Origin of the sequence: Prosthecobacter sp. (assembly GCF_044222345.1) — a bacterium.
Lineage (GTDB): Bacteria > Verrucomicrobiota > Verrucomicrobiia > Verrucomicrobiales > Verrucomicrobiaceae > Prosthecobacter.
This window is the reverse complement of the sequence record NZ_JBGANL010000021.1, coordinates 57672-104255: the sequence shown is the minus strand read 5'-3', so window position 1 is coordinate 104255 and position 46584 is coordinate 57672. Positions and strand designations below refer to the sequence as shown.

Here is a 46584-nt window from a genome sequence, read left to right as displayed (position 1 = left end):
CAAAAGACGCGCAGAAGCCCGCGTTTACGCCTCCGGCAAACGAAGCTTGGTGGCGGGGCCGGTGACCTCAAAGTGAAAATGGGGATCTTCACAATCGGGGTGAATTTCTGTGATCCGGATCGGCAGGAGATGCGGAACTTCCAGCGAAAGGTAGAGGGCGGTGGACGCCAGAGTTTCCAAAGAAGCAGAGTTATCCGGCTCGAACAGCCCCCGGGTCACCTGATCCAGGGAGGGTTCGCAGAGGATTTCTCCGCTGGCTGGCGGAAGGTCGCCGCTGCACCACAAAGTGGCTCTTGCGCAACGTTTCTCAAGGGGGTCGCCTTTGAGTTTCGCCACAAACTGGAGACTCTGTTCACGCCGCGTTGCTTCGTCGCTCATGGAAACATCTAAGCATGGTTGGTGTTCTTCGGCAATACCCTTCATGACAGAATGGGCCGTCTCTTCGGGGACTGCGGAGCGCTGGCAGAGTAAGAGGATCCCCAACTCCGTGCCGCCTGATACTGCTTTCATTTCGGGTCTGACAACAGACAAATGCCTGCTTCAAGATTAATTACTAAAGCAAAATAATATTGCAATTCTCACTGAAACGCAGTTTATTTCCTAAATGGTAAATCAATGTCACTCCTGCGGGAAGAGCTTTACGACCATGCGTTCCAGCAAACACAGTTGTTCCGCGACATGCCATAAAGCTCTGCAGCGCGGCAGCAAAACCCGGTGGGTAAAAGCAGGCGACCTCTTTGGAGAATTCAGATATCGCATCCCACGCCTTTCTCTCGCCGGCGGGCAGGCGGTTCGGGGCAGTTTCCCAAGCAAGCAGCCTGAAGCGGTGGTTTTATCCTTGCTGACCGCGGCATGCCGGAGCTCGACCTGCGGGCCTGTTTGACGGCTCTGCCAAACACGACGCGACCATATTACCGGCAGGTGTGCGGTGCGCCGATCCGAGTGTACATCCGCGCCGAGGGCGGCCATTACCGGATGAGCGTTCAGTGGGGGGCGGAGAGATCTTTGTGAAACCTTACCTGTAAGCAACTGCGCGTGGCATAAGCTCTCTGCGACGTTTCCGTTTTCATCTGGCCGTAGTCGTTCCGCCTTTTCAGAAATGAACCTAGCCTCGAATCAGTGTTTTTTGAGCCGTTTCGAATTCATGTTTAAGATGTGTTAAGTTTATGCATCGGATTGGAAATGGGTCACTTAGATCGCTCGAAAAGCCTGGTGTTGGTGCTTTTTCCGATTGTTCCACAGCCGAGAGGTTGGCCTGAAGGTCGCCTTTCCCGAAACCATCAGGCGGCACGCCTCAGGCTAGGTCTGACCCGGGAGGGCTCACCTCCACGGCGTCTCGCAGAATAGCCATCTCCGGCGGTCGTTGGCGAACGGGCCTGGCCTGCCCGGTCTGACGCAAAACGCCGCTCTGGCATGGCCAAGTGGTCTCATCCACACCCCTCATGCTTAACACATGATTAAGATGTGTTAATATTCGATATATCCTTCTTAATGTGACGATTAAGTCCATTCATTATCGCCCCATCCAAGCGGAAAGGCCCGCCTGGTCTGGCGATTCAGGGCAGGCCCCGTTGTGGCGCAACGGGGCTGCCTGGTCCCCTGCCCTTACGCGATCTTCCACGCTTCCCGCATCGGCCGGAGGAGCATCTGGTTGGCCTGCTCGTCGTTTTCGAAGCGCTCGACCTTGGGGTCAAACTTCAGCGGGCGCTTCAGCACGGCGGAGATGGCGCCTATGTGGCAGGTGGTGGCAGCGCGCTGGGCGATCTCGGCCGTGGCGGCGGTGCGGCCCCGGGAATAAACGGCATCGATGAAGTTGCGGTGGTGATTCTTGGACTCGTAGAGCTTCACGTCGCTATCCTTGAGCTTGGCGCGCAGGATGGCGTCGTCGCTGGCTTTGAGGACTTCGGACTCGGTGTAGATCCAGCCCTCGCTGCCGATGAATTTGGTGCCCCACTTGGTCTTGTCGTCCGTGCTGGACATGACCACGCGCAGGCCGTTGGCGTAGTGGTATTCGATGCGGAAGCTCTCGGCGGCGTCATAGATGCCCTTGTCGCGGCGCTTCACCTCCGTCGCGCTGACTTCGGTGGGCGCGGTTTCGTCCATGCCGGCACCCCATTGGGCCACGTCCAGAAAGTGCGCGCCCCAGTCGGTGATGTAGCCGGGGGCGTATTCCTCGATCCAGCGGAAGTTGAAATGGCAGCGCGCCGCCGTGTAGGGCTTTTCAGCCGCAGGGCCCAGCCACATGGCGTAGTCCAGGTGGGCAGGCACGGCCTCGGTGGCCTCCAGGCCGGTGTAGCCGCCGCGGATGGCAAACTTCCCCGGCACGCCGATTTCGATTTCCTTGAGCTGGCCGATGTAGCCGTTGCGCACGCGCTCGCAGGCCATGCGCACCTTCAGTCCGGAGCGCCGCCAGGTGCCGCACTGCAGCACACGCTTGTTTTCCGCCACCGCCCGGCAGATGGCGCGGCCTTCGGCGATGCTGGCCCCGAGGGGCTTCTCTGAATACAGATCCTTGCCCGCCTTCGCCGCAGCGATGGCCACATTCGAGTGCCAGTGATCCGGCGTGGCGTTCATCACGGCGTCCACATCTTTGCGGGCCAGCACCTCGCGGAAGTCTTTGAAGATCGCGGTCTCGGGCAGTCCGGCCAGCTTGGCGGCGGCAGCGGCGTGCTGGGAGTCCACATCACAGATGGCGACGACCTGCACACGCTCATCGGCCATCAACGCCCGGAGGTTGCTCGTCCCCTGCCCGCCCACACCGATGCAGGCGAGCCGCACTTTCTCATTGGGCGATACGGCCCCGGCCCGGCCAAGCGTGGCGGCGGAGACAATGAAAGGGACGGCGGTGCTAAGAAATTGACGACGATTTGGAGTAGCAGGCGTGTGCATGGGAAAGAAACGCACATTGGCTCCGATATTCATCAAGCTACCTCTCATGGACACCACTCCCCTTCCTCGCCGTCGTGACTTTCTGCAAACCACCGGCCTGGGCCTGATGAGTCTGCCCGTGCTCCAATCCTTCTTCGGCAGCACCAGTACCGCCCTGGCTCAAACGGCCGCCAAAGCTCCAGCAGCAGGCGCAGCACCCGCCGTCCCCGCCTTGAACCGTTTCCCCCGCATGATGCAGGAATGGCTGGTGGCGGAGGTGCGCGCCGCCGAAAAACGCGGTAACGCACGCCGCGAAGCTCTCAAAACCAAGGCCGATGCCGAGGCCTACGTGAAGTCAGTCCAAGAGCGCATCCGCCAGTGCTTCGGCCCCCTGCCAGAAAAAACACCTCTGAATGCGAAGGTCACAAAGACCTTGGAGCGCGATGGCTACCGCATTGAAAACATCGTTTTCGAGAGCCGCCCCGGCTATCTGGTCACGGGGAATCTCTACCTGCCAAACAGCAAAGGCAAGGTCCCCGGCGTGATCGGCGTGTGCGGTCACTCGCTCAATGGCAAGGAGGCGGAGGCTTACCAAAGCTTCGCGCAGGGACTCGCCCGGCAGGGGCAGGCCTGCTTCCTGATCGATCCCGTCGGCCAAGGTGAGCGCTTTCAGTACTTGAATGAGAAGCTTGGCTCCCGCCTCGGCGGTGGCACCACGGAGCACAATCAAATGGGCGCACCGCAGGCGCTGGTGGGCGAGTTTCTCGGCACCTGGTTCGCATGGGATGGGATTCGCGCGCTCGACTACCTCATCACGCGGCCGGAAATCGACACCAAGCATCTCGGAGTCACCGGCAACTCCGGCGGCGGCACGCAGACGACCTGGCTCTGCGGCCTGGAGCCACGCTTCACCATGGGCGCGCCCTCCTGCTTCGTCACCACCTTCCGCCGCGATGCTGAAAACGAGCTGCCGCAGGACATGGAGCAGTGCCCGCCGCGTGTGCTGGCGCAGGATCTCGATCATTGCGACTTCCTCGCCGCCATGGCGCCGAAGCCGGTCATCATCCTGGCGCAGGAAAAAGATTTCTTCGACAATCGCGGCTCCACGGAATCCTACGAGCGCCTGAAGAAACTCTACACGCTGCTCGGCAAACCGGAGAACATCCAGCTCCACATCGGCCCCGATCCACACGGCTACACGCAGTCGAACCGCGAGGCGATGTACAAGTTCTTTGGCAAAGCCACCGGCATTCCCGCCGCAGCCGCCGAACCGGCGATCACCCTCGAGAAAGACGCAGACCTGCTCTGCACGCCCAAGGGGCAGGTGGCGGAGTCCGGCTCGCGCACGCTGATGAGCTTCACGCGGGAGAAGGCGGACGATCTGGCCGCCACGCGGAAGCCACTGAGCGGCGCAGCTTTGCAAAAAGCCGTGCGTCAGGTCTTGAAGCTGCCTGCGCTCGCGGATTCCCCGCCGGACTACCGCATCCTGCGCAGCGTCGGCGCACGCAAGTATCCCACCAAAGGCTACTGCACCTACGCCGTGGAGACGGAGCCGATGATTCACGCCCTCGTCACCCGCTTGAGTGATGAAGCGCTCACCTCGCGCCTGCCGCGTGGGCAAAGCAAGGCCGTGCTCTACATCTCCCATCGCTCGGCCGATGCCGAGCTGCGCAGCGATCCCTTCGTGAAGGAACTCATCGCCGCCGCACCCGACGCCGCCTTCTTCGCCTGCGATGTGCGCGGCATGGGCGACTCCCAGCCGGACACCTGCGGTGCGAATCAATTCCTCGGCCTCTACGGCAGCCACTACTTTTACGCCGCCTACAGCCAGATGCTCGACCGCCCACTGCTGGGCCAGCGCGTACTGGATGTGCTGCGCGTGATCCAGCTCCTCGCCGCTGCGGGGCACACAGAGATTCACCTGGCCGGACAGGGCTGGGGGGCTCTGCCTGCCGCCTTTGCCGCGCTGCTGAACCCAGCTGTGAAACAGGTCACGCTGAAGCATGCGCTGGCCTCCTTTCACGATCTCGCGTCTCACGAAGACCAGCAGTGGCCAAATGCCTTCATGCTTCCTCATGTGTTGGCACACTTTGATCTTCCCGCCTGCTACGAAGCGCTTCAAAAGCAGAACCTGCAGCTCATCGAACCCTGGTCCGCCGCCGATGGCATGAAGTGACATTTTACCACACCCACGCCATGCAATCCTCCCTCAAGATCAAGCTCTCCCTCTTCATGTTTCTCCAGTACTTCATCTGGAGCAGCTGGTACATGACGCTGGGCAGCTACCTCGGCACGCTGGGCTTCAGCGGCACCGAGATCGGTGCCACCTATGGTGCGTTTGCCTGGGGTGCCATCCTCTCGCCCTTCATCGTGGGCTTGATCGCCGACCGCTTCTTTGCCTCGGAGAAGATCATCGCCGTGCTCGGCATCGCGGGTGGTCTGGTGATGTTTTACGTCCCGCAGTTGAAGACTTTTGGCAGCGTTTATCCCACGCTCATCCTCTACTGCACGCTCTACGCGCCGACGTTGGCCCTGGGCAATTCCATCTCCATGACCCATCTGGCCGATGCGAAGAAGGACTTCCCTTTTGTGAAGATTTTCTCCGCCGTCGGCTGGATCGCCGGCGGCGTGGTGCTCAGCCAGTTGAAGGGCGAGCAGTCATCACTGCAGTACTACCTCGCCGGCGGGACCTCGCTGGTGTTTGGCCTGTTTGCCCTGACGCTGCCACACACACCACCGCGGAAGAAGGGCCAGGACGTGCCGCTGAGCGAAGTCCTCGGCCTGGATGCGCTGGCGCTGCTGAAAAAGCCCACCTTTGCCATCTTCATCCTGTGCATGTTCCTCATCTGCATCCCGCTGTATTTCTACTTCGTGAACATGGGCACCTACCTCACGCAGTTGAAGTGGGCGGACATGGCGCAGAAGATGACGCTGGCCCAGGTCTCCGACATCGTCTTCCTGCTGCTGCTGCCGCTGATGCTCAAAAAGCTCGGCTACAAGAAAACGATCTTCCTCGGCATCCTGTCCTGGGCTGTGCGCTATTTCATGCTCAGCGCCAGTGCGGCCAGCACCGGCAGCGTGCTCATCTTCGGGGCCATCCTGCTGCACGGCGTCTGCTACGATTTCCTCTTCATTGCGGGCCAGCTCTACGTGGACAGTGAAGCCAATGAACGCATTCGCGGCGCCGCGCAGGGCCTCATCGCCATCATCCTCTGGGGCTTTGGCTCCCTCGTCGGCACCTACCTTGCGGGGTATTTCATGGATCAGCACAAACTGGCCGCGCCGAAAGGAGCCATCACCCACGACTGGTCCGCCATCTGGGCCACCCCGGCCTGGATCGCGGTGACCGTGCTGGTGGTGTTTGTGATCTTCTTCCGTGAGCCGAAGAAGTCGTCTGCGGGAGCATGAAGGCGCACAGGAGCGCGGAATTGATTCCGCAGCATTCCGAAAACACGCAGGATTCCGCTTCAGCTTGAGCCCTTCAGTGTCGCTGCTCCCGCATTCAGGCTGATCCTCGGCACGAAGGGCATGATGCGTCGTTAAGAGCCTTGGGCTGCGGCGGAGAGCTGCGGAATCAATTCCGCGCTCCAAAGCGCCTTTTCGTGGCGCTGAAACGTAAACCGTGGTCGGGCTGGCGAGATTCGAACTCACGACCTCTTGCACCCCATGCAAGCGTTCTACCAGGCTGAACTACAGCCCGACCTAGGTTTGACGTTCTCACCAGCGGTGCCGCTTTGGGGTGGCTGCCGGTTGGCGAGAGGACGTGCATTTTGGACAGAGCTGCGGGCTTTGCAACTGCGATGTTGAGTTCTCGTGAGAATCTCTGCGAAGCTTGCCATTGCCCTGCCGCTCAAGTAGAACCTGAACTCATCCGCATGGTCACGATCACAATCCAGGAACTCACCAAACGATTCAGCGGCAGTGTTGTGCTGAGCAGCGTGGACCTGCAGATCGAATCCGGCGAATTGTTCTTCCTGCTGGGGCCCAGCGGCTGCGGCAAAACCACCCTGCTCCGCCACATCGCGGGCTTTTACACGCCGGATGCCGGCAAGATCTGGTTTGATGATGAGGACGTGACCCGCCTGCCCGCCCACAAGCGTGGCACGGGCATGATGTTTCAAAGCTACGCCCTGTGGCCGCACCTGAACGTGGCGCAAAACGTGGCTTTCGGACTGGAGGAGCGCAAGCGCCCGCGCCGGGAGATCGAGCACCGTGTCTCCGAAGCGCTGGAGCAGGTGAAGCTGGACGGCCTCGGCTCCCGCAAGATCCAGCAGCTTTCCGGCGGGCAGCAGCAGCGCGTGGCTCTGGCGCGTGCGCTGGTGATCCGCCCCAAGTGCCTTCTGCTGGACGAACCGCTCTCCAATCTGGATGCCAAGCTGCGCCTGGAAATGCGCACAGAGATCCGCACGATCGTCAAGCAGCACGGCCTCACCGCCATCTATGTGACACATGACCGCGATGAAGCCCTGAGCATGGCCGACCGCATGGCGATCATGGATGCGGGCAAGCTGATCCAGGTGGGTGCGGCGCCGGAGATTTACCTCAATCCCGCCACACGCATGGTGGCCGAGTTCATCGGCGAGACGAACTTCGTCGAAGGCCGCACCCTGCGCGAGAGCAGCCGGGCGGGATTCTACGATGTGGAAACCCCCTTCGGCGTCCTGCGGGGGCGCACCGACGGCACCTGGCAGCCCGCCGGCGGCCAGCCTGTGATGCTGAGCGTCCGGCCCGAGGCGCTCACCTTTGGCAGCGTGCTCGATTCCCCCAACCGCTTCCCCGGCCACATCCTCGACACCACTTACCTCGGCGCCACGGTGCAGTACCTTATTCAGGTGCACGGCGGCCCGCAGATGAAAGTCTGCGAGACCAACCCGCAGGACCTCCGCCTGCCCGGCGAGGACGAAGTCCGCGTGATGGCAGCGATGGGAGATGTCGTGATTCTGCGCAAATGAACGAGCGCCTCACAACTCTGCTGGCACATCCGCGCACCCAGGCCGTGCTCGCATGGGCTCAGCATTGGCGCAAAGAACTCACCGTCTTCTTCCTGATGCTCGCCACACTGGCGGGGCCCTTCCTGCTCAAGCCCGCGCAGAGCACCGCCCCCGCGCATTATGACCGGCGGCTGGTCATCATCTCGCCGCACCATGACCGTATCCGCGAGGAGTTTGGGCATGCGTTTGCCAGGCACTGGAAAGCCACGAGAGGAGAAACGATCTTCATCGACTGGCGCGTGCCCGGTGGCACCTCGGAGATCGCCATGCTGATCAAGTCCGAAGCCACGGCGGCGTTTCAGCACCACTGGCAGTCGAAGCTGCATCAGACCTGGTCCCCCGCTGTGGCGCAGTCCTGCCTGAACCCCAAGGCCGCAGCCGGAGATGCCGCACGCAAAGCCTACCTCGACTCGAACCTCGGCACCGGCATCGATGTGTTCTTTGGCGGCGGCGCGTATGATTTCGAGCAGCAGGCCAGGGCGGGCACGCTGGTGGCGGGTGACGGTGAAAAAACCGGCCTCAGCGGCTTGGCGAAGAAGCACCCCGAGTGGTTCAGCGACACCGGCATTCCCGAAAAACTCAGCGGCGAACCTTTCCGTGATCCGCAGTTCCGCTGGTGCGGCACCTGCCTCTCCAGCAGCGGCATGGTCTTCAATCGCGATGTGCTGCGCCGCATCGGCATCGCGCAAGATCCCACCGCCTGGGACAACCTGGCCGATCCGCGCTACTACGGCCAGATCGCCCTGAGCGATCCGGGCAAGAGCGGCTCCGTGACGAAGGCTTTGGAAATGCTGATCCAGCAGCAGATGCAAAGCGCGTATGACCGGCTCAAAGCGGTGCCGAAGTCCAAGCTCACCCCTGAACAACTCGAAGCGCAAGCCGTCGCGGAAGGCTGGAATGAAGGCCTGCGCCTGATCCTGCGCATCAGCGCGAATGCGCGCTACTTCACCGATTTCTCCACCAAGATCCCGCTCGAAGTCGCCAAGGGCGATGCCGCAGCGGGCATGTGCATCGACTTCTACGGACGCTCTGCGGAAGAGGACGTGCGCAGGGCCGACGGCACCTCACGCGTGGGCTTCATCGCCCCGCTGGGCGGCACCTCCGTCAGTGTCGATCCCATCGGCCTGCTGCGTGGTGCACCCGATCCAGAACTGGCCACCGCGTTCATCGAGTTCGTGCTCGGAGATCCGGGGCAGAAGCTGTGGAGCTACCGTGTCGGCGAGCCCGGCGGCCCCCGGCACCATGCCCTGCGCCGCCTGCCGGTGAGGCATGATTTGTACACCCCGGAAAACATCGCCATGATGAGCGATGGCCATGAGGCCCCCTTTGAAAAAGCCCAGGCCTTCACCTACCACCCGGAGCGCACCGCCGCCTTGTTCAACACCATCCGCTTCCTAGTACGCGTGATCTGCGTGGACTCCCATGAGGAACTGCTCGCCGCGTGGAAGAGCATCATCGATCACGGCATGCCCGAGCGCGCCCTCCAGGTGCTGGAAGACCTCACCCGCGTGAAGCACGAAGCCGCCATCGGCAACATCGCCCGCATCCTCGCCTCCCGCGACAAAGTCCAGGAAACCCGGCTGGCCCGGGAGCTGGGGGATGCTTTTCGCAATCAATACATCAAGGCCAGCCGCTTGGCGCAGAACGGCGAGTAACCTTTCACCCCCATGTCCAAAACCCTCTCACTGCTGATCTTTCTGGGGATGACCGCGTTTTTCGCGTGCTTCTTTGCCTGGCCGATCTGGGCGGCGCTGGAGGCGGCGTTTCGGGGGCCGGATCACAAGTTCACGCTGGAGTATGTATCCGAGGTTTTTCTCAATGAGCTGTATCGCGATGGGCTGTGGAATTCGTTCATCATCGCGGTGTGGACGACGCTGGGCGCGCTCTGCGTGGCGCTGCCGCTGGCGGTGTGCTACGTGCGCTTTGCCTTTCCCGGACGTGCGCTGATGAATTCGCTGGTGCTCATGCCCATGATCCTGCCGCCGTTTGTGGGAGCCATCGGCATCAAGACGATGCTGGGTCAGGCGGGCGCGTTGAACAGCCTGCTCATCAATCTCGGTCTCATGGACGCGCTGCATCCGACCGACTGGCTCGGGCAGCACCGCATGCTGGGCATCATTGTCATGGAGGTGCTGCACCTGTATCCCATCATTTACCTCAATACGGCGGCGGCGCTTTCGAACCTCGATCCGGCGCTGGAAGAAGCCGCGGCCAACATGGGCTGCAATGCCTGGGGCCGCTTCTGGCGCGTGACGCTGCCGCTCATCATGCCCGGCGTGTTTGCCGGTGGCACCATCGTTTTCGTGTGGGCTTTCACCGAGATGGGCGTGCCCCTGCTGTTTGACTATGACCGCGTGACGGCGGTGCAGGTCTTCCGCAGCATCAATGATCTTAGCGGGAACCCCTTCCCCTATGCCTTGGTGGCGGTGATGCTGGTCTTCAGCACGCTGTTTTACCTCACCGGCAAGCTCTTCTTTGGCAGCGCGAATTCGGGGGGCGGCGGACGTGCCACCACTGGGCGCGAAACCCTCGCGCTGCCTGCGGGCCTTGGCTGGGTCTGCACCGCGTTCTTTGCGGGGGTCACTTTCCTGGCCGTGCTGCCGCATCTAGGCGTGGTGCTGCTGTCGTTTTCCAAAGACTGGTATGACACCGTCATTCCGCATTCGCTTACGCTGGGGCATTACCGCGATGCACTCGGGCATGAGCTCACGCTTTCCTCCATCGCCAACAGCTTAAAGTACTCCACGCTGGCCATGCTCGTGGCGCTCGTCCTTGGCACAGGCGTGGCCTACGTTTCCGTGCGCACGCGCATCTGGGGCCGCCAACTCCTTGATGCCATGGCGATGCTGCCGCTGGCCGTGCCAGGCATCGTGATGGCCTTTGGTTATCTGGCCATGACGCGGGAGGGCCAGCCCTTCCACTGGCTGATGCTGGGCGAAGATCCGCTGCTGCTGCTCGTCATTGCGTATGCCGTGCGCAGGCTCCCTTATGTGGTGAGGTCTGCCGCCGCCGGCTTTCAGCAGGTGAGCCCCACATTGGAAGAGGCCGCGCAGAACCTCGGCGCGCGCCCGGAGAAAGCCCTGTGGCGCATCACCCTGCCGCTCGTCGCGCCAAATCTCGTCGCTGGTGCCCTGCTCGCCTTCTCCTTTGCCATGCTGGAAGTGAGCGACTCCATGATCCTCGCGCAGCAGGCCGCGTACTTCCCCATCACCAAGGCGATCTACTCCCTCGTGCTCTCCCTCGGCAGCGGCCCAAATCTCGCCTCCGCACTCGGCGTGTGGGCCATGATTTTCCTCGCCGTGACCATTCTCGGTGCCGGGGTGATCTTGGGGAAGAAACTCGGGGCGTTGTTTCGTGGATAGGTGAACTGCACTCATGAAGTCCAAGCGTCCCGCCAAAATCAAAACCTTCGAGCAGGCCTTCGAGTTTGTCTTGAAGGTGAAGACCTGCCTCATCTTTGGCTCGAAGACCTCCGACCTGCCCAGCCTCTGGGATGTGGTGGATCTGCCCGGAAGACAGCCAGGACAACCGGGCTGGGGTGCCAAAGTGGAGGCGGTCTGGGCCTGGAAGAATGAGCTGCCCGCGCAGTTCCCCGATGAGATTTTCTACGGCAAGCTGCCCGGCGGACTCGCGATGCTGATGAGCATCGAGCATCTGCGGCAGGTCCACTATCCGGCACATCATCGCCCCGTTTCCTCATGCAGCCCGCTGGCTCGGCGTGCCTTTGAGCTGATCCGCAGCGAGCCGCATACCACGGCGGAGTTGCGCAAGGCGTTGTCGCCTTCAGGCGCGATCAGCAAGAGCAAGGTGGACAGCGCGCTGGTGGAGCTGCAGGTGACCCTGAACATCACCCGCTCAAACGCGCCGAACCTGAAACGCGACACCTGGCTGCCCTTTGCAGAGCAGTATCCCGACATCGGAGGAGAGGCATGAACCGCACCGACCGCCTCGTCTCCATGGTGATGCTGCTGCAGTCGCGCCGGGTCATTACGGCTGCCCAGTTGGCGGAGCATTTTGAGATCACGGAGCGGACCGTGTATCGCGATCTGGCGGCACTGGGGGAAGGCGGCGTGCCCATCGTGGGTGAGCCCGGTGTGGGATACAGCCTGATGAGCGGCTACTGCCTGCCGCCGGTGATGTTCTCGCCGGAGGAAGCCTTTGCCTTCGTCACCGGCGGGCTGCTGGTCGAACGCATGACCGATGCCTCGATGCGCGATGCCATCCGCTCCGCCATGGGCAAGGTGACGGCCGTCCTGCCTCCGGGCCTGCAAGGCCGCGTGGACCGTCTGCGCAAAACCATGGTGATCGGCGGACGCTCTCCGACCAAGGGCAGCGTGCCTTTGAGCACCGTCCAGCGGGCCATGGCCGAGGGCTGTGTGCTGCGGCTCAACTACCTGGGGGCCGCACGCGGCGAGCCCACCGAGCGTCTGGTGGAGCCGCGAGGACTGGTCTTTTACCATGACCATTGGCACCTCATCGCCTGGTGCCGTCTGCGCAGAGACATGCGGGACTTTCGCGTGGATCGCATCATCCGCTGCGAGACGCTGCCGGAACCGATCCCGCCTCACCCGGGGTTCAATCTGAATGAGCACATCGCGAAATGCATACGGCCGGAGCGCAGTGAGTTTGCGGTCATCGAAATCCCTGATTACCTCCTCGAAGGCGTGCGCCGCTTCTGGGGGCCGACGATTGTGGAGGAACAAACCACGGGCCAGCAGGTGCGTGTCCGCTTTGCCTTCCGCCCGGAAGGGCTCGCCTACGTCGCGCGCTGGTTGCTGAGCCTGGGCACCGAGGCCGAGATTCTCTCTCCCGAAGTTCTGCGGGTGAAGGTGGCCGATCTGGCCCTCGCGACGGCGCAGCATCATCAGTCGAAAAAAACGGCACGGGTGAAATCACCCCTGACATAGGGCTGTCAGTGGGCGGTGCGATGGACGGCGCGTGATCGCAATGGATTGCGATCCGCATTCACACCCCACCGAAATACCACCCATGAGCCAAACCAACGAACCCACCGTCTGCTTCTCCCTCACCTGCAAAAGTGCCGCCGCAGCACTCGACTTCTACACCCGGGCCTTCGGTGCCGTGGAGCTTTACCGCTTCTCGCCCACCCCTGGAGCCGTGCCCCATGCCGAGTTCAAGATCGGCAACACCCATATCTACATCTCCGATGAGTTCCCACCGGGACACGCCTTCGCCATTCCCGAAGGTGGTCTGGCCCCCTGCGTTTTTTCGATCCAGGTCGAGGACTGCGACCAAGCCTTTGCCCGCGCCCTCGCGGCCGGCGGCTCCCCGCTGACTCCATCCCGCGATCAGTTCTGGGGCAAACGCACCGCGATGCTCCGCGATCCCTTCGGCTACCGCTGGAGCTTCAGCCAGCACCTCGAAGAAGTGCCGCCGGATGAGCTGAACAAACGTGCACAGGCGTTCATGAGTGCGAACGCCAAGTAGCCAGATATCGCTTTCGTCTCTGCGAGGTGGGGACCACCCGCTTTGGCAGAGACGATCGCATGTCTGCCAGAAGCCAGACTGCCTGTGCCAGGAGCAGTTTCAGGCTGATTCTGGAGCTGGGCAGAAATGGCTGGCCGTGCCTTTCGTGATCCCCTTTCTCAGTGGAGTTGTTCACAATGTGGCAATGTAACGTTAATAACGTTTTCTTGACCTGGGCGCGGTTTACCTTTGAAATGCGGGCATGAGACGCCCATGGATCAAAATCGAAATCTGCACGCCGGACAAACCGGAGATTTGCAGCCTGGCCACGCAGTTGCGACTGGATGATGACGCAGTCGTGGGAAAGTTGGTGCGCTTGTGGTCCTGGGCGGAGCTGAACCGAATTGATCCTAACGACTTGGGCGTTACCAAGGAATTCATCGACAAGATCGTGGGACGCAAAGGCTTTGCCGCAGCTCTGGAGAAAACGGGCTGGCTCATTGAAACGAATGAGAAACTTTCCTTTCGTAACTTCAAACGTCACAACAGCCCGGTAGCCCAGAACAAAGCACTGACCGCAAAACGGGTGGCAAGACACCGATTGCGCAAGGCGGCCGTGACAGAAAAAGTGACGGATGAGCCGTTAGCTCCCAAGCCTGCAAAGGCTCCCAGAGTGAAGAAAACTGCAGCTCCAGACCATCCCGTTGATCAAGTAATTAAAGCAGTTTCACCTTTGATTATCAGTGAGGAAATTGTGGCAAATATTGAGCCGGAGGTTGTGGGTAATGCACCCCTGCCCGCTGAGCTTGTTGTCGAGCCTCAGAGCTTTGTGGAGGAGCCTGAAATGGGGACAGCAGAGGCTCCTCAAGACGTCGCTCAGGCCCCTCATGAGGAGACCGTAGATGCAGCTTCTGAAGTGTCCACCACGGAAGAAGTTGCCATCGCTGTTCCTGAGGCTCACCCCGAAGAGGTTGCAGTTACGGCTCCTGAAGCACCCGCAGAAAACCCTGCTCCAGTTGAAGAGCCTGCACCGCGCAAAAGACGCAGCAAAGCGGCCGATATCGATGACCAGCCCATGCTGTTCTAGAAGGGGCAAGGTTCGCACCACTCATTTCCGGGAGGGACGTGATCAACGCATTCCTGTAGCAACACTGCTGTCTTTTGAAACGCTGACTTCGTTTCCTCATACCGTCTGCATGCGCTGCTTGGAGACACGTTGGCTCAGTTACGTTTATATAAACATTCAATGATTAATAATTATTAATCATTGTTAAATAGATGGTTGTGTGACTTTTTAAATCACCTTCTCTCCGCTCATGTGAGGCATGAAAGGCGGTCTACCCCGAGGCGCGGGCACCATCCGAACTGGCCGCTGTCTTTTCGCGCCAGCGGTAACGTTGAGCCCATGGGTTCGGCTTCCGCTCGACGACGTCGGCGATGATTTCACCCAAGACGGGAGTGAACTTGAAGGCGTGGCCGGAATCTCCGGCGGCAATGATCAGACTGGGATGCGCAGGATCGTGGTCGATCCAGAAAGCACCATCGAAGGTGTCGCAGTACAGGCAGACGCGGGTGGAGTGCAGCGGGGCGTCGGCCAGGGTAGGAAAGGTTTTGTGCAGGAAGGCGCGGTAGCGCTCCTCCTCCCCTGCAGGCAGAGTTCGAGGATCTGAGGCATTCACCCGGCGACCGGGGCCGTGGTTGGCCACTTTGACAAGCCCCGCAGCATTCGCCGGAAAGCCATACCAGCCGGTCTTCCCGATGTCCGCCCCCCAGACGGGAAACTGTGGCGGGGCGAAGGGGCGTAGATCGGGTGGCTGAAAATGGAAGACCGTCTGAGCGGTGGCCCACATCACCTCCTGCAAATGCGGCAGCAGCGTGGGCGTCCAGGCTCCGGCAGCGACGAGTATGGCATCGGCCTGCCAGTTTTGCCCGGTGGCGGAGGCAATGCCCGTGCAGCGTGCCCCCTCAAAGATCGGGCGCGGCTGCGGCACATTTTCAATGAGGATGACTCCCGCTGCACGTGCCTCCGCAGCAAGGCGCCCGATGACGCGCCCACTTTCCACCCAGCCGCCCGTGGGATTGAGGTAACCATCCTGGTAGAGCGTATGATTCCAGGCCGGGTGAAGTTCGCGCAGCATCTCAGCCGAGGTCCGGCGTAGATGGTGGCCTCGCTGCTTGAGGAAGGCGTGGCTGTCATGCTCAAAGCCTCCGGGCTGCATGGGATCGCGAGACATGACGAGGAAGCCGACCTCATGGTACAGCTCGTCGCCCCACCTGGCATTCCACTCGCGCCAGCGTTGCAGGCTGATCTCGCCCATTTTTGTATGTTGTTCATCCTCAGCATAGTCCATGCGCACGACCTTGCTGATGTCCGTAGATGCAGCGTCGGGATGCGGGAGCGAACCTTGATCGATCAAGGTCACCTGCCAGCCACGAGCCCGGAGTTCAAGGGCGGCAGTGAGACCAAAGCAACCGCCGCCGAGAATGAGGATGCCACGAGTCATGTGTGCTGGATGGTTTCAAACACCGCTCCACCGAGCAGGCGGTTCCCATCATACAAGGCGCAGATCTGTCCCGGCGTGAGGGCGCGCTGCGGCTCTGTGTATTCGAGTTCCGCGCGGCCATCGCCTAACGGGCGGAAGACGGCACTGCCTGCCGGGCAGCGGTAGCGCGGCTGCGCCTGGAGCAGGCGCTCGTCATTCAAAGGCTGGCCGGTACTGGAAATGGAATGCAGCGTGGCCTTGCGTGCCCACAGCAGCGGTGTGTCGGAATTTTCAATGGCGACGACGAGTTCGTTGGTCTGCGGCCGCTTGGCCACGACGACGTAGGCCTGCTTGTGGACGGGACTGGCCACGCCGTGCCCCTTGCGCTGGCCCAGTGTGTAAAGGTGCAGCCCGCGATGCTCGCCGAGCACCTTCCCTTCCAGATTCACAATGGGCCCTGGCTGGTCCGGCACAAAGGTGCGCAGGAAATCCTCCATCTTCACCTGCCCGATGAAACAGATGCCCTGGCTGTCCTTTTTCTCCGCCGTCTTCAGGCCGAACTCCCGGGCGCGCTCACGCAGCTCTGGCTTGAGCAGATGCCCGATGGGAAACTGCGCGATGCGCACCTGATGCGGCTGCATCATGGCGAGGAAGTAGGTCTGGTCTTTGTTCGGATCGGCCCCGCGCAGGATGTTCCCGTCCTCTTTGCGTGCATAGTGCCCTGTAGCGATGGCCTCAAAGCCGTGCTCCTGCGCCCAATCCCAGAGGACGCCGAATTTCATCTCGCGGTTGCACATCACATCGGGATTCGGCGTGATGCCTGCCTGGTAGCCTTCGAGGAGGTATTTCACGACCTTTTCGCGGTATTCCGTCATGAGATTGACCACTCGAAACGGGATGCCAAGCTGACTGGCCACGGCCTCCGCATCGGTGATGTCCTCCTCCCACGGGCAGTGGCCGATGATGTTCTCCTCGTTGATCCAGTTCTTCATGTACACGCCGGACACGTCATGCCCTGCGCGGACGAGCTCGGCTGCGGCCACGCTGCTGTCCACGCCTCCGGACATGGCTGCGAGAATCTTCATGGGCTGAGAATCGGCGGCTGCGGCGTGGCGTCAATCAGGAGGCGCGGGTGCGTGATGGAAGGCATGGAGAAAATACGGCGAAGGCGAGAAGCAGGGCGGCAGGAAACTGAAGCTCTTTACTCCCGCCGCAGCGGGCTAAGATGCGCGGCATGAGATCCCTCCTGCCCTCCCTCCTGCTGTTGCTGCCCCTGCTTATGCCCGCTTGCAGCGGGTTGGGCGGCTCGCGCCATTCCCTGCCCGCGCTGATGGTGAAGCGCCTGGACTGGATGGATGACGTGGCGGAGGCCAAGCGCGCCAAAGGACTGCCCATCACCGACCCAAAGCGGGAGGCCGAGCTGCTGCGCAGCATGATGCAGCGCGGCGATGCCGCCGGATTGAATGACGAGAGCGTGAGGCTCTTTTTCAGCGGTCAGATGCAGGCAGCCAAGGTGCGGCAGGAGGAGTGGCTGCGCCAGCACCCCACGGCCACCACGGCTCAGCCCCCCGACCTCGCCACCACCATCCGCCCGGCGCTGGACGAGATCGGAACCCAGATGATCGAGCAGCTGGAGGAGGAGACGCGGCACAGGACGCCCATAGAAGCAGCGGCTCTGGTGACGCAGGCGCAAAACCGCCTCATGCAGGCCGGGTATTCAGAGGCCGTGGTCAAACCCGCCGTCGAGGGGCTGAAAGACGCAGTGGACATGTATTTCGCATCCTGGCCGTAGAAGAGGCAGGCAGCAGCATGAAGACTGCTGGATGGACGATTCAATCCCCGAAACAAACCCCCGGCTTGATCTTTGGCCGCGCCGCATTCAGGTGAGGGATGGCAAGCATTCAGAAAGTCCCCACGGGCGAGTTCCACTCCGGCTACGGCTGCGTCATCATGAGCGCGGTGGTCGGCATCTTCGGTTTCATCATCTGGTGGAGCTACTACACGTTCAAGACCATGGACTCGGCCATCGCCGAGATCACGCAGCAGGCCCCGGCCAAGCTGCCGGAGATCGCCCCGGTGCCCGGCCTTGAGCAGCGCCTGGCGGATTTCGCCGCCGCCGCGACGGAGGGCAAGCCTGCCACGCTCAAGCTCACCGTGGCAGATCTCAATGCCCTGCTGCTGCTGGCGCCGGAAGGCAGCAACGGCAGCTACAAGGACTTGCTGCGGGTGAAGTCGCTCGACGCCGCCAAACAAACCATCATCACGGAGGCAAGCCTGCCGCTGAACAAGAAGTTCTGGGAGGACTCCAAGCGCTACCTCGTGGGCGAGGTGGACTTCTCGCTGGAGATGACCGAGCTGGGCCCGGACGCCAAGCCCAGCGCCGTGCGTGTGCCGGGCAAGACCGTGCCGGAGGAAATGGTCAAAGGCATGGCCATGTATGGCTACCTTGGCCCTTACCAGAATGACAAGACGCTGGGCCCGGTGCTGAAGGCGATCAAGAAGCACCAGATGGAGGCAGACGGAGTGGTGCTTTCCACAGAGAAGTGATCCTTCATTCCCTGACCATGAATCTCCCCCAGCACCCGAATCCTTGGAAAACCGTTTCCACCCGCGAGACTTATTCCAATCCATGGATCCGCGTGCGGGAGGATCAGGTGCTCAAACCCACCGGTGGCCCCGGCATTTACGGCGTGGTGGAATACAAGAACATCGCCGTCGGTGTGATCCCCATTGATGAAGAAGGCCACACCTGGCTCGTCGGCCAGTGGCGCTACTGCCACGGACACTACGAGTGGGAGATCCCCGAAGGCGGCTGTCCCGCTGGCGAATCTCCCGGGGAAGCGGCCCGGCGTGAACTGCAGGAGGAGACCGGCATCGTCGCCACCACCATCAGCCCCCTGCTCTCCGGCATCCAGCTTTCCAATTCCACCAGCAACGAAGTCTGCGACATCTTCATCGCCACCGGCCTGACCCACGGCGAGGCACAGCCTGAGGACACGGAGCAGCTCGAAGTCCTGCGCCTGCCACTGAGTGAAGCGATTCAAATGGCGCGCGATGGGCGCATCCGCGACAGCATCAGCGTGCTGGCACTGCTGGCGGTGGCAGCACGCGGTGATCTGATCGCATGACTTGCACATTCTTGCGGCATCAAAACTCTTGTCGGGACATGCTCGCGGTGACAGAGTGAAAAAACCATGAACACAGAGCAACTGGAACAACTCAAGACACTGGTGGCAGACGCAGGCGATCTGCCGGAAGCCGCGAAAACCAAGCTGCTTGAGCTGCTGGCACAGACCGAGGCGGAAGCCCCCACCGCAGAGCCTGGGCAGGCCCAAGGCCAGTGGCTTTCTTCGGTCGAAGAACTCGAGGCTGCGCACCCGGAAGCAACGGGGTTTATGAACCGGCTGGCGACCACGCTGGCCAACATGGGGATCTGACGTGGAACCCGCACTTTCAAAAGAACCTAGAATCCGCCTTTGACAGAACTTAGGAGGCGTGTAGTTTCGCGCCCCTTTTTCCCCGAGGGAATGTCGCCATGCCAAACACACAAGTTATTCTCAAAGAACAAATCAAAGGCCTCGGAGCCGAAGCTGACGTTGTCAGCGTGAAGCGCGGTTTTGCGCGCAATTTCCTTCTCCCCCAGGGCAAGGCTTATGAAGCCACCAAGGGCAACCTGCGCCACACCGAGCGTCTCAAGGCCGTGCGTGCCGAGCGCGAAGCCAAGGAAGTCGCTGAAGCTGAAAAGATTGCCTCCAAGCTGAAGAAAGTGAAGCTCAAGCTCACCCTCTCCACCGGTCAGGGCGGCAAGGCTTTCGGTTCCATCACCACCATCGACATCGCCAAGGCTCTTTCCGAAGAGTCCAAGATCGAAGTGGACCGTCACATGATCGTGCTGGAAAAGCCGATCAAGAACACCGGCAACTTCGAAATCGTCGTCAAACTCGGCCACGAAATCACCGCCACCGTCAAGCTGAACGTCTCCGCCGCTGGCGAAGCCGCTCCTGCTGAAGACGACGCTGAATAAGCGGGCCTCTCCAGTTTAAAACCCCTCTGCAAAGCCGCGTGAACAACGCGGCTTTGTTATTTTTCAGCATCGTGCGGAAAATGGGGAGCTTGGCTGAAGTTGTTGTGCGCCGCCTAATGCGTGCACGCTGGCGCAAAAAGACTCGAAAGAGACACTTCTGTACCGGGTATTGATATTGACAATCATGCCTCCGGTTTGGAGCATGCACTCACTCACCATGAAGAAATACAACGTCGGAATCATCGGATACGGCTGGGCCGCCAGCGCTCACATTGACGCCATCAACAAAACCAAGCAGGGCCAGGTCACCGCGGTCTATTCCTCCCGCAAACTGGACGATGCGGAGCTGAGCGCGAAGCACGGCACTCCGATCAAGAGCTACCAGAACCTCGATGAGATGCTGGCGAATCCAGACATCCACGTGGTGGACATCTCCAGCTACCCGAGCCAGCACCGGGACCAGGCCATCAAGGCGGCCAATGCCAAGAAGCACATCATCCTCGAAAAGCCGATGGCCAACTCGCTGCCTGAAGTGCGCGAAATCGTCGCTGCTGCCAAGGCCAATGGAGTCAAGGGCTGCGTCTGCTTTGAATGCCGCTACTCGAATCAGTTTCAGGTCACCAAGGCGCTGATCGATGAAGGCCTGCTGGGCAGCATCCATTACGGCGAAGTCGATTACTACCACGGCATCGGCCCATGGTACGGTCAGTTCCGCTGGAACACCGGCAAGAAGGATGGCGGCAGTGCCCTTCTCACCGCCGGCTGCCATGCGCTGGATGCCCTGCTCATGGTCATGGGTGGCGAAATCGAAAGCGTCACCAGTTTCTCCACCAAGTCACAGAGCGAGATCTTCAAGCCCTACGAGTACAATACCACCAGCGTCACGCTGATACACTTCAAGAACGGTGCCGTCGGCAAAGCCGCCGCCGTGGTGGACTGCCTCCAGCCTTACTACTTCCACACCCACCTGTGTGGCAGCCAGGGCAGCCTGCTGGACGACAAATTCCACTCCATGAAGCTGCACACCGACAAGCACGCCTGGAGCAAGCTCTCCATGAAGATGCTCGACTCCGGGGACGTGAGCGACCACCCCTACGAAACCCAGTTCCAGGCCTTCTTTGATGCCTTGGACGAAGGCAAGGACATGCCGCTTACCAGCTTCCCCGAAGCGCTGCGCAGCTTTGAAGTCATCTTCGCCTCCGACAAAAGCGCCGAGCAGGGCGGCAAGCCCGTGCGCATTGCGGACCTCGACTGATTCTTCATCTCGGTCCTTCGAAACCGCGTGGTGCTCCGGCATCACGCGGTTTTTTTGTGCCTGCCTCTTGGAGCTCGCCACACGCTTGGTGGGCGGACGGGCTGTCTCCGAACCCCTTCCTCGATCATGCATGCACTGCCCGTGCCATAAGCTCATTACCAAAGCAGTCCTTAGTCTCGACGCTTCTTGTCGAACTGGAGCTCTGGCGGCCACTTCAAAGCTTGCTCCTCATGCAGCACTGCCTATGGAATGGCTGTGAACTTTAAACCTTAAATATTGGCCATGCCCGCTCCGCTGACCTACCTGCTTGTTGACGGTCACAGCGTCATCCACGCCTGGCCGGAACTGAAGCGTGAACATCGGGTCGCCTCGCGCCGCCATCTGGCGCGCACGGAGCTGCTGAAACACCTGCGCAATCTTCAGGACATGAGCGGCATGCAGGTGGTCGTCGTGTTTGATGGTGTCAGACAAGGCACCAATGAGGAGCGCGAGCCCCAGGGCCTTCAGATCATCTACGCCGATCCCGGCACCACGGCGGATACCATCATCGAGCGCCTCGTGGCCAAATACATCCAGGAGCGCCCCATGCGTGTCGTTTCTGCCGACGGCATGGTGCGTGAAACGATTCTGTCACTTGGAGCCGAGTGGTTCAGCCCTGAAATTCTCCGCAGCCTGTGCGATGGTGCTGAAACCAGCATGCGCGCCCGTCTTGCCTGATTCCCATTCACGTTCTAACCTTTTGCCATGAGATTGATCCTTCCCCTTTTGTTTTTGATGGCTGGTGTTTCCGCCTCACTGGCGCAAGCCCCCGCCAAGGCTCCCGTTTCCGATGAAGTCAAAAAGCTGCTCAAGGAAGCCCGCGAAATGCGCATGAAGCAGCGCTACACCGATGCGCTCGAAAAGCTGGATGCTGCGGAGAAACTCAACCCCAATGTGGCCGACCTCTACGCCCTGCGCGGCGACATCTACCTGGCACCACGCCGTCGTGATTTTGACCTCGCCCTGCCCCAGTTTGAGAAAGCCGCACAGCTCCAGCCAGAAAGCCCGCTGCCCAAGTTCAATCTCGCCGAGTACTACTTCGTGAAGCACGATTTCACCACGGCACTCCAGTCCTTCACCAAACTGGCCACGGACTACCCCAAGCTGCCCATGGTCATCCGCCACATCGTTCATTACAAGCGGGCGCTGTGTGAGATCAAGCTGGGGCACCGCCCGGCCGCCGACCAGATCATCGCGGAAAATTTCACCTTCATGGACGACACCCCGGCCTACTATTTCAGCAAGGCGGCCATTGCCTTTGACATGGGCGATCCCAATAAAGCCACTGAATGGGTGAAGCGCGGTGTTGCTGTCTTTAAAGCCCCGAGTTGCGAGCCCTACTACGATGCCTTCAAGGAACTGCGCTGGGTGCCCGACCTGGACTTCGCCCCTCCCCCGGATGCGCCCAAAAAGCCGTGAAGTGGTGCATCGCAGCCGATACCGGTGGCACATTCACCGATTGCCACGCACGCGACCCACAGGGCCGTGAGTCGCGTTGCAAAGTACTCTCCACAGGCCACCTGCGCGCCGTGGTGTCCAGCACGACGAACATCCACGTTCGTCTCTCCGGCCTGCCTCCCCTGCCCGCTGATTTCCTTCGAGGCTTTGACATCAACGACGTTGGCAGCACGGATGTTCGCACCATCACTGCCTTCAACCATGCCACGGGCGAGATAACACTCGATGCCCCGCCATCCTGGCAATCCGGCACCCTGCTGGAACTCACCACGGGCGAAGAGGCTCCGGTTCTCGGCGCGCGCATCCTGACCAATACTCCGCCGGGCCGCGAGTTCCCTCCGATGAATCTCCGCATCGCCACCACGCGGGCCACCAATGCGCTGCTGGAGCACAAGGGCGGCCGCATTGCCCTCTTCATCACCCGGGGATTCGGCGATCTCCTGCAAATCGGCGATCAGCGCCGCAGCGATCTCTTCGCGCTGAAACACGAACCGCGCGTGATCTTCCACGAAATCGCCTGCGAAGTGCCTGAACGCCTCAGCATCTCAGGCGAAGTGCTCGAATCCCTCGACGAAGCCCACGTGCGCTCTGCCGCGCAGAATTGCATCGCCCAAGGAATCACCACCGCCGCCATCTCCCTGCTGCACGGTCACGCCCATCCGCAGCATGAGCTGCGCGTCGCCGCCATCCTGCGCGAGTGCGGTTTCACCCACCTCACGCTCTCGCACCAGACCGCCGCCTTTGCCAAGCTCCTGTCACGCACCCAGAGCACCGTGGCGGATGCCTATCTGCACGCGCCCGTGCAGTCCTTCCTCAATGGCATCCGCCGCGTCTCGCCAGACATGCAGGTGATGACCAGCGCAGGCGGCCTCAAGTCCGCCGACGAAATCCGCCCCAAGGACATGCTGCTCAGCGGTCCTGCCGGAGGTGCCATCGGTGCCGCCAATGCCGCACGTCGCCTTGGCATCACCAAGATCATCACCTTCGACATGGGCGGCACCAGCACCGATGTGGCGCGAATCGATACCCGCCCCGGTTACCGCTTCTCCCAAAATGTGGCGGGCATGCAGTTGCTCGCGCCCTGTGTCGCCATCGAAACCGTCGCCGCAGGCGGCGGCTCCATCTGCCACCTCACGCATCACGGCCTCGCCGTCGGCCCGCAAAGCGCAGGCTCCAATCCCGGCCCCGCCTGCTATGGCAAAGGCGGCCCGCTGACCATCACCGATGTCAATCTGCTCCTTGGCCGCTTCGATCCCTCACGCGCGCCGATCCCGCTCGACGTGGCCGCTGCGCAGCGACGCCTGAGCGAACTCCATGCGCAAACCGGCAGCGCCGGCACGGAGGCGGAGCTCCTGCAGTCACTGCTTCGCCTCGCCATCGAGCACATGACCGATGCCATTCGCCGCATTTCCATCGGCGAAGGCTTTGCTCCTGCAGATCACGCACTGCTCGCCTTTGGCGGCGCAGGCCCCCAGCATGCCTGCGCAGTGGCCGAGTCTCTCGGCGTGCAGACGATCCTCGTCCCCGAGCATGCCGGCATCCTCAGCGCCGTCGGTTTGCAGGAGGCCGTGCCGGAGCGCATCATCGAAAAGGAATTCCGCCTGCCTCTGGAAGTAGCGCGGGCAATCCTGCCCGCAGAGCTTGCATCATTGCCGCAGGGAGAGCGCACGCAGATCGCCGAGCTTCGCCTCCAAGGCCAGGACACACCGCTGCAGGTGGAGTTTCAAGATCCCGCCGATCTGCCACCGCTCTACGCCGCTGTTTACGAGCGTCTGTTTGGCTACAAACCTCCTGCCACTCGCGAGATCGAGTTCGTCAGCCTGCGCATCATTCTGCGCGAACCCCAGAGCCCGCCTCCAGGCGCGCCCCTTCATGCAGAACCTCTCGATCCAGCCCCTGCGCTGATCCAGGATGCCTTCAGCACCATCGTCATCGCACCCGGCTGGCGCGTGGAAAAAGTCACCGGCTTTGGTCATGTGCTGCGATGCTCTCAGGTGGCAGGTCCGCCTCCCACACTGGGGCGCGATCTCCTGCGCCATCGCTTCCACTCCATCGTCAGCGACATGGGTGCCCTCCTCTGTCGCACCGCCATCTCCACCAACATCCGCGAGCGACTCGACTTCTCCTGCGCCTTGCTCGATCCCACGGCCGGCTCCTCTCCAGCGCCCCGCACATTCCCGTGCATCTCGGCGCACTCGGCGTCTGTGTGCGCGCAGTCGCACAAGCCGTCGCCATGCAGCCGGGCGATACCCTCATCACCAATCATCCAGCCTACGGTGGCTCGCACCTTCCTGACGTGACGCTCATCACGCCCGTGCATGATTCAAACAAGGCGCTCATCGGCTACATCGCCAATCGCGCGCACCATGCCGAGATCGGCGGCATCACGCCCGGCTCCATGCCCGCCAATGCCACGCGCTTGATCGAGGAAGGCGTCGTCATCGCACCACGCCACCTCATTCGCGCTGGTATTTCCTGCTTTGACGAAATCACCACCCTGCTGACCTCCGCCGTTCACCCGACTCGTAATCTCGCCGACAACCTGGCCGACCTGCATGCCCAGCTCGCCGCCAATCTCCACGGCGCAGAGCGTCTTCGCGCGCTTTCAGACGACTCCTTGCAGGGGCTGATGCAAAGCATTCTCGATCATTCCGCCGTGGTCATGCGCTCCCAAATCGACCGCCTGCCCGTGGCGACCTCAGCAGCGGAGAAACTCGATGACGGCTCCACCATCGCCGTCTCCCTGCGCAAGTCGGACGGCAAACTCATACTCGACTTCACCGGCACCTCCGGCGTGCATCCGCGCAATCTCAATGCCACCACCGCCATCGTACGCAGTGCCGTGCTCTACGTCATGCGCCTCATGCTTCAAGAGGACCTCCCTCTGAATGAAGGCCTGATGGAGCCCGTGGAAATCATCTGCCCCGAATCCCTGCTCAATCCCGCCTTCACCGGCGATGCCTCACGCGACCCCGCCGTCGTCGGCGGCAATGTCGAAGTCAGCCAGCGCCTCGTCGACACCCTCATCAAAGCCCTTGGCCTCCAGGCCTGCAGCCAGGGCACGATGAACAATTTCCTCTTCGGCGGTGCGGGCTTCGGCTACTACGAAACCATCGCCGGCGGCTCCGGTGCTGGAGAAGGCTACCACGGGGCCAGCGCGTTGCACACGCACATGACCAACACTGCCATCACCGATCCCGAGATCATCGAACAACGCTACCCCGTGCGCCTGCGCCAGTTCGCCATCCGCCGCCACTCAGGCGGCATTGGCCAATGGCACGGTGGCGATGGCGTCATCCGCGACTTCGAATTCCTCGCCCCCCTCACCGTCAGCCTCCTCACTCAGCACCGAGTGGAGTCTCCCTTCGGTCTTCACGGTGGCTCCGCCGGAAAAACCGGCCGTCAAACCCTGCTGCGCGATGGTCAATCAACAACACTCGAAGGCTGCACCTCCTTCCCCGTCCAGCCCGGCGACCGCGTCATCATCGAGACTCCTGGCGGCGGCGCCTGGGGTAAGGCAGCCTAAAACCAAGGAGCGGCACTTGCTAAGTGCCGTTCAGGAATGCTCCCAGCCTCACGGCTTCTTTCCCGCGACCACCGTCAGCCACGGATGCGTGTCTGTCATGATCAACAAATCCCCACGCGGCTCCGTAAACGGCACCGCATAGCTCGCCGTCACCGTCTGCACCGCATCCGGAGCGCTCGTCACAATCTCCACGGCAAACGGGGCCTGATTCGCCACCACCTCTGCAGTCGCCTTCAGCGTGAGCTTCACCTCGCCACCCTTCGCCGGCACATCCACGCTCTCCGCCGTCACTCCCGCAGGCAGCTGCACCGCCTGCGCTTTGATCTTGCCAGCAAAGGTGCCGTTCGTCTTCATCGTGACCTTCACCTCCACCGTCTTGCCAGCCTCCAATCGATAGGAATGGGTGTCGAGCGTGGCAGAAAGCGAAGCCACAAATGGTTTCACCGTCAGCTCATACAGATGCTCCGCGCTGCCATGTTGAAACCGGTCACCAACGACCAGTTTAAACTCACCATCCTTCGGCGCTTTCCAGCGTAGCGTCGGGTCCAGGCTGTCCTTGTCGGCATCATCCGCCTGCTGCAGGGATTTGCCCGTCTCATCCTCGATCCGCATCGTGGCATCCAGCAGGCTGCGCATGCGCTGCGCACGCACGCTGATCTGCAAATCATCACCCTTCTTCGCAGTGAATGTGTAGGCATCCTCTTCCGCCGCCTTGCTGATGCAGCCATTCAGCAGTGCAGGCAGCGTGAGTTTTCCCGGCTCGCTCAAAGCCACTGCTGCCTTCGCTTCGTCCGTCACCATCAGCCGATACACATGACTGGCGCTGCCTTTGAGGGAAACGTCTGCCGCAGGCGGATGCGCAAACGCAAAAAGCTGCACAAACAAAGTACCGTCAGCAGCAGGCGTGTATTCGATGCGCGGATCAAGATTGTGCGTGTCATGCCCGGCCGCGATTTCGACACCCCGATCGTTCAGCAGCCGCATCGCTGGGTCCATGGGTGAACCTAGGGCGTAGCCATGCAAATCAAACCGGATGCCTTTTCCCTTCTGTGCCCGGATGGCGAAAGTGTCCACATCGCCCGCCTTCTCAAGCACCCCGTTGAAGGTCACGTTCATCTTGCCCTCAGCCTTCCTGGCATCGGCCAGCGTGTCATTGGGCTCCTTTTCCAGCACCTCCTCAAACTTGCCCACTTCCACGATGCGCGGCGGCGAGGCATCGGCTTCGTTGTAGAGCCTGATCAGGCACGGTCCCGGCACAGCATCTTTGGCAATGTTCAGGAAGAACTTCTTCGGCTTGTCGCCCGCCAGCACCACCACATGTGGATCGCTGCTCCAGACCAGCGGCGTCTCTTTCTCCAGCCCTTTGCCGCTCACCAGCGTCTCCACCCGGGCGCCAATCTGCCCGCCCGCAGGATACAGACTCTCAAACGCCAGCGGAGCTGCCAGCGCTGAACTGACCAGCAAAGAATGCAGAACAACCACGGCCAGCGCACTGCGGCCATTCATCGTTCTGCATTCGTCATGATTCGACAGTTCCTGGCGCATCACGCAAACAGCTCGCGGATGGGCCTGCCGCCGTTGATCAGCTGCACCGGGCGTCCGCTGCTGGTGTGCAGCACCTGATGCGGATCAATGCCAAGCTTGTTATAAAGCGTCACGGCAAAATCTTCCGGCGAATAGATGTTGTCGCTGGCGTAGTAGCCCTTCGGATCGGTGGCACCGACAATGCCGCCGCGTGGGACTCCTGCGCCTGCGAAGAGAATGTTCATCGCGCCTGGCCAGTGGTCTCGGCCCGAGTCCTTGTTGATCTTCGGCGTGCGTCCAAATTCTCCCAGTGCAACGACCAGCGTGCTTTCCAGCAGGCCGCGGCGGTCAAGATCGGTGATCAGTCCGGCCATCCCCTGGTCAAACTTGTTCATGAACTCACCTTTGCAGGTCTTGAACAGATCGCGGTGATGATCCCAGCCACCGTAGTTCACGGTGACAAACGGCACGCCCACCTCGACGAGACGACGCGCCAGCAGCATGCGCTGCCCCACATCGTTGCGGCCATAAAGATCCCGCGTCTTCTCATCTTCCAGAGAAATATCGAAGGCTTCCTGCGCCGGTTTCGAGGCGATCAAATCCACCGCCTGGCCATAGAAGGTGTCAAAGCTCACCGCGGGATCTTCCGCCACGGCATCATTCAGACGCTTCATGCGGTCCAGCGAGTGGCGCAGATCACGGCGTGCGAGCCCGCGTGCATCAGAAATATCAGAAGGCAGCACCACGTCGCGCACCTTGAAGCCCTTTGCATTCGGATCACCACCGGCCACGAATGGCGCATGCTCCGCACCGAGGAAATTCGGACCACCGCTGCGGGTGATGCTCGGCAGCGTCATGTAGGCGGGCAGGCCATTTTTGATGCCGCGCTTGTAGCTCACCACGCTGCCAAAAGACGGATGAAAGGTCACAAAGGCACCGCAGCCCACAGGCACGGGTGTCGGAGCCCCTGTCATCATGTAGTGATTGCCACCGCCATGATTCGGGTCCTTGTGCGTCACGCTGCGCAGTACCGTAAACTTGTCCGCCGCCTTGGCCAAATGGGGCACGCTTTCAGAGAAACGCACGCCAGGAACGCTGGTCGGGATCGCTCCAAGTGATCCACGAATCTCGCTCGGAGCATCCGGCTTCGGGTCAAACATCTCGTAGTGCGAAGGACCGCCGTCCAGCCACACCAGAATGCAGTTCACAGGCCGTGCGATCGAAGGCTGCGGAGCCTGAGCCGCCATGGCCCGCGCACGCAGCAGATCCGTGAAGCCCAAGCCTCCACCGGCAGCGGTGAGACCGAGCTTCAAAAAATCACGCCGCATGTGACCGGCGCAGTTGTGTGTAATACGTGACATTGGATGAAACGATGCGAGACAGTGAAATTACGCCGCACCTAGGGGATTCTTGCGAAATCGAACAAAAGTATCGGTTTCAGTGATTAAACACAAACTCCGCCGAATTCAGCAAACTCCACAGCACATCTTCAATCGCTGCCTGGCGGTTCGCCACGCCCACATCCAGCGCTTTCCCTGCGATCGCCACCTCTTCGGCGGTGGGCAGGCGTGAGTAGCAGGCGAGGTAGAGTTCCTCCAGGATCTGCTCCGGCTTGAGGTCGCTTTTGGCCAGTCTTGTGACGCGGCCTTTGCTGCTGATCAGCATGTCTTGCAGCTTGGTCGAGTTCATCAGATGCAGCGCCTGCACCACGCTGGGCTTGGCATCCCGTTCGCAGGGGCATTCGGCGCTGGCATTCGGGCGGCCAAAGGCGTCCATGAACTGGCTTTCCAGCTTGTGATTCCAGGTCTGTTTCGCCAGCGCATCGGATGGCATTCCGGAAAAGACTTCTTTCACCTCGGTCACTTCACACACCGCATCCAGCAGCGTTTCTGCAGGCAGACGGCGGCGGTAGCTGCGGCTGTAGTTCTTCAAATCAGCGACGTTTGTTTCGTTCGGCAGGCTGCTCAGGCGATAGGTCTGTGACAGCATGATGGTGCGCATGAGGTGCTTCAAATCGTAGCCATGCTTCACGAAATCCTGCGCCAGCCAGTCAAGCAGTGGTCCGTTGGTCGGCGGGTTTGAAGCGCGGAAGTCATCCACCGGATCAACGATTCCGCGTCCCATGAAACTGGACCATACGCGATTCACGATCGCTGGCGCAAAGTAAGGATTGTGCGGATCGGTCATCCAGTCTGCCAGCACCGCGCGCGGGTCCTGTGTTTCAGCGATGGCGATTTCCTTGTCGGCAGGCGGGCGCGGCTTGAGGGTGGCCTTGGTCACAGGATGTTCGATCCCCGCAGTCCCCGGCGCGAACCACATCTGCTCAGGTTCGCCGCTGATCGGTGCAGAGATCCCCTGCCCCTTGCGCTTCATCTGCGTGAAGAACGCGGCCATCTGATAATAATCCGTCATATCCCACTTCTCCGTCGGATGGTGGTGGCACTTCGCGCACTCAAGACGCACGCCCAGGAAGATCTGGCCGATGAACGTGGCCGCATCCACAGGCTCGCGCTTGTCACGCCAGATGGCCACCGGCCCGTTCTGATGCGTGTTGCCCTGCGCCGTGAGGAGCTCGCGCACAAAGCGGTCCCATGGCTTGTTCTCGCGGAAGCTCTGGCGGATCCACTGATCCAGCAGATAGACCGGTTTCACGCCGACACGCGAAGGATTCGGACGAATCAGGTCGCCCCATTTGATGGCCCAGTGATCCGCCCACTCGGGACGCTGCAGCAGTGCCTCCACCCATTGCTCATGCTTCTTGGGATCCTTGTTCGCCGCAAAGGCGCGCGCTTCTTCCACACTCGGCAGCATGCCGATGGCATCCAGCGTCGTGCGTCGCAGAAACTCCGCATCCGTGCAGGTGTCGCTGGGCAGATGGCCGAGCTTTTGCAGGCGTGCATGCACGAGCTTGTCGATCTCATTGCGCACGGTCAGCTTCGCGTAGCGTTCCGGAGGCAGCAGCTTGTCGGCAGGCACCGCCACACGCGAGATGGCCACCTGCCCCATGTAACGCGCCACGATGACCGTCTCACCGCTTTCGTTTGTGGTCTTCATGTGGCCTTCCTCATCCACCGCAGCGATGGATTTCTCAGACGAAATGTAGTCGGTCAGTCCCGTCACATCACGGGTCGTTCCATTGCTGTACTTGGCCGTGACCTTCAAAGCACCCGCTTCATTCTTGCGATACGTCTTTTCAGCAGGCACGACCTCGATGCTCGTGAGCGCAGGCTGGCCTGGCGTTTCATACGGCATCCCCTGCCGGATCCATTCGGCGATGGTCTTGGCTGATTCGGAGTCCGGCTCAAACCGCTGCCCGCCTTCATGCTGCACGCGCACGGTGGATTTTTGCAGCAGCAGGCTGTCTTCAGGGAAAGCAGGAAAAACACGACGTCCGCGCGAGTCCTTCACCAGTTCCATGTAGTCCCCCTTCGGATCGAAGGCAAAAATGGAAAGTTTAAAGCCTGCCTGTCCCGACGACTTCGCATGGCAGCTCCCCAGATTACACCCCGCCTTGCTGAGCACCGGCAGGATGTCCTGTGTGAAGGACAGCGCTTTGGGATTGGGCGTCGCAGGCGCAGCTGCAGGGCCGTTCAGTTTCGTGACCTTCAGCTTCTCATCAATCTGGAAGACATCCCCGGCATCAGTCGCGGCATAGACATTCTTGCCATCCGCCGTCATCACAGCGGCATTCGGCACGTCTTCGAGGGTGCCGATCTTCTTGTCCGTCCCCGAAGTGAAGGCGAGGCGGACGCCGTCGTGCGTCTTCAAGTCCGTCACTCCATGCACGTTGCCATTGTCATTGAAATACATCAGCTTGGCGGAATCCGGCGACCACAGCAGCGCGTTCACTGGATAAGTTTTATCCCCCAGCAGCATGATCATTTCCTTGCTGGCGATGTCCCAGACTTTCAGGTCCTTGTCAGCGCTGCCCGTGGCCAGCCACTTGCCATCCGTGCTGAATCCCAGCGCCACGATGTGGCCGACGTGCCCCTCGATCTTCGCGGTCTCCTTCAGCGTGGCGGCATCCCACACCTTGGCCTGATTGTCAGCGCCGCCGGTGGCAAGTTGTTTGCCGTCGCGGCTCAGAGCGATGCTCAGCACATTGTCTGCGTGCGCCTCGACCGTCTGTGCAGGCTTCGGCTCACCGAGTTTCCAGCGATGCAGCACGCCCTTTGAACTCGTGGCTCCATCGGCCAGAATCAACGTGGCATTGTCCGGCAAAAATACAACACCCGTGACACGTCCTTCCAGCGGCGCGGTCAAAGTGTGGGCGAGTTTCCAGTCCGCTGCCTTCCACACCAGCACGCTTCTATATCCACCCGCCGCCAGCAGCGAGCCATCCGCATTCCACGCCAGCGACTGCACCAGATCCTTGTGGCCTTCCAGTGTGGCCACCACCGGCGCATCCTTCGCTGTCACATCCCGGATCAGCACGCGGTTGCCACGCCCCACAGCCAGGTGTTTGCCATTCGCGCTCAGCGCCATCGCAGCTGCGGGCGTGTGGCTCGCAGGCAGCGCCGCCAATTTGTCCGCTGGGGTCAGTTCACCGAATTTCTTCAGCGCCGCGTCATCCCACGGCGCCCCCGCATTCACCCACGCCTTGAGCAGGTTGATCTGTTTTTCCGGCATCTGCTTCTTCGGCGGCATGTGCGCATCGCCCGGATCACTCAGCGCCTTGATCAGCGCACTGTGATCCGCATCTCCGGCGATGGCGGCCCCATTTTCGCCGCCCTTCAGGGCCAGTTCACGCGTCTCCAGCGACAGTCCGCCCTTCTTTTTCTCCGCATTGTGACAGCCCAGGCACTGGGTCTTCAGCAGGCCCATCGCCTGGGCAGGATGAACCTTCGCCACCTCCGCAGCGAGCGACGAGGTGAACAGGATGAAGGCAAGAGCATGGCGACTTTGGATCATGGTTAGGCTCAAATTACGGCCTAAACTGCAAAGCTCTTGCCATTGATCCTCAACGTGACCCCGCTATCGCCGCATCTTTCGCCTTTCGTTATACCACCCCAGCACCAGCGACACGACAAACAGCCCCACAAAAATCCCAAACACCACCCCCAGCGGCTGGGTCATGCCAATGAGAAACTGCAAGGGCAGCCGCGGCAGCGGCACGGCATGGATCAGCAGCAAATGCACCACATACAGCAGCAGCGATTCACGACCCGCCAGCCGCAGCCAGCCAGTGACGTGATTCACGCGCTCTGCCACACACGCCACCAGCACCGCAGCCACCATCACCCAGCCGAGCCGTTCTAGAAAGAACTCCGGCGACCCTCCCGGCCAGGGCGAATACGGCTGCACAAAAGCCAGCAGTGCCCCCGTCACCGCCACCAGCGCCGCATGCCGGTCCGCCGTGCCATTCCAAATGCCCCTCGTCAAAAAACCCGCCAGCCCAAATCCGACCCACGGAAACAGTGCAAAGAGCGAGCCCTGGTTGCGATTGAAATACTGATCAATCAACAACACCCCCGTGTGCCAGCTTTCCGCCGACTTTTGCAGTCCCACAAAAAAGACCAGAAGCACGGCCACCACACCCTGCCGCCAGCGGCCAAAGCGCTCGGCCACCAGCATCAGCATCCCGCTGATGGCCAGGCAGTGCAGCACATTGACCGTGCACGCCGCACGCCATGCCTGCGCGTGGAACAGATCCAGCCAGGGCACATACATCAGGTGGCCGATGAGCAGCACCATCAGCAGCCGTTTCAGCGCAGGCAGCGCAGGCAGCGCAGGCAGCGCAGGCAGCGCAGGCAGCGCAGGCAGCGCAGGCAGCGCAGGCTTCGGTGCCGCCGAGGTCACATGCGCCCGCACAAATCCAGCGATCCAGAAAAACGCCGGGGCGATCAGCCCGTGGTAATAGGTCAGTTCATGATACCACGCGCTGCCTTGCAGCCGGGCATCGAGAAACGTGTTCGCCGAATGTGTCCAGACCATGCCCAGCACGGCCAGACCACGGAAGAGATCGAGCCACAGGAGGCGCTTGGTAGAAAAAGACACCGGTCAAACTAACTAAATTGTTTCCATTCACAAGATGTCACTCCGAAGTCCGTTGGTTACTGCTTGCGTTTCCAACCATGAAGTCAGCCCTCCTGCTCTCCCTCCTCATCGCAAGCTCCGTGCCTGCCGCCGAAGTCTTCGAAGCCGCGCTGGGCCGCGAAACCGAACTGCCCAAGGGCAAAGAGGCGGACGGCATCCTCGGCGACTTTGTCCTGCGCAGCGACAAGGTGGAGGCCGTGATCTCCCAGAACTCGCCCAACCGCAAGGCCAACATGAGCACCTTCTACGGTGAGGACGGCGTCACCCCCGGCTGCCTGTATGACTTCACCCTTCGCGGCGCCAACAACGACCAGCTCGTCATCTACGCCCCCTGTGGCCACGGCCCCGTGAGCTACGTGAAAATGATCGACACCAAGGAGCCCGGCAGCGCCGCCGTGGAATCCGTCACCACTGCCGCAAAGAACGGCGGCGTGCACAAGAAGCATGAATACCGCGTCAAAGACGGCGTGCAGGGCATCTTCATCACCACCACCCTCCGCAACGAAACCGACAAGCCGCAGAAGTCCTTCACCAAGGACGACTTCATGCGGTTTGAGTCCTCTGGCGAGGTGGATGGCATCCGCTGGGCCGATGCCATCAATCCCGCGCACAAATGCGGCTATGCCTTCACCACCCTGAGTTTTAATGGCGTCGAGAAACTGCAGGACACCCTGGAACTCAAACCTGGGCAGGAAGTCGTCATCTCACGCTTCTTTGCCGTCGGCACCTCGCCTGCACAGGCCGTGGGGGAAGTGTTAGCAGTCAAACTGGCAAAACGTGAACTGTTGATCTTGGCAGGCGGTCGTATTGTCGATGAGAATGACAAAGGTATCAGCACCGCCACGCTTCGTGTGCCTTTTGGCAAAACGACTGTGCCGGGCTACACGGACAGCGAGGGCAACTTCAGTTTCAAACTGCCGTTTGAAAAGAGTGTGATTAACGAAATTTTGATCGACGATCTGGGACGCCCACAGACCAAATTTTCATTCCCGGCAGTTAACTACGGCACCGCTCCCACCTCAAACAAAGTCGTATTGTCAGCACCCGCTGCCATCCGCTTCGACATCACCGACGAATCAGGCAAACCCATTCCCTGCAAAGCTCACTTTGCCCCCCTCGATCAAGACGCGCCCAAGCTCAATCTCGGCCCCAAACATCGCGCCCATGGCTGCGTGGATCAGTATATGAGCGAAAACGGCCAGTTCACCCAGCAGCTTCCGCCCGGCAAATATCGCGTCGTCGTGGTGCGTGGTCCGGAATACTCCCATCTGGAGCAGGAAGTGACCGTTGAGAGTGGCAAGGAATCCGTCTTCAAAGGCACCCTCAAGCGCGTGGTCGATACCAAGGGCTGGATCAGCGCCGACTTCCACAATCACAGCACCCCCAGCGGCGACAACGTCTGCGACACGGACGGCCGCCTGATCAACATCGCCGCCGAAAATCTGGAGTTCACCCCCACCACCGAGCACAACCGCCTCTACGACTGGGAGCCCACCATCAAAGCCCTCGGCCTCGAAGCCCACATCAAGACCGTCAAAGGCATTGAGCTCACCGGCAGCCGCCAGCACGTCAATGCCTTCCCGTTTGAGCCCGAGCCGCTCAAGCAAAATGGTGGCGCGCCCGATTGGAATGACGACCCGCGCATCACCGTCCTCACCCTGCGCCGCTTTCAGGGCGAGCGCGCCGACCGCTGGATTCAGTTCAACCACCCCGACCTCTCCAACATGTTCGTTGATCGCGACAGCGACGGCATCGAAGACGGCGGCTTCGTCGGCGTTGGCAGCATGATCGACGGCACCGAATCCCAGAACGGCGCTGGCACAGACATCCTCGCAGACGCTCCTTTCCGCCTCAGCCGCCCGGCTGGTTCCCTGGCTATGAAGGTCAGCACGGTTCGCGAGTTCGTGTGGCGTCAGCTTTTGAATCAAGGCCTGCGAGTCACCGCCGTCGGCGTGGCGGATGCTCACTCCGTTTATGGCAATGGTGTCGGCTGCTGGCGCTGCTACCTCCCCAGCAGCACCGATGAACCCGCCAAGATCGACTGGGCCGAACTCTCCCCGCACGCCAAGGCAGGCCACCTCGTTCTTAGCACCGGTCCCTTCCTCGAAGTCACCACCCAGAACGGCAAGATCGCCGGAGACGATGACCGCTCCACCGGTGGCATTGATCTCAAGGTGCGCGTGCAGTGCACCGACTGGATGGACATCGACCGCGTGCAGGTGCTGGTGAACAGCCGCCCCGATCCCAAGCTCAATTTCACCCGCGCCACCCATCCGCAGATGTTCAAGGACGGCGTGATCAAGTTTGACGAAAAAATCCACGTGCCGCTCCAGCAGGACGCCCATCTCATCGTCGTCGCCATCGATGAAGACGGTGATCAAAAAATTGGCTACGGCACCAGCGACTACGCCAAGGTCGTCCCCTGCGCCTACAACAACCCCATCTACGTGGATGCCGACGGCAACGGATTCAAGCCCAATGGCGACAACCTCGGCTTCGAACTCCCCACCGGCGGTCTCAAAGTGGATGCCGCCAAAGAAAAACTCATGAAAGCAGGCCTGCTCAAAGACGGCCCGCAACCAGCAGCACCGCCCGCCGCCGAACCGAAGAAGACAAAGAAGAAGTGAGCGGGGGCATGGTTCGGCTATGCAAAAAAGTCCCGGCATCGCAGAAGTGCCTGCCGTTGCTTCTTTGGCGGCTGCATGCTAGCCTCGCCTCGTCATGAACACTGTAGTAACCTCCATTCCCGACGAGCTTCGTCTGGAACTTCATCAAGGAGAGGAGATTCAATTCCAGGCGCTGGTGCAGGAGGATGGAAGCTTCCTCGTCACCAGCGTGCTGCATCATCATGCCCCCCGGACATTGGGTGATTGGGCGCTCAAGTGGGCTGGCACTCTGCATGTTGCAGAAGGTGAGAATGCACATTCTTTGCGCGATGCGTATCTCGCAGAAAAATTCGGCGCTTGATCCTTGTGGCACATGCGAGTTTTCCTCGACACCAACATCCTGCTCGATGTCCTTGAGCAGAGAGCCCCGCATGATGCAGACAGCCTGAACGTCTTGCAGTGCTGCGGAACTCGCGGCCATCAGGTCTTCATGGCCTGGCACTCGCTTGCCAACGTGTTTTACATTTATGGCCTGAAGGCGGGCGAGGCCACAGCACGCAAGGCACTTCAGGAACTGCTGCAAGTCGTCACCATCGCGACGGTGGGGCATGAGCAGGCCCTGCGGGCCTTCACGCTTGGCTTCACCGATTTGGAGGATGCGTTGCAGACCGTGTCGGCTGAGTCCTGTTCCGCTCAATGCATCATCACACGTAACGGCCCCGACTTTGCTGCCAGCCCTGTTCCAGTGCTGACACCCGTGGAATTTCTCCTGCAATATCCTTGAGCAGCCTACGGAGGCCGGAACCGTTCAGAAGTGCACAACCTCATTCAGCTTATGCCCCATCCGTCCGCCCTCCTCGAATCCGCCACCGCCGCCGCCGCGAAAGCCTACGCGCCCTACTCGCGCTTCCAGGTCGGCTGCGCATTGCTGACAGCGCAGGGAAATCTCTTCACCGGCTGCAACGTCGAAAACGCGAGCTACGGCCTGACCATCTGTGCGGAGCGCAGCACCATCTTCCATGCCGTGGCCGAAGAAGGCCCCGGCATGAAGATCGCCGAACTGGCGGTCATCGCCCTCGGGCATGAGTTCCCTCCCTGCGGCGCCTGCCGTCAGGTCATCGCAGAATTTGCATGGCCGGACACACCCATCTGGTTCCTGCGCGATGGAAAACCGGTGGCCATGTCGATGGCGGAGTTGCTGCCAGCGAGCTTCAGGATATGAGTGCGCCCGCATGACACTCCCTCCTTCCGTTTCACTCATCGAAGAACCCGCCGGCTACCCCATCCTCGTCATCGAGCATCCCGCTGCGTCGGGTCGCATCGCGCTGAATGGAGCTCACGTAACCGATTGGATTCCCGAAGGGCATGATCCGGTCCTTTACATGAGCGCCGAGGCGGTGCTGGAGCCCGGCAAGCCCATCCGTGGTGGCATCCCTGTCTGCTGGCCTTGGTTTGGCCCAAATCCAACGGACAGCAGCAAGCCCGCGCATGGCTTTGTTCGCCAGATGTTGTGGGAGGTCGATGTGGCGCGTGAGACCACGGCAGGGGTGGACATCGTCTTCAAGCTGTCTGATTCCTCCGCCACGAAATCCTTCTGGCCGCACGCTTTCTCAGCAAGGCTGCACGTCCACATGGGCGCTTCGCTGCAAGTGACGCTGCAAGTGACCAACACCGGCGCCACCTCCTGGGAAATGACCGGCGCCCTGCACACCTACCTCAATGTGGAGGATGTGCGCAAAGTCGCCATCCATGGCCTGCACGGCACGCACTACGTCGAAGGCCGCCTGTCACCCGACAAACGCCCGCAGCATGGCACCATCGTCATCGATCAGGAAGTGGACCGCATGTACATCTCCGATGCCACCGTCATCGTGCATGATCCTCTTTGGAAGCGCGAACTCGTCATCGAAAAAGCCGGCAGCCTCGCCACCGTGGTCTGGAATCCGTGGATCGAAAAATCCAAGCGTCTCGCCGATCTCCCCGATGAAGCCTACCCCGAGTTCCTCTGCATCGAAGCCGCCAACGCGGGTGAAGACATGGTCACCGTGCAGCCTGGTCACGAGCATCTTCTGATGCAGCGCATCGACGTGCGGAAACTATAGGGCAGCCCACCCCGGCCGATCGAGGGGCGGCATGACAGAATCCCCGCAGGCTGGGCAAACCAAGCACTAAACCCCACGCTTACTTTACCGGGCCCTGCTTGACCCCGCCTCATGCCTCGCCATGTCTAGCTGCATGTCCGATGGTCCTCCATTGATCGACCGGGTTCGTTTGCGCTCCAACCAGTGGCGCAAGCTCCGCTCCATCGTACTCAATCTCGCCACCACGGACAGCTTTTACGGCAAAAAGATCCGCGAATGGCAGCTCAAAGTAAGCCGGCTCAATCGCGTGGAGGATTTCATCGCGCAGGTGCCCTTCACCACCAAGGCGGACATTCAGGCAGACCGCCTTGCGCACCCCCCCTTCGGCACCAATCTCACACGGGCCATCAGCCAGTACACACGCTTCTGCCAGACCAGCGGCACCAGCACCGGCGTGCCCATGGCCTGGGTGGATACTCCCGAAAGCTGGGATGCCATGCTCAAGTGCTGGCAGCGCGTCTTTGAAGCCGCAGGCCTCGTCAAAGGGAGCGACCGCATCTTCTTCGCCTTCTCCTTCGGTCCCTTCCTCGGTTTTTGGACGGCTTATGAGGCCGCCGCCAAAGACTACCTCATCATCCCCACCGGCGGCATGTCCAGCCAGGCGCGTTTGGAGGCCATGGCACGCTACGGTGCCACCGTCCTATGCTGCACTCCCACGTATGCCCTGCGCCTCGGCGAGCTCATCGGCTCCTCCTCCGGTGTGGAACGCATGGGCCTGCGCATCAAAAAGATTATCGTCGCAGGTGAAACCGGCGGCAGCGTGCCCGAGGTGCGCAAGCGTCTCGAAGAGCTCTGGGGTGCCCGCATCTTTGACCATCACGGCATGACCGAGGTCGGCCCCGTAAGCTACGAAACGGAGGACATGCCCCGGCAGCTTGTGGTCATGGAGGAGGCCTACCTCGCTGAGATCGTCGATCCGCAAACAGGCGTCGAAGTCGCCGATGGCGAATGCGGCGAGCTGATCCTCTCCACCCTGGACCGCACCGCCTGCCCCCTGCTGCGCTACCGCACCGGCGACTGGGTGAAAAAGAAGCTCCATCGCGGTAGGCTCATGCTGGACGGCGGAATCCTCAGCCGCGTGGACGACATGATTGTCGTGCGCGGCGTGAACATTTATCCCAGCGCCATTGAAGCCGTGGTGCGGCAGTTCCCCGAAGTCGTCGAATACATGGTCGAGCAGCGCAAGGTAGATGCCATGGACGAGATCGAACTGGTCGTCGAAATGGACGGCAACGTGGCGAAGCCGCTGCTCAAGCGCCTTGAGGCAAAGCTCAAAGACACCTTCTCGCTTCGTATTTCAGTGCGGCTCGCCGAACCCAACACCCTGCCCCGTCATGAGTTCAAAGCCAAACGCTGGCGCATTGTTCAGGCAGCGTAATCAATCCGCAGCTCTTTCGAAAGACGATGTCCGTTTGACAATCCGGGCATGATGCATGCCTCATTTTCCCGCTGTTCAAGTCCCGCAGCATGCCTACGCTGTTCCCATGCCACTCATCCAGCTCACCAACGTTTCCAAATCCTACACAGACCCTGGCAGCGGCGCGCAGGTGCCCGTGCTGCGCGGCATCAATCTCAGCATTGAAGCCGGTGAATCCGTGGCCGTCGTCGGTCCCTCCGGCTGCGGCAAGAGCACCCTGCTGAACATTCTCGGCACGCTCGATCTGCCCGACTCCGGTGACATCACGTTTGATGATCAGGCCCTCACCAGCCTGACGGCCCCTCAGCTTGCCGCCGTGCGCAGCCAAAAAATCGGCTTCATCTTCCAGCTCCATCATCTTATGCCCCAGTGCTCCGTGCTGGAGAACGTGCTGCTCCCGACGCTCGCCTTAAAATCTCCTCCAGCAGACGCCTTGCAGCGTGCCGAGTCATTACTCGAACAGGTGGGCCTCAAGGACCGCATGCACTGGAAGCCCGCCCAGCTCTCCGGCGGCGAGCGCCAGCGCGTCGCCTTCGTCCGTGCATTGATCAATCAGCCCCGCCTCATCCTCGCCGATGAACCTACCGGCGCACTCGATGAGACCAGCGCCGACACTTTGACCGATCTCCTGCTCCAGCTTCAAAAGAGCAGCAATGTCACGCTCATCATGGTCACCCACCATCGTGCACAGGCAGACCGCATGGGCCGTGTGCTGACGATTCACGAAGGCGTCCTGCAATGAAACTCACGGATTACGTCCTCCAGTCCGCACGTCATTACTGGCGTGGTCATCTGGGTCTCCTTTTCGGCACCTTTCTGGCCGCCACCATCCTGACCGGCTCCATGCTTGTCGGAGATTCCGTGCGCGCCAGCCTGCAGCGCGTGGCCGCCTTGCGCTTGGGCAAAGTGGAAGGTGGCGTCCTTGGCGGCGATCACTGGTTCACCGAAGCCCTGGCGCGCAAAACCCATTCGGCCCCCGTCATCATCGCCACCGGCGCAGCGAGCGCCGCCAATGGCAAGGTGCGTGTGAACGGAGCCCAGGTGCTTGGCGTGGACTCCGCCTTCTGGAAGCTCAGCACCAGCTCCAAGAACGTCGCTTTTGAGAAATCCGCCGTGGTCATCAATGAACCGCTCGCACGCAAGCTCGGCGTGAAGGCTGGAGACACCATCCTCGTCCGGCTGGAGCGCCCCAGCGCCATCTCGCGTGATGCCCCGCTGTCTGGCAGCACCAATCAGGACATCTCGCTCCGGCGCACCGTCGCCGCAGTGATCAGCGCGGAAGACTTCGGCACCTTTCAGCTCACCGCCTCGCAGGTGCCGCCAGACTCGGTGTTTGTCAATCTCGCCGATCTTCAAACCCAGCTCGAAATGGATGGCCGTGTGAACGCACTCCTTCATTCGCAGTTCAGTACTTTGCGCGCGAATTTGGAAAAACACCGCACTCTCGAAGATTTCGCGCTCAAGCTCAAACGCCTCGAAGGCGCAAAGAAGGAATGGGAGATCAGCACCAGCCGCGTGTTCCTGGACCGCGGCATCGCCGACAAGCTCATGGAATTCAAAGGAGCCTCCGGTGTGCTGACTTATCTGGTGAACGGTATCACCTCGAGGCAGGGTGGCACCCCCTACTCCATGGTCACAGCGACCGGACATGGCAAGGATGATGAAATCACCATCACCCAATGGCTGGCGGATGATCACAAACTTGCCATTGGCGATGAACTGGAGGTCAAATATTTTGTGGTAGGTCTGGGCCGCGATCTCAAGCAGCAGTCCGCGAAGTTCAAGGTCGCGAAAATCCTTCCGATGAATGATCCCATGGTCACCAAGGCCTGGACTCCCGATTTCCCCGGCGTCTCGGACGTGGACAACTGCCGCGACTGGGAGCCCGGCATCCCCATGGACATGAAGGCCATCCGCGACAAAGACGAGGCCTACTGGGATGAATTCAAAGGCACCCCCAAGGGATTCATCACCCTGGCCGCCGGTCAAAAACTCTGGGCCAATCGCTTTGGCAAACTCACCGCCATTCGCCTGCCCAATGAAGGCCAGACCATGGAGGCAAAGTCAAATGCACTCGCCCTTCGCCTGCAGCTTGCAGACATCGCTCTGGTGCCGCGCAATTTCAAACAGGATGCCGGAAACGCCGCCAAAGGCAGTGTGGACTTCGGCGGCCTCTTCATCGGCCTGAGCATGTTTCTCATCGCGGCGGCGCTCGTCTTCGCCGCGCTGCTCTTCCTCTTCACCCTGGAGCGCCGCGCTTCACAGATCGGCCTGCTCCTTGCCGTCGGCTGGACTCGCCGCATGGTGCGCCGCGCTTGGCTGCTGGAGGCCGGCGTCATCGCCGTGGTAGGCGTTTTGCTTGGCGTGTTTGGCGGTATCCTTTACACGCAGACCGCTCTGCATGGCCTTTCCGCCATCTGGACGGGTGCCACCCAGGGGCTGCCTCTCATCTTCAGCGCCAGCTTTGCCACCATCGTCAGCGCGGCCCTCTCCACGCTGGTCGTGGTACTGCTCACCCTCGGTTGGGCCAGTCGGAAGCTTTTCAAAATCCAGGCGCGTGACCTGCTGGCCGGTTCCTGGAGCGATGACCTCCGGCCGGTGCAGAAAAAGCGCGGCATCAAGGCTATGCTCATCCTCGCTGTCGTCGCGCTGTCACTGCTCGCCGCTGGGTTCGTGCTGAAAAATCCCGAAGCCGTCGCTGGCATGTTCTTTGGTTCCGGCATGCTGATGATGATCTCTGGCCTGCTCTTCCTGCGCGGCTGGATGCGCCGAGACAGCGGCACGCTCGCCCGCTCCCTCCACCAGATCGGCCTGCGCAATATTTCCCGCCGCCCTTCCCGCAGCCTCGCCGTCATCGGCATGATGGCAGGCGGCATCTTCCTCGTGGTGGCAGTAAACGCCTTCCGCATGAGCGCAGGAGACACCACCGCACGCGACTCCGGCACCGGCGGCTTTGCCCTCATCGGCGAATCCTCCCTGCCCGTTTATGAAGACCTCAACAGCAAGGCGGGCTGGGATGCCTTCGGTCTCGATGAAAAACTCATGCCCCAGGCCCGTCTGGTGCCCTTCCGCGTGCGCGATGGCGATGACGCGAGCTGCTTGAATCTCAACCGCGCCCAAAAGCCTGTGCTCGTGGCCGCAGACCCCGCCAAGCTTGCCGGCACCTTCGCCTTTGCCTCAGGCTCCTGGGACAAACTCAGTGACACCACCTGCATCCCCGCCATCGCCGATCAAGCCACCGCCATGTGGGGTCTTGGCAAAGGCGTCGGCGATATGCTGGACTACCAAGACAGCTCCGGAAACATCTTCCAAGTAAAAATCGTCGGTCTGCTGGCGGGCTCCATCCTGCAGGGCAAGATGATCATCAGCGAAAAAGACTACCTCTCAAAATATCCTGATGCCGCCGGTTACCGCTTTTTCTTGATCGACGCCAAACCGGAGCAGTCTGCCGAAATCGCCGCCCATCTCACCCGCCAGCTTGAGCAGCGCGGCCTCGCCTTGGAGCCCACCCGGCAGCGGCTTGAACTCTTCCTCAGCGTGCAAAACACCTACATCGGCATCTTCACCGTCCTCGGCGGACTCGGCGTGCTGCTGGGCACCGCCGGCATCGGCGTCCTCATCGCCCGCCATGTGCTGGAGCGCCGTGGTGAACTCGGCCTCATGCAGGCCCTCGGCTTCCGTGCCGGAGCGCTGCGCCGCATGATCATGGGAGAGCACAGCCTGCTGCTCGTCCTTGGCCTCATTCTCGGCGTCCTCACCGCCTCCCTCGCCGTCCTGCCTCAGTTGATCGAACGCGGCGCCGGCCTGCCCCTCAGTTTCCTGGTCGAACTCATTGTCTCCGTTCTCGCCTTTGGCCTCGTCATCTGCGCCATCGCCGTCGCCACCGCCGTGCGCGGCACCCTCACCGACTCCATCCGCCGCGAGTAGCCCTCCAAGGAGCGGCACTTGCCAAGTGCCGTATAGTGCTCCAGCCGGAGCATTTGCCGTCCCTTTCCTTGTTTGGGTGCGCTGCTTGCGCACCCTGGCGGGTGGATACAAGATTTTGAGTCTAGTGCGCCACCCACCTTGCACTCAGCCTCGCGCACGCTCCTATACCCGCAGTGAACCCCGCGCTCAACGACCCCGACTCTCCCTTTGATCTCGCCCTCCGCCCGGCGGACTTTTCCGAGTTCCACGGCCAGACCAAGGTCAAAGAACAGCTCCTCGTCATGGTCGAAGCCGCCAAGATGCGCGGCGAATCTCTGGATCACGTCCTCCTCTGCGGCCCCCCCGGCCTTGGCAAGACCACCCTCGCCAATCTCATCGCCAACGCCATCGGCACCAAGCTGCACACCACCAGCGGCCCCCAGATTGATCGCGCGGGTGATCTCGCCGGCATCCTCACCAATCTTCAGGAGCGCGATGTTCTCTTCATCGACGAAATCCACCGCCTCCATCCCAGCATCGAGGAATATCTGTATCCCGCCATCGAGGACTACCGCCTCGACATCATCATCGATCAAGGCCCCAAGGCGCGCACCATTCGCATCGATCTGCCCCCTTTCACACTCGTCGGCGCGACCACCCGCGCCGGCATGCTCACCTCCCCGATGCGCTCACGCTTCGGCATTCCGAATCGCCTCGACTACTACACTGCCGAAGAGATCCAGCACATCATCATCCGTTCAGCGCGCCTGATGAACGTGACCATCGATGCCGCAGGCGCTCTCGAAATCGCCCGCCGCTCCCGAGGCACGCCGCGCATCGCCAATCACCTCCTCCGCTGGGTGCGTGACTTCGCCCAGGTGAAAGCTCAAAACATCGTCACCGAAGACGTCGCCCGTCAGGCCCTCACCATGCGCGACATCGACGAATCCGGCCTCGATGAGATGGACACCCGCATCCTCGAAGCCATCATCGGCAAGTTCGACGGCGGCCCCGTCGGCATGGGCAGCGTCGCCGTCGCCGTCGGTGAAGACACCAGTACCCTCGAAGACGTTCACGAGCCCTACCTCGTCATGCAGGGTTACCTTAAACGCACCCCGCGCGGCCGCGTCGCCATGCCCGCCGCCTACCGCAAACTCGGCCTCATGCCGCCCGTTACAGGACAGAACGAGTTGTTTTGATCCTTCTACTCAGCCGCCATCACCTCTTGGTGGCAACCAATATCCTCTCATGTTCCCCACAATGGTAATACCATTCGTGAATTACGGACACGGAATCGATTACCCATTTATATGCGGTGTGCATGGGCAGTTGGCTACGTTGCTCGGTCCCTTGCCCAAAAAGCCTGATGAGACGTGTTTGCCAATCATCGAAAGCCTTTTGGCGATGATGTTGTGGGCTGCGGTACAACTCCACCTGGCTGAAGCGTCCATTTTGACGTGGATTAAAGTGGAAGTGAACGTCTGCTTCAAGTCCGCCGAACAACACGCATCGGGTTTTTAGATGCCCCGCAGTTATCTGAGTTAAAGAGACATCTTTGAAATGTTTGCGAAAAGCCTCCTCTTGAAGTCCCCAAGCAAGATCGACGGATGGATGTTCCAGGGTGAATGCTTTTTGAATTTTCACGATCAGCTTGTAATAAAGTATGTTTGCATCCGGTAAAGACCCATTGTGCTGCATAAGTCTTCCCAGCCCTTGCGTGCTGACCATTCGTCATTCAGCATTCGTCATTCTTTAACATGTGGCGCGAACTCACCCCCCTCTGGCAGAGCATCTGCGACCCCGAGTACCTGCACCTGCTGCTGGAGCCCCTGCCCCTGTACGGTCTGGGCATCGGCCTGACGTTTCTGATCGTCTCCTTCATGTTTGGCGAGGCGAAATGCCGCATGCTCGCGCTGGCCATCATCTGCGTCTCCTGCGCCAGCGTGTGGCCTTACATTGATCTGCGCGACAAGGCGACGCCGCGCATTCTCGCCACACGCTCGCCCGATTTCGCCTCCCTGATTCAGGAGCAGACCCAGCGGCGCAAAGACTGGGCCTGGCCCTACTATGCGATGTCGCTGTGCAGCTTCGCCGCCCTCGCTGCTTCGCGTTCTCCCAAAAGCCGGCTGCTGGTTTTTGCCGTCGTCATCTTCGGAGCGCTGCTGTTCTGGTTCAGCATCTGGATGCACAAGAAGGAGTGCGAAGTCTATCACCGCAACATCGTACGATTCGTGCCAGTGCGGTGACAGGCTTCATGCGCCACCAATTCACTCCTCAATATACGAATCACCCTCCGTGGGCACCACGAGCTGGTTTTTGACGAGTTCAAAAGACTCCCCCCTGCCAGAAGAGTGAATGTAAAGCCGCTGCTTCCGGCGCTTCAAGTTGTCGAGCACCACGGCGATCTGCTTGAAGTCCACCGGGTCCTGAAAATCAGAGAACCAGTACAGCCCGTCCGCATTGCGCACCTCATCACTCAGCAGCGCCAGCCACGTGTAGCCCACCCCTACGTTGTGAATGAAATAAGTCTGCGGACGGCGCGACAGCTTCAGGAACAGCTCCTTGCTCGGAATGGGGTCCTGGCTTTTGATCTTATACTTCGCCGTCTCCATGAAAGTAGCCCCGCCAAGACGCCAGAATTTTTCAAACTCGACCGCTGAGGTGCGGAAGATCTTCGTGCCCACCAAAGGCTTCGCAGGCGGCTCCAGTCCGCAGCCAAAATAAAGCACCACCACGCTGCCTTTCGCCACCTTGTCCACCTCATTGACCACACGCTCCAAGTGCGGAGTCATTGAGGAAGAAACGTCGAGCACCACCGCCAGCTTTTTGGCTTTGATGGTCAGGCCAAACAGCGGGGCAAACACCATGCCTTTCTGTGTCCCC

Annotated in this window: 37 protein-coding genes, 1 tRNA gene and 1 pseudogene (1 of these 39 cut by a window edge); 28 read left to right on the top strand and 11 right to left on the bottom strand. The window is 60.9% G+C overall.

Annotated elements, in window-relative coordinates:
* Positions 1 to 24: 24 nt before the first annotated feature.
* Together ACILSL_RS13375 and ACILSL_RS13370 are read right to left on the bottom strand one after the other, a co-directional pair.
* The gene (locus ACILSL_RS13375; RefSeq protein WP_395732540.1) at positions 25 to 423 is read right to left on the bottom strand and encodes a hypothetical protein; all 399 of its coding nucleotides are present in this window, start codon (positions 421 to 423) and stop codon (positions 25 to 27) included.
* A gap of 1182 nt (positions 424 to 1605) precedes the next feature.
* A complete protein-coding gene (locus ACILSL_RS13370) occupies positions 1606 to 2889 on the bottom strand; it encodes a Gfo/Idh/MocA family protein (RefSeq protein ID WP_395732539.1) in 1284 nt (427 codons plus the stop codon).
* Between the two features lie 46 nt (positions 2890 to 2935).
* Between ACILSL_RS13370 and ACILSL_RS13365 the strand changes: the two genes are divergently transcribed.
* Both ACILSL_RS13365 and ACILSL_RS13360 read left to right on the top strand, forming a co-directional pair.
* Entirely contained in the window at positions 2936 to 5044 is a 2109-nt protein-coding gene (locus ACILSL_RS13365) for an alpha/beta hydrolase family protein (protein WP_395732538.1), read from the top strand.
* A 20-nt stretch (positions 5045 to 5064) separates the two neighbouring features.
* On the top strand, positions 5065 to 6276 hold the full coding sequence (locus tag ACILSL_RS13360; RefSeq protein ID WP_395732537.1) for an MFS transporter: 1212 nt from the start codon (positions 5065 to 5067) through the stop codon (positions 6274 to 6276).
* A 215-nt stretch (positions 6277 to 6491) separates the two neighbouring features.
* On the opposite strand, the gene ACILSL_RS13355 is transcribed toward ACILSL_RS13360, so the two are convergent.
* A tRNA-Pro gene (locus tag ACILSL_RS13355) sits at positions 6492 to 6568 on the bottom strand.
* Positions 6569 to 6743: 175 nt separating this feature from the next.
* On the opposite strand from ACILSL_RS13355, the gene ACILSL_RS13350 reads away from it, so the two are divergent.
* The 7 genes from ACILSL_RS13350 (at position 6744) to ACILSL_RS13320 (ending at position 14373) form a co-directional block, all read left to right on the top strand.
* Complete coding sequence (locus ACILSL_RS13350; protein ID WP_395732536.1) at positions 6744 to 7820, top strand: ABC transporter ATP-binding protein; 1077 nt, start codon at positions 6744 to 6746, stop codon at positions 7818 to 7820.
* Entirely contained in the window at positions 7817 to 9514 is a 1698-nt protein-coding gene (locus tag ACILSL_RS13345) for an extracellular solute-binding protein (protein ID WP_395732535.1), read from the top strand. Before ACILSL_RS13350 ends, ACILSL_RS13345 begins: the two co-directional genes overlap by 4 nt.
* A 12-nt stretch (positions 9515 to 9526) precedes the next feature.
* Positions 9527 to 11221 carry an ABC transporter permease gene (locus ACILSL_RS13340; RefSeq protein WP_395732534.1) on the top strand — a complete coding sequence of 565 codons (1695 nt, stop codon included), beginning with the start codon at positions 9527 to 9529 and terminating at the stop codon, positions 11219 to 11221.
* 13 nt (positions 11222 to 11234) lie between these two features.
* Entirely contained in the window at positions 11235 to 11792 is a 558-nt protein-coding gene (locus ACILSL_RS13335) for a hypothetical protein (RefSeq protein WP_395732533.1), read from the top strand.
* Positions 11789 to 12766 carry a helix-turn-helix transcriptional regulator gene (locus ACILSL_RS13330; RefSeq protein ID WP_395732532.1) on the top strand — a complete coding sequence of 326 codons (978 nt, stop codon included), beginning with the start codon at positions 11789 to 11791 and terminating at the stop codon, positions 12764 to 12766. Before ACILSL_RS13335 ends, ACILSL_RS13330 begins: the two co-directional genes overlap by 4 nt.
* Before the next feature lie 82 nt (positions 12767 to 12848).
* Entirely contained in the window at positions 12849 to 13307 is a 459-nt protein-coding gene (locus ACILSL_RS13325) for a VOC family protein (protein WP_395732531.1), read from the top strand.
* A 241-nt stretch (positions 13308 to 13548) separates the two neighbouring features.
* Complete coding sequence (locus tag ACILSL_RS13320; protein ID WP_395732530.1) at positions 13549 to 14373, top strand: hypothetical protein; 825 nt, start codon at positions 13549 to 13551, stop codon at positions 14371 to 14373.
* Positions 14374 to 14623: 250 nt separating this feature from the next.
* Here the strand turns inward: ACILSL_RS13320 and ACILSL_RS13315 are convergent, their stop codons facing one another.
* On the bottom strand, positions 14624 to 15790 hold the full coding sequence (locus tag ACILSL_RS13315; protein ID WP_395732529.1) for an NAD(P)/FAD-dependent oxidoreductase: 1167 nt from the start codon (positions 15788 to 15790) through the stop codon (positions 14624 to 14626).
* A complete protein-coding gene (gene mnmA / locus ACILSL_RS13310) occupies positions 15787 to 16854 on the bottom strand; it encodes a tRNA 2-thiouridine(34) synthase MnmA (RefSeq protein WP_395732528.1) in 1068 nt (355 codons plus the stop codon). The genes ACILSL_RS13315 and mnmA overlap by 4 nt, the downstream gene beginning before the upstream one ends.
* Before the next feature lie 149 nt (positions 16855 to 17003).
* Here mnmA and aroQ point away from each other — a divergent pair, with 149 nt between their 5' ends.
* The 9 genes and pseudogenes from aroQ (at position 17004) to ACILSL_RS13265 (ending at position 26071) form a co-directional block, all read left to right on the top strand.
* Positions 17004 to 17561 (top strand): gamma subclass chorismate mutase AroQ, encoded by a 558-nt coding sequence (aroQ, locus tag ACILSL_RS13305; protein ID WP_395732527.1) that lies wholly within the window; start codon positions 17004 to 17006, stop codon positions 17559 to 17561.
* Positions 17562 to 17659: 98 nt separating this feature from the next.
* Positions 17660 to 18316 (top strand): hypothetical protein, encoded by a 657-nt coding sequence (locus ACILSL_RS13300; protein ID WP_395732526.1) that lies wholly within the window; start codon positions 17660 to 17662, stop codon positions 18314 to 18316.
* 17 nt (positions 18317 to 18333) lie between these two features.
* Complete coding sequence (locus ACILSL_RS13295; RefSeq protein ID WP_395732525.1) at positions 18334 to 18897, top strand: NUDIX domain-containing protein; 564 nt, start codon at positions 18334 to 18336, stop codon at positions 18895 to 18897.
* Positions 18898 to 18963: 66 nt separating this feature from the next.
* A complete protein-coding gene (locus tag ACILSL_RS13290; protein ID WP_395732524.1) occupies positions 18964 to 19206 on the top strand; it encodes a DUF4404 family protein in 243 nt (80 codons plus the stop codon).
* A gap of 98 nt (positions 19207 to 19304) precedes the next feature.
* Positions 19305 to 19793 carry a 50S ribosomal protein L9 gene (gene rplI, locus ACILSL_RS13285; protein WP_395732523.1) on the top strand — a complete coding sequence of 163 codons (489 nt, stop codon included), beginning with the start codon at positions 19305 to 19307 and terminating at the stop codon, positions 19791 to 19793.
* Between the two features lie 202 nt (positions 19794 to 19995).
* Positions 19996 to 21048 (top strand): Gfo/Idh/MocA family protein, encoded by a 1053-nt coding sequence (locus ACILSL_RS13280; protein WP_395732522.1) that lies wholly within the window; start codon positions 19996 to 19998, stop codon positions 21046 to 21048.
* Positions 21049 to 21330: 282 nt separating this feature from the next.
* Positions 21331 to 21765: an NYN domain-containing protein gene (locus ACILSL_RS13275; protein WP_395732521.1), complete on the top strand. Its 435-nt coding sequence runs from the start codon at positions 21331 to 21333 to the stop codon at positions 21763 to 21765.
* Between the two features lie 27 nt (positions 21766 to 21792).
* Positions 21793 to 22506, top strand: coding sequence for a tetratricopeptide repeat protein (locus ACILSL_RS13270; RefSeq protein WP_395732520.1), 714 nt, complete (start codon positions 21793 to 21795; stop codon positions 22504 to 22506).
* A 380-nt stretch (positions 22507 to 22886) separates the two neighbouring features.
* Positions 22887 to 26071, top strand: a pseudogene (locus tag ACILSL_RS13265) (hydantoinase B/oxoprolinase family protein).
* Positions 26072 to 26119: 48 nt separating this feature from the next.
* Here the strand turns inward: ACILSL_RS13265 and ACILSL_RS13260 are convergent.
* From ACILSL_RS13260 to ACILSL_RS13245, 4 genes are all read right to left on the bottom strand, one after another.
* Complete coding sequence (locus ACILSL_RS13260; protein ID WP_395732519.1) at positions 26120 to 27616, bottom strand: hypothetical protein; 1497 nt, start codon at positions 27614 to 27616, stop codon at positions 26120 to 26122.
* Entirely contained in the window at positions 27616 to 28956 is a 1341-nt protein-coding gene (locus tag ACILSL_RS13255) for a DUF1501 domain-containing protein (RefSeq protein ID WP_395732518.1), read from the bottom strand. Before ACILSL_RS13255 ends, ACILSL_RS13260 begins: the two co-directional genes overlap by 1 nt.
* Positions 28957 to 29032: 76 nt before the next feature.
* A complete protein-coding gene (locus tag ACILSL_RS13250) occupies positions 29033 to 32506 on the bottom strand; it encodes a DUF1553 domain-containing protein (RefSeq protein ID WP_395732517.1) in 3474 nt (1157 codons plus the stop codon).
* Positions 32507 to 32569: 63 nt separating this feature from the next.
* A complete protein-coding gene (locus ACILSL_RS13245; RefSeq protein WP_395732516.1) occupies positions 32570 to 33592 on the bottom strand; it encodes a heparan-alpha-glucosaminide N-acetyltransferase domain-containing protein in 1023 nt (340 codons plus the stop codon).
* 77 nt (positions 33593 to 33669) lie between these two features.
* Here ACILSL_RS13245 and ACILSL_RS13240 point away from each other — a divergent pair, with 77 nt between their 5' ends.
* The 9 genes from ACILSL_RS13240 to ruvB all read left to right on the top strand — a co-directional run bounded on the left by ACILSL_RS13240 (position 33670) and on the right by ruvB (position 44900).
* Positions 33670 to 36258 (top strand): CehA/McbA family metallohydrolase, encoded by a 2589-nt coding sequence (locus ACILSL_RS13240; RefSeq protein WP_395732515.1) that lies wholly within the window; start codon positions 33670 to 33672, stop codon positions 36256 to 36258.
* 94 nt (positions 36259 to 36352) lie between these two features.
* The gene (locus ACILSL_RS13235; protein WP_395732514.1) at positions 36353 to 36598 is read left to right on the top strand and encodes a hypothetical protein; all 246 of its coding nucleotides are present in this window, start codon (positions 36353 to 36355) and stop codon (positions 36596 to 36598) included.
* 12 nt (positions 36599 to 36610) lie between these two features.
* Entirely contained in the window at positions 36611 to 37021 is a 411-nt protein-coding gene (locus ACILSL_RS13230; RefSeq protein ID WP_395732513.1) for a type II toxin-antitoxin system VapC family toxin, read from the top strand.
* 51 nt (positions 37022 to 37072) lie between these two features.
* On the top strand, positions 37073 to 37459 hold the full coding sequence (gene cdd, locus ACILSL_RS13225) for a cytidine deaminase (RefSeq protein ID WP_395732512.1): 387 nt from the start codon (positions 37073 to 37075) through the stop codon (positions 37457 to 37459).
* Between the two features lie 10 nt (positions 37460 to 37469).
* Positions 37470 to 38339, top strand: coding sequence for a D-hexose-6-phosphate mutarotase (locus ACILSL_RS13220; RefSeq protein WP_395732511.1), 870 nt, complete (start codon positions 37470 to 37472; stop codon positions 38337 to 38339).
* Positions 38340 to 38472: 133 nt separating this feature from the next.
* Positions 38473 to 39756, top strand: a complete 1284-nt coding sequence (locus ACILSL_RS13215) for a phenylacetate--CoA ligase family protein (RefSeq protein ID WP_395732510.1) — start codon at positions 38473 to 38475, stop codon at positions 39754 to 39756.
* Between the two features lie 106 nt (positions 39757 to 39862).
* The gene (locus ACILSL_RS13210) at positions 39863 to 40537 is read left to right on the top strand and encodes an ABC transporter ATP-binding protein (RefSeq protein WP_395732509.1); all 675 of its coding nucleotides are present in this window, start codon (positions 39863 to 39865) and stop codon (positions 40535 to 40537) included.
* On the top strand, positions 40534 to 43722 hold the full coding sequence (locus ACILSL_RS13205; RefSeq protein ID WP_395732508.1) for an FtsX-like permease family protein: 3189 nt from the start codon (positions 40534 to 40536) through the stop codon (positions 43720 to 43722). The genes ACILSL_RS13210 and ACILSL_RS13205 overlap by 4 nt, the downstream gene beginning before the upstream one ends.
* A 173-nt stretch (positions 43723 to 43895) precedes the next feature.
* Positions 43896 to 44900, top strand: a complete 1005-nt coding sequence (ruvB, locus tag ACILSL_RS13200) for a Holliday junction branch migration DNA helicase RuvB (protein WP_395732507.1) — start codon at positions 43896 to 43898, stop codon at positions 44898 to 44900.
* Positions 44901 to 44919: 19 nt separating this feature from the next.
* On the opposite strand, the gene ACILSL_RS13195 is transcribed toward ruvB, so the two are convergent.
* The gene (locus ACILSL_RS13195; protein WP_395732506.1) at positions 44920 to 45429 is read right to left on the bottom strand and encodes a hypothetical protein; all 510 of its coding nucleotides are present in this window, start codon (positions 45427 to 45429) and stop codon (positions 44920 to 44922) included.
* 29 nt (positions 45430 to 45458) lie between these two features.
* On the opposite strand from ACILSL_RS13195, the gene ACILSL_RS13190 reads away from it, so the two are divergent.
* Positions 45459 to 45947, top strand: a complete 489-nt coding sequence (locus ACILSL_RS13190) for a hypothetical protein (RefSeq protein ID WP_395732505.1) — start codon at positions 45459 to 45461, stop codon at positions 45945 to 45947.
* A gap of 21 nt (positions 45948 to 45968) precedes the next feature.
* Here the strand turns inward: ACILSL_RS13190 and ACILSL_RS13185 are convergent, their stop codons facing one another.
* On the bottom strand, positions 45969 to 46584 hold the 3' portion of the coding sequence (locus ACILSL_RS13185) for a hypothetical protein (protein WP_395732504.1). The gene runs 497 nt beyond the window's last position; 616 of the gene's 1113 nt are visible here — the last part of the coding sequence; its start codon lies off the right edge, out of view; the stop codon is at positions 45969 to 45971.

Bases quoted from the DNA above. Each gene is read 5' to 3' on its own strand.
- ACILSL_RS13375 (WP_395732540.1), bottom strand. From the start codon at position 423: ATGAAGGGTATTGCCGAAGAACACCAACCATGCTTAGATGTTTCCATG.
- ACILSL_RS13370 (WP_395732539.1), bottom strand. From the start codon at position 2,889: ATGCACACGCCTGCTACTCCAAATCGTCGTCAATTTCTTAGCACCGCC.
- ACILSL_RS13365 (WP_395732538.1), top strand. From the start codon at position 2,936: ATGGACACCACTCCCCTTCCTCGCCGTCGTGACTTTCTGCAAACCACC.
- ACILSL_RS13360 (WP_395732537.1), top strand. From the start codon at position 5,065: ATGCAATCCTCCCTCAAGATCAAGCTCTCCCTCTTCATGTTTCTCCAG.
- ACILSL_RS13350 (WP_395732536.1), top strand. From the start codon at position 6,744: ATGGTCACGATCACAATCCAGGAACTCACCAAACGATTCAGCGGCAGT.
- ACILSL_RS13345 (WP_395732535.1), top strand. From the start codon at position 7,817: ATGAACGAGCGCCTCACAACTCTGCTGGCACATCCGCGCACCCAGGCC.
- ACILSL_RS13340 (WP_395732534.1), top strand. From the start codon at position 9,527: ATGTCCAAAACCCTCTCACTGCTGATCTTTCTGGGGATGACCGCGTTT.
- ACILSL_RS13335 (WP_395732533.1), top strand. From the start codon at position 11,235: ATGAAGTCCAAGCGTCCCGCCAAAATCAAAACCTTCGAGCAGGCCTTC.
- ACILSL_RS13330 (WP_395732532.1), top strand. From the start codon at position 11,789: ATGAACCGCACCGACCGCCTCGTCTCCATGGTGATGCTGCTGCAGTCG.
- ACILSL_RS13325 (WP_395732531.1), top strand. From the start codon at position 12,849: ATGAGCCAAACCAACGAACCCACCGTCTGCTTCTCCCTCACCTGCAAA.
- ACILSL_RS13320 (WP_395732530.1), top strand. From the start codon at position 13,549: ATGAGACGCCCATGGATCAAAATCGAAATCTGCACGCCGGACAAACCG.
- ACILSL_RS13315 (WP_395732529.1), bottom strand. From the start codon at position 15,790: ATGACTCGTGGCATCCTCATTCTCGGCGGCGGTTGCTTTGGTCTCACT.
- mnmA (WP_395732528.1), bottom strand. From the start codon at position 16,854: ATGAAGATTCTCGCAGCCATGTCCGGAGGCGTGGACAGCAGCGTGGCC.
- aroQ (WP_395732527.1), top strand. From the start codon at position 17,004: ATGAGATCCCTCCTGCCCTCCCTCCTGCTGTTGCTGCCCCTGCTTATG.
- ACILSL_RS13300 (WP_395732526.1), top strand. From the start codon at position 17,660: ATGGCAAGCATTCAGAAAGTCCCCACGGGCGAGTTCCACTCCGGCTAC.
- ACILSL_RS13295 (WP_395732525.1), top strand. From the start codon at position 18,334: ATGAATCTCCCCCAGCACCCGAATCCTTGGAAAACCGTTTCCACCCGC.
- ACILSL_RS13290 (WP_395732524.1), top strand. From the start codon at position 18,964: ATGAACACAGAGCAACTGGAACAACTCAAGACACTGGTGGCAGACGCA.
- rplI (WP_395732523.1), top strand. From the start codon at position 19,305: ATGCCAAACACACAAGTTATTCTCAAAGAACAAATCAAAGGCCTCGGA.
- ACILSL_RS13280 (WP_395732522.1), top strand. From the start codon at position 19,996: ATGCACTCACTCACCATGAAGAAATACAACGTCGGAATCATCGGATAC.
- ACILSL_RS13275 (WP_395732521.1), top strand. From the start codon at position 21,331: ATGCCCGCTCCGCTGACCTACCTGCTTGTTGACGGTCACAGCGTCATC.
- ACILSL_RS13270 (WP_395732520.1), top strand. From the start codon at position 21,793: ATGAGATTGATCCTTCCCCTTTTGTTTTTGATGGCTGGTGTTTCCGCC.
- ACILSL_RS13260 (WP_395732519.1), bottom strand. From the start codon at position 27,616: ATGCGCCAGGAACTGTCGAATCATGACGAATGCAGAACGATGAATGGC.
- ACILSL_RS13255 (WP_395732518.1), bottom strand. From the start codon at position 28,956: ATGTCACGTATTACACACAACTGCGCCGGTCACATGCGGCGTGATTTT.
- ACILSL_RS13250 (WP_395732517.1), bottom strand. From the start codon at position 32,506: ATGATCCAAAGTCGCCATGCTCTTGCCTTCATCCTGTTCACCTCGTCG.
- ACILSL_RS13240 (WP_395732515.1), top strand. From the start codon at position 33,670: ATGAAGTCAGCCCTCCTGCTCTCCCTCCTCATCGCAAGCTCCGTGCCT.
- ACILSL_RS13235 (WP_395732514.1), top strand. From the start codon at position 36,353: ATGAACACTGTAGTAACCTCCATTCCCGACGAGCTTCGTCTGGAACTT.
- ACILSL_RS13230 (WP_395732513.1), top strand. From the start codon at position 36,611: ATGCGAGTTTTCCTCGACACCAACATCCTGCTCGATGTCCTTGAGCAG.
- cdd (WP_395732512.1), top strand. From the start codon at position 37,073: ATGCCCCATCCGTCCGCCCTCCTCGAATCCGCCACCGCCGCCGCCGCG.
- ACILSL_RS13220 (WP_395732511.1), top strand. From the start codon at position 37,470: ATGACACTCCCTCCTTCCGTTTCACTCATCGAAGAACCCGCCGGCTAC.
- ACILSL_RS13215 (WP_395732510.1), top strand. From the start codon at position 38,473: ATGTCCGATGGTCCTCCATTGATCGACCGGGTTCGTTTGCGCTCCAAC.
- ACILSL_RS13210 (WP_395732509.1), top strand. From the start codon at position 39,863: ATGCCACTCATCCAGCTCACCAACGTTTCCAAATCCTACACAGACCCT.
- ACILSL_RS13205 (WP_395732508.1), top strand. From the start codon at position 40,534: ATGAAACTCACGGATTACGTCCTCCAGTCCGCACGTCATTACTGGCGT.
- ACILSL_RS13195 (WP_395732506.1), bottom strand. From the start codon at position 45,429: ATGGTCAGCACGCAAGGGCTGGGAAGACTTATGCAGCACAATGGGTCT.
- ACILSL_RS13190 (WP_395732505.1), top strand. From the start codon at position 45,459: ATGTGGCGCGAACTCACCCCCCTCTGGCAGAGCATCTGCGACCCCGAG.